Source organism: Serratia sp. root2, assembly GCF_031931805.1.
Lineage (GTDB): Bacteria > Pseudomonadota > Gammaproteobacteria > Enterobacterales > Enterobacteriaceae > Serratia > Serratia inhibens.
The window spans coordinates 2,626,276-2,683,946 of record NZ_JAUJXB010000001.1; the positions used below are offsets into that span (position 1 = coordinate 2,626,276).

The 57,671-nt window shown below is 55.3% G+C and carries 50 protein-coding genes, 1 tRNA gene and 3 pseudogenes (2 of these 54 only partly in view); 23 read left to right on the plus strand and 31 right to left on the minus strand.

Annotation, left to right across the window (positions count from 1 at the left end):
- From QZQ97_RS12175 to QZQ97_RS12190, 4 genes are all read right to left on the minus strand, one after another.
- A protein-coding gene (locus QZQ97_RS12175) for an aminotransferase class III-fold pyridoxal phosphate-dependent enzyme (protein WP_311993627.1) crosses the window boundary here: on the minus strand, positions 1-3,806 show its start. Its footprint begins 4,033 nt before the window's first position; the window shows 3,806 of its 7,839 coding nt (coding positions 1-3,806); the start codon lies at positions 3,804-3,806; its stop codon lies off the left edge, out of view.
- Positions 3,807-3,861: 55 nt separating this feature from the next.
- The gene (locus QZQ97_RS12180; RefSeq protein WP_311993628.1) at positions 3,862-4,560 is read right to left on the minus strand and encodes a hypothetical protein; all 699 of its coding nucleotides are present in this window, start codon (positions 4,558-4,560) and stop codon (positions 3,862-3,864) included.
- 165 nt (positions 4,561-4,725) lie between these two features.
- A complete protein-coding gene (locus QZQ97_RS12185; protein ID WP_311993629.1) occupies positions 4,726-5,136 on the minus strand; it encodes a hypothetical protein in 411 nt (136 codons plus the stop codon).
- Between the two features lie 117 nt (positions 5,137-5,253).
- Positions 5,254-7,152, minus strand: a complete 1,899-nt coding sequence (locus tag QZQ97_RS12190) for a beta-ketoacyl synthase (protein WP_311993630.1) — start codon at positions 7,150-7,152, stop codon at positions 5,254-5,256.
- Between the two features lie 219 nt (positions 7,153-7,371).
- Between QZQ97_RS12190 and QZQ97_RS12195 the strand changes: the two genes are divergently transcribed.
- On the plus strand, positions 7,372-8,397 hold the full coding sequence (locus QZQ97_RS12195; protein ID WP_311993631.1) for a GlxA family transcriptional regulator: 1,026 nt from the start codon (positions 7,372-7,374) through the stop codon (positions 8,395-8,397).
- A gap of 45 nt (positions 8,398-8,442) precedes the next feature.
- Here QZQ97_RS12195 and QZQ97_RS12200 read toward each other — a convergent pair whose 3' ends face one another.
- Positions 8,443-9,657, minus strand: a complete 1,215-nt coding sequence (locus tag QZQ97_RS12200; RefSeq protein ID WP_311993632.1) for an L-dopachrome tautomerase-related protein — start codon at positions 9,655-9,657, stop codon at positions 8,443-8,445.
- Positions 9,658-9,824: 167 nt separating this feature from the next.
- On the opposite strand from QZQ97_RS12200, the gene QZQ97_RS12205 reads away from it, so the two are divergent.
- A complete protein-coding gene (locus QZQ97_RS12205) occupies positions 9,825-10,718 on the plus strand; it encodes a LysR family transcriptional regulator (RefSeq protein ID WP_311993633.1) in 894 nt (297 codons plus the stop codon).
- A gap of 474 nt (positions 10,719-11,192) precedes the next feature.
- Here QZQ97_RS12205 and QZQ97_RS12210 read toward each other — a convergent pair whose 3' ends face one another.
- Both QZQ97_RS12210 and QZQ97_RS12215 read right to left on the minus strand, forming a co-directional pair.
- Entirely contained in the window at positions 11,193-11,465 is a 273-nt protein-coding gene (locus tag QZQ97_RS12210; RefSeq protein ID WP_311993634.1) for a hypothetical protein, read from the minus strand.
- Positions 11,466-11,537: 72 nt separating this feature from the next.
- Positions 11,538-12,084 (minus strand): annotated as a pseudogene (locus QZQ97_RS12215) (phage terminase large subunit family protein); the annotation flags it as partial.
- Between the two features lie 319 nt (positions 12,085-12,403).
- On the opposite strand from QZQ97_RS12215, the gene QZQ97_RS12220 reads away from it, so the two are divergent.
- Positions 12,404-12,871: a hypothetical protein gene (locus QZQ97_RS12220; protein ID WP_198640727.1), complete on the plus strand. Its 468-nt coding sequence runs from the start codon at positions 12,404-12,406 to the stop codon at positions 12,869-12,871.
- A gap of 475 nt (positions 12,872-13,346) precedes the next feature.
- Here the strand turns inward: QZQ97_RS12220 and QZQ97_RS12235 are convergent.
- Positions 13,347-13,562 (minus strand): annotated as a pseudogene (locus tag QZQ97_RS12235) (glycoside hydrolase family 19 protein); the annotation flags it as partial.
- Between the two features lie 3 nt (positions 13,563-13,565).
- A pseudogene (locus QZQ97_RS12240) lies at positions 13,566-13,903 on the minus strand (phage holin, lambda family).
- A gap of 291 nt (positions 13,904-14,194) precedes the next feature.
- On the opposite strand from QZQ97_RS12240, the gene QZQ97_RS12245 reads away from it, so the two are divergent.
- Complete coding sequence (locus QZQ97_RS12245) at positions 14,195-15,262, plus strand: nucleoid-associated protein (RefSeq protein WP_311993636.1); 1,068 nt, start codon at positions 14,195-14,197, stop codon at positions 15,260-15,262.
- Complete coding sequence (locus QZQ97_RS12250; RefSeq protein ID WP_311993637.1) at positions 15,225-16,691, plus strand: hypothetical protein; 1,467 nt, start codon at positions 15,225-15,227, stop codon at positions 16,689-16,691. The genes QZQ97_RS12245 and QZQ97_RS12250 overlap by 38 nt, the downstream gene beginning before the upstream one ends.
- 10 nt (positions 16,692-16,701) lie before the next feature.
- Here QZQ97_RS12250 and QZQ97_RS12255 read toward each other — a convergent pair whose 3' ends face one another.
- The gene (locus tag QZQ97_RS12255) at positions 16,702-17,058 is read right to left on the minus strand and encodes an antiterminator Q family protein (RefSeq protein WP_311993638.1); all 357 of its coding nucleotides are present in this window, start codon (positions 17,056-17,058) and stop codon (positions 16,702-16,704) included.
- A gap of 167 nt (positions 17,059-17,225) precedes the next feature.
- Here QZQ97_RS12255 and QZQ97_RS12260 point away from each other — a divergent pair, with 167 nt between their 5' ends.
- Entirely contained in the window at positions 17,226-17,420 is a 195-nt protein-coding gene (locus QZQ97_RS12260) for a helix-turn-helix transcriptional regulator (RefSeq protein ID WP_311993639.1), read from the plus strand.
- Positions 17,421-17,475: 55 nt separating this feature from the next.
- Here QZQ97_RS12260 and QZQ97_RS12265 read toward each other — a convergent pair.
- From QZQ97_RS12265 to QZQ97_RS12275, 3 genes are all read right to left on the minus strand, one after another.
- Positions 17,476-17,552, minus strand: a tRNA-Arg gene (locus QZQ97_RS12265).
- Between the two features lie 146 nt (positions 17,553-17,698).
- A complete protein-coding gene (locus QZQ97_RS12270) occupies positions 17,699-17,995 on the minus strand; it encodes a hypothetical protein (RefSeq protein WP_311993640.1) in 297 nt (98 codons plus the stop codon).
- Positions 17,992-18,366, minus strand: coding sequence for a hypothetical protein (locus QZQ97_RS12275; RefSeq protein ID WP_311993641.1), 375 nt, complete (start codon positions 18,364-18,366; stop codon positions 17,992-17,994). Before QZQ97_RS12275 ends, QZQ97_RS12270 begins: the two co-directional genes overlap by 4 nt.
- Before the next feature lie 35 nt (positions 18,367-18,401).
- On the opposite strand from QZQ97_RS12275, the gene folD reads away from it, so the two are divergent.
- Together folD and ybcJ are read left to right on the plus strand one after the other, a co-directional pair.
- Positions 18,402-19,268 (plus strand): bifunctional methylenetetrahydrofolate dehydrogenase/methenyltetrahydrofolate cyclohydrolase FolD, encoded by an 867-nt coding sequence (folD, locus tag QZQ97_RS12280; protein WP_004949430.1) that lies wholly within the window; start codon positions 18,402-18,404, stop codon positions 19,266-19,268.
- 10 nt (positions 19,269-19,278) lie between these two features.
- Positions 19,279-19,491, plus strand: coding sequence for a ribosome-associated protein YbcJ (gene ybcJ / locus QZQ97_RS12285; RefSeq protein WP_311993642.1), 213 nt, complete (start codon positions 19,279-19,281; stop codon positions 19,489-19,491).
- A gap of 62 nt (positions 19,492-19,553) precedes the next feature.
- On the opposite strand, the gene cysS is transcribed toward ybcJ, so the two are convergent.
- Positions 19,554-20,939: a cysteine--tRNA ligase gene (cysS, locus tag QZQ97_RS12290; RefSeq protein WP_311993643.1), complete on the minus strand. Its 1,386-nt coding sequence runs from the start codon at positions 20,937-20,939 to the stop codon at positions 19,554-19,556.
- 311 nt (positions 20,940-21,250) lie between these two features.
- Here cysS and ppiB point away from each other — a divergent pair, with 311 nt between their 5' ends.
- The 4 genes from ppiB (at position 21,251) to purK (ending at position 24,233) form a co-directional block, all read left to right on the plus strand.
- The gene (gene ppiB, locus QZQ97_RS12295) at positions 21,251-21,745 is read left to right on the plus strand and encodes a peptidylprolyl isomerase B (protein ID WP_006322339.1); all 495 of its coding nucleotides are present in this window, start codon (positions 21,251-21,253) and stop codon (positions 21,743-21,745) included.
- A gap of 10 nt (positions 21,746-21,755) precedes the next feature.
- The gene (lpxH, locus tag QZQ97_RS12300) at positions 21,756-22,478 is read left to right on the plus strand and encodes a UDP-2,3-diacylglucosamine diphosphatase (RefSeq protein WP_311993644.1); all 723 of its coding nucleotides are present in this window, start codon (positions 21,756-21,758) and stop codon (positions 22,476-22,478) included.
- A 166-nt stretch (positions 22,479-22,644) separates the two neighbouring features.
- Positions 22,645-23,169: a 5-(carboxyamino)imidazole ribonucleotide mutase gene (gene purE, locus QZQ97_RS12305; RefSeq protein WP_311993645.1), complete on the plus strand. Its 525-nt coding sequence runs from the start codon at positions 22,645-22,647 to the stop codon at positions 23,167-23,169.
- Positions 23,166-24,233, plus strand: coding sequence for a 5-(carboxyamino)imidazole ribonucleotide synthase (gene purK / locus QZQ97_RS12310; RefSeq protein WP_311993646.1), 1,068 nt, complete (start codon positions 23,166-23,168; stop codon positions 24,231-24,233). Before purE ends, purK begins: the two co-directional genes overlap by 4 nt.
- 66 nt (positions 24,234-24,299) lie before the next feature.
- Here the strand turns inward: purK and galE are convergent, their stop codons facing one another.
- The 4 genes from galE to ybbA all read right to left on the minus strand — a co-directional run bounded on the left by galE (position 24,300) and on the right by ybbA (position 30,331).
- Entirely contained in the window at positions 24,300-25,316 is a 1,017-nt protein-coding gene (galE, locus tag QZQ97_RS12315) for a UDP-glucose 4-epimerase GalE (protein WP_311993927.1), read from the minus strand.
- 73 nt (positions 25,317-25,389) lie between these two features.
- The gene (locus QZQ97_RS12320) at positions 25,390-26,796 is read right to left on the minus strand and encodes a sugar porter family MFS transporter (RefSeq protein ID WP_311993647.1); all 1,407 of its coding nucleotides are present in this window, start codon (positions 26,794-26,796) and stop codon (positions 25,390-25,392) included.
- Between the two features lie 419 nt (positions 26,797-27,215).
- On the minus strand, positions 27,216-29,648 hold the full coding sequence (ybbP, locus tag QZQ97_RS12325) for a putative ABC transporter permease subunit YbbP (RefSeq protein ID WP_311993648.1): 2,433 nt from the start codon (positions 29,646-29,648) through the stop codon (positions 27,216-27,218).
- Entirely contained in the window at positions 29,645-30,331 is a 687-nt protein-coding gene (ybbA, locus tag QZQ97_RS12330; RefSeq protein ID WP_004949414.1) for a putative ABC transporter ATP-binding protein YbbA, read from the minus strand. The genes ybbP and ybbA overlap by 4 nt, the downstream gene beginning before the upstream one ends.
- Between ybbA and tesA the strand changes: the two genes are divergently transcribed.
- From tesA to QZQ97_RS12345, 3 genes are all read left to right on the plus strand, one after another.
- Positions 30,302-30,940, plus strand: coding sequence for a multifunctional acyl-CoA thioesterase I/protease I/lysophospholipase L1 (gene tesA / locus QZQ97_RS12335; protein WP_311993928.1), 639 nt, complete (start codon positions 30,302-30,304; stop codon positions 30,938-30,940). The two genes, ybbA and tesA, sit on opposite strands and share 30 nt — an antisense overlap.
- 25 nt (positions 30,941-30,965) lie before the next feature.
- Entirely contained in the window at positions 30,966-31,742 is a 777-nt protein-coding gene (locus QZQ97_RS12340) for an SDR family oxidoreductase (protein ID WP_311993649.1), read from the plus strand.
- Positions 31,743-31,821: 79 nt separating this feature from the next.
- Positions 31,822-32,676: a co-chaperone YbbN gene (locus QZQ97_RS12345; protein WP_311993650.1), complete on the plus strand. Its 855-nt coding sequence runs from the start codon at positions 31,822-31,824 to the stop codon at positions 32,674-32,676.
- 416 nt (positions 32,677-33,092) lie between these two features.
- Here the strand turns inward: QZQ97_RS12345 and cfa are convergent, their stop codons facing one another.
- From cfa to QZQ97_RS12370, 5 genes are all read right to left on the minus strand, one after another.
- On the minus strand, positions 33,093-34,244 hold the full coding sequence (gene cfa / locus QZQ97_RS12350) for a cyclopropane fatty acyl phospholipid synthase (RefSeq protein WP_311993651.1): 1,152 nt from the start codon (positions 34,242-34,244) through the stop codon (positions 33,093-33,095).
- Positions 34,245-34,452: 208 nt separating this feature from the next.
- Complete coding sequence (locus tag QZQ97_RS12355; protein WP_311993652.1) at positions 34,453-35,355, minus strand: carbamate kinase; 903 nt, start codon at positions 35,353-35,355, stop codon at positions 34,453-34,455.
- Positions 35,356-35,437: 82 nt separating this feature from the next.
- Positions 35,438-36,256 (minus strand): DUF2877 domain-containing protein, encoded by an 819-nt coding sequence (locus QZQ97_RS12360; protein ID WP_311993653.1) that lies wholly within the window; start codon positions 36,254-36,256, stop codon positions 35,438-35,440.
- Between the two features lie 17 nt (positions 36,257-36,273).
- Positions 36,274-37,539 (minus strand): DUF1116 domain-containing protein, encoded by a 1,266-nt coding sequence (locus QZQ97_RS12365; RefSeq protein ID WP_311993654.1) that lies wholly within the window; start codon positions 37,537-37,539, stop codon positions 36,274-36,276.
- 9 nt (positions 37,540-37,548) lie between these two features.
- The gene (locus QZQ97_RS12370; protein WP_311993655.1) at positions 37,549-39,216 is read right to left on the minus strand and encodes an acyl-CoA synthetase FdrA; all 1,668 of its coding nucleotides are present in this window, start codon (positions 39,214-39,216) and stop codon (positions 37,549-37,551) included.
- 312 nt (positions 39,217-39,528) lie between these two features.
- Between QZQ97_RS12370 and allD the strand changes: the two genes are divergently transcribed.
- The 4 genes from allD (at position 39,529) to allE (ending at position 44,105) form a co-directional block, all read left to right on the plus strand.
- Positions 39,529-40,578 (plus strand): ureidoglycolate dehydrogenase, encoded by a 1,050-nt coding sequence (gene allD, locus QZQ97_RS12375; protein ID WP_020438569.1) that lies wholly within the window; start codon positions 39,529-39,531, stop codon positions 40,576-40,578.
- A gap of 168 nt (positions 40,579-40,746) precedes the next feature.
- Positions 40,747-41,994, plus strand: coding sequence for an allantoate deiminase (allC, locus tag QZQ97_RS12380; protein ID WP_020438568.1), 1,248 nt, complete (start codon positions 40,747-40,749; stop codon positions 41,992-41,994).
- A complete protein-coding gene (locus QZQ97_RS12385) occupies positions 41,991-43,262 on the plus strand; it encodes an MFS transporter (protein WP_311993656.1) in 1,272 nt (423 codons plus the stop codon). Before allC ends, QZQ97_RS12385 begins: the two co-directional genes overlap by 4 nt.
- A 57-nt stretch (positions 43,263-43,319) precedes the next feature.
- Positions 43,320-44,105 carry a (S)-ureidoglycine aminohydrolase gene (gene allE / locus QZQ97_RS12390; RefSeq protein WP_020438566.1) on the plus strand — a complete coding sequence of 262 codons (786 nt, stop codon included), beginning with the start codon at positions 43,320-43,322 and terminating at the stop codon, positions 44,103-44,105.
- A gap of 59 nt (positions 44,106-44,164) precedes the next feature.
- Here allE and QZQ97_RS12395 read toward each other — a convergent pair whose 3' ends face one another.
- The 7 genes from QZQ97_RS12395 to QZQ97_RS12425 all read right to left on the minus strand — a co-directional run bounded on the left by QZQ97_RS12395 (position 44,165) and on the right by QZQ97_RS12425 (position 51,941).
- The gene (locus QZQ97_RS12395; protein ID WP_311993657.1) at positions 44,165-45,307 is read right to left on the minus strand and encodes a glycerate kinase; all 1,143 of its coding nucleotides are present in this window, start codon (positions 45,305-45,307) and stop codon (positions 44,165-44,167) included.
- Between the two features lie 135 nt (positions 45,308-45,442).
- Positions 45,443-46,816: an MFS transporter gene (locus tag QZQ97_RS12400; protein ID WP_311993658.1), complete on the minus strand. Its 1,374-nt coding sequence runs from the start codon at positions 46,814-46,816 to the stop codon at positions 45,443-45,445.
- 144 nt (positions 46,817-46,960) lie between these two features.
- On the minus strand, positions 46,961-47,842 hold the full coding sequence (glxR, locus tag QZQ97_RS12405) for a 2-hydroxy-3-oxopropionate reductase (protein WP_020438563.1): 882 nt from the start codon (positions 47,840-47,842) through the stop codon (positions 46,961-46,963).
- 10 nt (positions 47,843-47,852) lie between these two features.
- On the minus strand, positions 47,853-48,632 hold the full coding sequence (gene hyi / locus QZQ97_RS12410) for a hydroxypyruvate isomerase (RefSeq protein WP_311993659.1): 780 nt from the start codon (positions 48,630-48,632) through the stop codon (positions 47,853-47,855).
- 11 nt (positions 48,633-48,643) lie between these two features.
- Positions 48,644-50,425: a glyoxylate carboligase gene (gcl, locus tag QZQ97_RS12415; RefSeq protein ID WP_020438561.1), complete on the minus strand. Its 1,782-nt coding sequence runs from the start codon at positions 50,423-50,425 to the stop codon at positions 48,644-48,646.
- A 137-nt stretch (positions 50,426-50,562) separates the two neighbouring features.
- Positions 50,563-51,378 carry an HTH-type transcriptional repressor AllR gene (gene allR / locus QZQ97_RS12420; protein WP_020438560.1) on the minus strand — a complete coding sequence of 272 codons (816 nt, stop codon included), beginning with the start codon at positions 51,376-51,378 and terminating at the stop codon, positions 50,563-50,565.
- A gap of 77 nt (positions 51,379-51,455) precedes the next feature.
- Positions 51,456-51,941, minus strand: coding sequence for an ureidoglycolate lyase (locus QZQ97_RS12425; protein ID WP_020438559.1), 486 nt, complete (start codon positions 51,939-51,941; stop codon positions 51,456-51,458).
- A 366-nt stretch (positions 51,942-52,307) separates the two neighbouring features.
- Here QZQ97_RS12425 and allS point away from each other — a divergent pair, with 366 nt between their 5' ends.
- The 3 genes from allS (at position 52,308) to QZQ97_RS12440 (ending at position 54,672) form a co-directional block, all read left to right on the plus strand.
- Positions 52,308-53,222 (plus strand): HTH-type transcriptional activator AllS, encoded by a 915-nt coding sequence (allS, locus tag QZQ97_RS12430; RefSeq protein WP_020438558.1) that lies wholly within the window; start codon positions 52,308-52,310, stop codon positions 53,220-53,222.
- Positions 53,223-53,302: 80 nt separating this feature from the next.
- Positions 53,303-54,208 (plus strand): SPFH domain-containing protein, encoded by a 906-nt coding sequence (locus QZQ97_RS12435; RefSeq protein ID WP_004949405.1) that lies wholly within the window; start codon positions 53,303-53,305, stop codon positions 54,206-54,208.
- A gap of 2 nt (positions 54,209-54,210) precedes the next feature.
- Positions 54,211-54,672 (plus strand): NfeD family protein, encoded by a 462-nt coding sequence (locus QZQ97_RS12440; RefSeq protein WP_197912935.1) that lies wholly within the window; start codon positions 54,211-54,213, stop codon positions 54,670-54,672.
- Here the strand turns inward: QZQ97_RS12440 and cueR are convergent.
- On the minus strand, positions 54,669-55,070 hold the full coding sequence (gene cueR, locus QZQ97_RS12445) for a Cu(I)-responsive transcriptional regulator (protein ID WP_062793112.1): 402 nt from the start codon (positions 55,068-55,070) through the stop codon (positions 54,669-54,671). The two genes, QZQ97_RS12440 and cueR, sit on opposite strands and share 4 nt — an antisense overlap.
- A gap of 107 nt (positions 55,071-55,177) precedes the next feature.
- On the opposite strand from cueR, the gene copA reads away from it, so the two are divergent.
- A protein-coding gene (copA, locus tag QZQ97_RS12450) for a copper-exporting P-type ATPase CopA (protein WP_311993660.1) crosses the window boundary here: on the plus strand, positions 55,178-57,671 show its 5' portion. 227 nt of this gene lie beyond the right edge of the window; the window shows 2,494 of its 2,721 coding nt (coding positions 1-2,494); it begins with the start codon at positions 55,178-55,180; the stop codon falls past the right edge of the window.

Sequence of the window (57,671 nt, forward strand, 5' to 3'; positions counted from 1 at the left end):
TGGCCAATCACCGCCGCCGGGCGTAGCCCGAACTGCAACAAGCTGTCCGCCGTGGCATAGCTGCAGGCAAACAGAGCCAGTTGGCAGGTTTTGGCGCAATGCTGCCAACTGTCGTCCTGCGTATCCAGCACTTGCCGAATATCAATGTGATACCGTTCCTGAACCACCTCAGCCAAACTATCGAAACGCGTGCGGTAGTGCGGCAGATGCTGGTATAAGGCCGCCCCCATACCGATTTGCTGCGTTCCCTGCCCAGGGAAGAGCCAGACCTGCGGGCGCGGTTTCTCCACTTTATTCGCGGTGAGTTGCGCCAGGTTTTCCGCCAATTGCCTGCGGTTGGCGCCAAAAGCAAACCCACGATAGCGCGGGTGGTCATAACGGGTATTGACCAGGCGACACCAGGCCGGGACGTCAACGTCGTGTTGCATTTGCAAGGTGTGATAAATGCCGTCACGCTGCGCGCTGAACCCCTGTTCTTCGTGCGAGGCCACCAGCAGCAGCGCCAGCGGCTGGGCCGCCTCATCGCGCTTCGCGGCCTGCGGACAATCACGCAGTATCACGTGGCTGTTCGTCCCGCCGAAACCAAAGCTGCTGACGCCGGCATAACGTTGCCCCGCAGCAGATTCCCAGGCACAGGAGTGACTGCCCGCTACCGCCACCCGACGGCTAATGGCGGCGATATGCGGATTTTTTTGCTGGAAATTCAAATGGGGCACGCGCTGTTGGTTATGCAACATCAACGCGCTCTTCACCACCCCAAGCACGCCGGCGGCGGCTTCAAGATGGCCAATATTGGTCTTGACGGATCCCACCTGAACCGGTGCCGGTTGGCTACGCTCGGCAAACACCGCTTCCAGCGCCTGATACTCGATCAGGTCACCCAGCGCAGTGCCGGTGCCATGCGCCTCCACATAGTCGATGTGATTGCTGTCGATGCCGGCCTCGGCCAGCGCCCGTGCGATCACCGCCTGCTGCGATGGGCCGTTGGGCGCCGTGATGCCGTTGCTGCGGCCATCCTGATTGATGGCGCTGGCAACCAAGGTGGCATAAACCCGGTCGCCGTCGGCCAATGCCTGCGCCAGGGGTTTCAAAACAACGATGCCGCACCCCTCGCCACGCACATAGCCATCGGCGCGCGCGTCAAAGGTTTTGCACTGGCCGTCCGGCGCCAACATCTGCGCCTCGGTGAAGACCTTTTGCAAATGCGGCGTCAGCGCCAGATTCACGCCGCCGGCAATGGCCAGCGAACTGCGCCCCGATCGCAGGCTTTGCATGGCCCCGTCGATGGCCACCAGCGACGATGAGCAGGCAGTATCTATGGCGATACTGGGCCCTTTAAAATCATAAAGATAAGATATTCGATTGGCGGCAATGCTGTGCGCATTACCCAACCCGCTATAAGCGGAAACCCGGTCGCCCGAGACCAGGGCATAATCGCTGGCGCTGATGCCGATAAACACCGCGGTATCGCTTCCCCGCAGTGCCGAAGCCTGTAACCCCGCATCGGTCAGTGCCTGTTGCACGGTTTCCAGCAGCAGACGATGCTGCGGATCGATATACTCCGCCTCGCGCGGCGAAATACCGAAGTAACCGGCGTCAAAATCGCTCACGCGAGCAAAAAAGCTGCCCTTGCGGTTAAAACCGCTGAGTGCAGAGTCGGCCCAACGATGAGCCGGTATTTCACCCGTGGTACTTTGCCCCTGTTGCAACATCGACCATAGCGCCTGCACACCACTGTGGCCTGGCAGTTCAACCCCCATGCCAATCACGGCGATATCCTGGCCGGCCACTGCCGCCGCGGGTGCTTCCGGTCGCTCAGCGGGTTGCAACAGGCCCGCAGCCAGTTTATTGATCGTCGGATAATCGTAAATCAGCGCCGGCGACAGCTCACGCCCCAAATGTTGTTCCAACTCGCCGATCACGCCAACGGCCTGTAACGAGTTCAGACCAAAGGCGGCAAAGGCCTCATCCCACTGCTGCTCACCGACGGTGCCGTTGATCGCGGTGCCGATGATGCCGGCGATGAGCGACGCCAGGGCAGGTACGCTGTGTGGGGTAACATCGGCAGCCTGGGCAGACGGTAGCTGTACGGCCCTGCTACGCCATTGCACCGCCAGCGCATTTTGCCGGTACATCTCTCTGGCGCGGGTACGCTGCAATTTGCCGCTGGTAGTACGTGGAATGCCCCGGCGGCCGACCCACACCCATTCTCCCAGGGTAATGCCGTGCCGCTCGGCCACCACGGCATTCAAACGCCGGTTCAACGCAGCGGTATCCAGGGTCTCTTTGAGACGCTCCGGGATCTCCAGCAAAGCGACCGCTTGTTCCGTTTCGGCAATCTCGGTGGCGAAGACGCAAACGGTTGCGTCTGCCAGCAAAATATCTGCTCCCCTGATGGTTTCCTCGATGTCCGTCGGGTAATGGTTTTGCCCATTGACGATCAACAGCTCTTTCACACGCCCGGTGACGTACAGCGCCCCCGCTTGCAGGAAACCCAGATCGCCGCTGCGTAGCCAATGCACCGGATCAGATTGGATATGCGCCTGGAAGGTCGCTTCCGTCGCCGCCGGGTTATTCCAATAGCCGGCCGCAATGCTGGGCCCACGTAACCAGATCTCGCCGGTTTGCCCGGCCGCAAGCGGTTGCAGAGTGTCGGGATCGACAATGCGTACATCTGTGCCGGGCAACGCTTCGCCACAGTTGACGACATCCCCCGTCTTTTCTTCGGCGACCGCCATCCCCTGCCCTTTCTCCCTGCCGGTAACAATCAGCGTGGTTTCCGCCATGCCATAGCAGGGTAAAAACGCCTGCCCGCGGAAACCGGCCGGGGCAAAGTGTTCACTGAACTCGCGCAACGTGGCTGGGCGAATAGGCTCCGCACCGCAAAACGCCACATCCCAACGGGAGAGATCCAGCCCTTCGGCCTGCTGCGGGCTGATTTTACGGACGCAGAGATCGTAGGCGAAATTAGGGCCGCCCGAGGTCGTCGCACGGTACTCCGACACCTGCTTTAGCCAGTTAAGCGGGTTTTTCATCAGCATCATCGGCGACATCACCCGGCAAGGGAATGCCCCGAATACCGGCTGAAGCAGACCGCCGATAAGCCCCATATCATGGAAATGCGGCAGCCATATCATGCCGCGGCTTTCATGGTGGTGACCGAAATAGTGATGAATGGCCTGAGAATTGGCCCACAGGTTGCCATGAGTGACCATGACCCCCTTTGGCGCACCGGTTGAACCCGAGGTGTATTGTAAAAAAGCCAGATCGTCATCGCTAACCGGTGCAGGACTAAACTCCCCTGAAAAATGGTTATCGAGATGCTGTAGGCGATATCCCGCCGGCAATGCCACGGCGGGCAGTTGATCAAAGGTAAAAATTAACGGCGCTAGCGGTAAGCTGAGCGATATTAAGGTTTCAGCGCCTTTCCCTGTGGTGACGATAAATTCCGTTTGCGCATTGCGTAAAACCCCACTGAAACGTTCCCACGCACTTCCTGAGGCTTTGGCCGGCATAGGAACAGGAACGGCAATCATGCCGGCATAAAGACACCCGAAAAAAGCGCCAATAAAATCTTCGCCATCGGGATAAAGTAAAATAACCCTGTCGCCCCGATGACCGTATTGCTGAAGTGCGCTGGCCAGCGATGCGGCACGCTGATGCAATTGTCTGTAGCTTTGGCTATTTATTTCTTTGGCACTTCGAAAAAACTCAAATGCCGTCTTGTCGGTATGTCGAACAGCAAGCTCGGGCAATAGTTGGTTGAAGGAATTAAATCCCCTGTTAAACAACTGATGAGACGGCATAATGATTAGCTCTTTATTCTCAATATAAAATATGAAAAGTTAAATTATCCCGAAATTATTTTGCGGCACGGCCGGCAAGCAGATCGTTGCAGAAGTCATTCCATACCTTCAGCCACAGATCTACGCGTTGTACCATTTCCTCAAAACGATCTTCCGTTATCGCCTGGCAGAATAAAATCCAGGCATCTTCAGAGTGGCCGTCTTCAATCGACTCTCCGGTTTCCGTTTCTACGTGAATGCTGTGATAACCGCGGGAGACGTCGATGTCGGTCGCCACGTCCACGCTCTTCGCCCAAGGCGTCGCAAAATCATGGAACACCGTTTCCGCAACGGCCAGCAGCGCTACCAGCTGCGGGTAATCGCCGTAGGCATTTTCAAACGTCGCACGGCAAGCCACAGAGCTGGACATCGGCATCCAGGCTTTCACCTCGTCCTCGCTCATGCCCAGCTGTTCAATGGTATTGAAGAATTGCACATAGTGCGCCAACGCAGGCTGCCCGTTGTAGCTGCCGTCGCTGCCGGTCCCCGGGTGGAAGCCCAGTTCGTCCAGCAGGTTAATCTGCAGCAGGAAACGCGCGGCCATTTTTGCCCGGGCACCCAGGCGGCCTTCCAGCTGTTTGGCCGAGCTCAGCGCTTCGATCACCGCATCGGTAAAGACCTGGGCAAAAGCATGATAAAACTCCAGATGGAATACTTTCATCTGGTTGAGATTAAATTCACCGCTATTCATTTTTGACAAAATAGGGTTTGTCATCAAAGGATGCGATTCAACGCGATCAATTAATATCTTTGCGAACTTATGATTACGCTGATAGTTATTCTTTTCTACCGTTGCAGCAATAGCGTCTCTGCCGAGTTGGCGCGCACTCAGTAACTTTTCCATGATTAGCATCTCAATATAAAGATCAGGATTGATAGATTACAGGGCGGATACCCTGCCTACTGCCATAACAACTAATGCAAACATCCCACAACTAAAAGGAATAACCTGAATATATTTGAAAGGTAAGTAAAAACAGGCGGCAATCAGTAATACAGGGATACCCACGGAAAGAATGACCATGCATATCGCCGCATAATACTTGTAAACGTACGGAACCTGTAAGGTGTCAATGCTCATGCCATAAAGCATTGATATCAAGGGCAGCATGATAAAAGCGATATGCGCCAGTCTCAGCATCCTGCGGTTTAAATCGGTGTAATTTTCGTGCCCTTTAGGTGCCCGAAACGGCCCCTTAAAGGCATACATCCCCATTAAGCCTCCCATCATAATACCCACCACAATACCGCTCCAACCAAAGGCAATCAGCATCTCACCGAGATTAGCCACTTTATTTCTCCTGATTATTATCACCACATAGACAAGGTGCTTACGTAATCGCAAGCACCTTTATAAAAAACATTTATTTGAATAACGTTAACTCGATAAATTTATAAAGCAGTGTAATTAAAAGTCTGTAAATACTTTAACCTTGGAATAATGAATCGGCTGTTCAAATCCCGGCATTCTGATACCGTCCATGTCGATCTCAACCTCGGCCTCATCCATGCCATGCTGCCCAAAAAGATAGATAACCTTCAGTTCGCCGCGTGAGGCCGCCGTATCATAAGCCGCCACCTGTTGCTGTACCTGCCGCCTACGCTGCTGGTAGTCGGCAAAGGCCTGTTCGCCGTGCCGTTTGCGCAACCACTGCACCGTCAGTTGCGGCGAGTAGACCACGCCGGTGGCATTGTTTCCGCCAAACCCTTTCGAGTTGATAAAAGCGATCTGTGCCTGTTCAGCAGACAAAGGCCGATCCTGAGTCGGGATCAGTAAGCGTGCGTCATTCACCTCCGGCGATACCTGAGACAGGCTCTTGATTCCCGGCAAGATGCCGTACTTGAAGGTGCCCAAACAACTCATCAACTGATCGCCACTCGCCGGCCCTAATGAGTGCCCCAGATAGGATTTCACCGCCGTGACGGGCCATTCGTCAATGGAAAAGGCTTCGGCGACGCGGTCAAAGATCTCGGCTTCAGACACGCAGTTTTTTGGCGTGCTGGAACCGTGCGCCTGTATAAAAGAACCTTTTTGTACGCATTCCAACCCGGCCATCGTGACGGCAGAGGCGACAGCCTTCGCCATGGTGATGTAATTGCCCGGCCCCGGCGAGGCGATAGAGCGTTTATAACCGTCGGCGTTGATGAAAACATCGCTCACCGAACCGTGGATCTCCGCCCCCAGCTGCAACGCCAGCTCATCATCCATCAGCACAATATATTGGCTGGACTCGGCAATCACAAAACCGCAGCTGTTGCCGAACGGGCGGCTGCTGTTGCGCCAGTCTGCCGTTTCGGTTCCATCGATACGTTTGAGCTTGCTCTCCGTCGCCAGCGCCCCCATCGCATCAAAGCCCTCGATCACTTCCGAGGTGATCGGCGCCTCCGCGCTCCCTACGATGGCCACGCGGATCCTGCCCGCCTTGATATCTTCCGCTGCGGCATTCAGGTTGTAGAGAAAGGTGGCGCAAGCGCCCAAGGTAGCGCTGGTGTGCCCCACACTGCCCAATACATAGGCATTCAAAAAATCGGCGCACATGCTGTTCAGGCCCAGCGGGCACTGTTTGGCGCTGACGCGGTGGCCCTTCAGACGCGATTGCAGCATACCGCCAAACCCCTGGTCGTCGAGCTGCCCCAGAATATTGCCGGAATACACCCCCAACTGGTCTGGCGCAATCGCCGCCCGGACTTCGTTCCACGGGATCCCCAGGGCATTAATGGCATCGGAAGCCGCGACGATAGCCATCTGCAACGCACGGGGATGAAACTGCGAGCTGTAATGGTCACCCGGCCTGAATCCCTGCGGCAACTGGCCGGCGGCTTGCGCTTCCGTACGCAAGGTAACGTCAATTTTGCAATCCATCTCGCCCCGAACGGTAATGCGCACCAGATCGTCCGTGAGCGGTTCAGCCCGCCATCCTTGCGGCAAAGGCTGGGGCACCTGCCGGCTGGGTATATTAAAACTCAAAGGTTCGGCACCCGCCGCCATATTCAATTTGGCATGGCTGGCCACGGCATCGACGTCAAAATACTCTTTGGCGATCTTTCTGATCAATGTGCCTTGCAACACGGCTTCTTTTATTTCAGCCGCGGCCTGTGCGACTGAGCGTATATTCCCTTCCGCGTTACGGTAGCCGCCATCCTGATATTTAAGCAATCCCATCAGCACGGCTAATGATAATAGCGTCTCTTGCTGCTGGTCCTCCGGCAAAGCGTCCATGACCATGCGACGAAACGCGTGGTGCGAAGAGCTCCGACCTGCGGGCCCGTAGCCACCGAATGCGGTTATGACAGGTAACTTGACCATAGCGTATCCTAGCCTTTCTGCGGCATCGTTATGCCTTCACTTACTTTAGATAATTTACAGATATCAGTTTACAAAGCGTGGACAAAAGCTATTATGAAAATCCGGCCAAAATGCAGACTTTTTTGGCCAAGACAGGTGTAGCAGTAATAATCCAATAATAAATCAGGTATTGATTGGAAAATGATAAATACAAAGATAGGATTTGTATTGTGTGAGCACATGCTGAGTTCCGGCCTCAGCCTGCCAATAGAAATGTGGAAAGCAGCAACGAGCAGTTATTTCGCAGAACAAAGAAACAATCAGAAAAATCAAGATAAATACGCACTTACCTTATGTAAACCCGAAAACATCCTCAGTATTAGCACGATCAGTATTAATAAAAATCCTATACCGACACACAGCGGTTTTAGCCTGATTGCCGATGACGTACTGGAAGACGATGCCGATTACGATATCATCTATCTGCCCGCCATCTGGCGCAATCCGCGCCCTATCGTAAGACAAAACACGGCCATCACCCGGTGGCTGACAATACAGGCGGCAAAAGGCACAAGGATAGCCGCCGTCGGGACCGGTTGCTGCTTCCTGGCGGAAGCCCGGTTACTGGATGACCAACCGGCCACCACCCACTGGCACTATTTCGAACAGTTCGCACATGATTATCCCGAGGTCAATTTAAAAACAAAATACTTCATCACCCAGTCCGAGAATATTTTCTGTGCAGCCAGCGTTAAGGCCCTTTCCGACCTCACCATTCATTTTATTGAGACCACCTACGGTAAAAAAGTGGCAAACCATACGCAACGGACTTTCTTCCACGAGATCCGCAGCCACTTTGAACGCCTGTGTTACCGAGAAGAAAATAAGCCTCATCCTGACGAGGATATTATCCAGATCCAAACCTGGATAAAGGAAAATTGCACGACAGACTTACCGATGCAGAAACTCGCCGATATGGTAGGCATGAGTTTGCGCAACTTTAACCGCCGCTTCAAAAATGCGACCGATATTTCGCCCTTGCAATATCTATTAAAAGTTCGGATTGAGTCCGCAATCAATATGTTACAAACGACCAATTTGAGTATTCAAGAAATTGCCGTTCTGGTGGGGTATCAGGATATTGCGCACTTTAATCGCCAGTTCAAACGCATCTCCAGCGTTTCGCCCGGCGATTATCGCAAAACCGTTCGCGCCAAGATGTTCCGTACTGAACAATCCATCTCCGAGACTGAATCAGGGCTTTAACCTGACGGGGCCCCGCAAGGGGCCCCAATCGCCTCTCATGCTCAATCAGTCAGCTTTTGCCGGGCGTTCGCTCAATGGCAAGCGCCACAGGTCGTAACGCTCTTCACCCCGTTTAACGGTTCCCGCAAAGTGGTCATTCAAACTGCTCGAGGTAAAGATAAGATCCCCTCCTGGCTGGATAGCAGGCGTGTCTGGCCAGCGTACGCCCTCGTCAGCGGCGAGCAGCGACATCGCCCCGCTCTTGGGATCAAACTTCACGATGCCATTGCGGGTGACGTCGGTAATGTAAAGGTTGCCGACGGCGTCGGTCACGATGCCATCGGTATTACCGCCTACGGAGCCAAGATCCTGGATTTTTGCGGCAATCTGTTCATCTGTGGCTACAGTGTTGCGCAAAATCTCGGTCGGCACCGCATGAGCGTGCGTGCCTGTCGTTACTGTCCAATACAGCGTGCGGCCGTCCGGCGACAAGGCGATGCCGTTAATGCCAATCAGTAACGGGTTACCCGGCCAAACGTCTGCGCCATGCGCAATGACCTTCACGCCCGCCTCAACCTGCAGGCTCGCGTGCCGGTCGAGTACCCGGCGGGCATTGCCGGTGGCGAAATCCACCACGATCAACCCGACCTTATTGTTCGGTGCGCTGCGCGAACCGCTGTCGGAGATATAGGCGACGCGACGGCGCTCATCGACGACAATATCATTCAGGAAACTGCCCTTGCGGTCGGCCACGCCATCCAGGCCGATGCGCTTGATCGTTCGGCCGGACGTCAGATCCAGCACCAGTACCTTCTGCGAGCCGGCCGGAGCCTCGGCTTCGCCGGCGACGAAGCCCATGTCCAGTGCCCACAACCAGCCGTTCTCGCGATCGACATAAAAGCCCAGCACATTACGCAGGTTTTGTTCCGGCGCGGCATTCACGGCGTTGCCTTCGCGGGACGGGAATGCCACCAAGTGCGCAGGCCCGGACGTGGTGCGGGTGTCCAGAATGCTCAATGTGGCAGGTGCAGCGGCGGACACCAGGCGCGGCGTACTCACGAACGCGGTGCCTTGCTTATCGAAATGAATACCGGCGATAGGCGCGTTGACCGAGCCGGAAAAAGCAGCCGGATCTTTGCCACCTTTGGGTGATTCCCAACTCACGCCGGTATAGCTGCGCCAGCGTTCGAGGGGTGGTGAATCCGCCGCTATCGCCGCGTTTTCGAAAGACAGCAGAGCCACTATGGCCATGGCGGAAAGACGAAAGAAATGTTTGGGCATAAACGTGCTCCGTTGAATGTAAGGAAAAGCGGTGAATGGGGGTTCAGGCGTTTTTGGCGAGGCTGTAGCAAATTCCCCCCTTTGATAAGGAACAGGAAAATTGTATTCATAACTCTCAGGGTGATAAATTGGCTTAATGGACAAAGATTTGTTCTTTAGAGGATAAGATGAGCCGTAAATTTGACTACCTTGGGGATGTAGAAGCTTTCATTGCGGTGATCGAGAAAGGTTCTTTCACTGCGGGAGCCGTGGCGCTTTCTACCACGGCTTCCGTACTGAGCCGGGCCGTTTCCCGCCTTGAAACGCGCCTGGGGCGACAATTGCTGCATCGAACCACCCGCCACCTGGGCCTGACCGAAGCCGGGCGGCTCTACCTGGAGCAGGCGCGATCGGCATTTCAGCAGCTTGACGACGCCGGGCGCGAGATCCAGGGGCTGGAAGGCGAACTGACCGGCCGTGTGCGGATAAGCGTGCCCACTACTTATGGGCACTACCGTCTACCACCGCTGCTGGCGCGCTTTGCCCAGCAGTACCCGCAAGTCCGGGTGGAGTTGAATATCACCAATCGCAATGTCGATTTGGTCGCGGAGGGTTTTGATCTCGCCATCCGCCTTGGCGACTTGCCCGACAGCGGCCTGGTCGCGCGAAAGCTCGAGGATGCGGCGTTGCTTTTGGTCGCCTCACCCAGCTACCTCAATCGCGCCGGTACACCCAAGACATTGGAAGAATTGGAGCGGCATATGTGCCTGCCGTTCGTCATGCCGCGCACCGGCCGGCTCGCGCCATGGGTGTTTCGCGACGGTGAGCGTGATGTTGACTGGCTGCCCAGCTCATCCATCGAAATTTCAGATGACGTATTGGGCGTGGTGTCCCTGGCCGAACAGGGTATCGGCATTTGCCAGAGCTATGAATTTATCGTTCATGATCGAATGGAAAACGGCCGGTTGGTAGAAATACTGCCGCATTTGCGCGGCCGTTCACGGCCTTTTTCGGTGGTATACGCACCGCATCGCCGCCAATCGCCGGCAACACGAGCGATGATCGAACTGCTGTGTTTATAGGGGAGTTGGGGGTAGTTAGGGGGGAACGGTCTATAAGATCGAGGATGTTCCACCAGTTTATCGATAGTCTCCTGCATGCCCGATTTAAGCATGGTGATGCTCTGATGTTCGGTAAATCGGGCTTTGCGCATGGCGATCTGCTCAGGAGACATAGTCAGGAATGTCGGAAGAGATCTAAAAGTGAATGGTTCGTTTTGACGGGATGCTTACAGCGGAACTGCGGCCATTGAATAGCACCGGCCTTTCAGGTGAACCGATGATCTCCCCGTCTCGTATGATGTATGCCCCACACTGCCAGCCCGTAGCCTACGACACGCGCCAGATTTCACGGGGGCCACCACAGTCATCTCACCACCTCCGTCCCCGCCGTTCTGCATAACGGCCAGTTGGAGATTTTTGTTTATGTAGTGTCTATTAGTGATTTTAAGGCAATAAAAAAGGCCGCTTAAGCGACCTTATGTTGATATAGAAACGTTATATCTTGATATTGTTTTCATAGAGGAAATCTACAACAACAGCAAACCTGTCAGAGTAATCTTCCGCCAATTTTTCAAGCCTGCTTGGATTAACTTTACCTGCGTGAAAATCAACAATATGCTGATGGACCTCTTCCTGATCCATCGTTTGATTGTCATTAATTGAAATTGTTTCTTTTACTGCCTTGTAGAATCGCTCATCATCTTTTGGATGCCCGGTATCCCAAGTTGAGACTTTCAACCATTTATTAAGTGGTGATAAATCAGCCATAGTATTCTCCTTGTTAAGAGTGTTGAGAATACCACATTGGTGTCGAGTATTTATTGGCCAGAAAATACTAGATCAACCACGCAATCGCGTCGGAACTAGCATTCCTAGTGGCTGACTTCCACCCAGCTCTGTCAGTGCATAAACCATAGCATCAAGCCTGTCAGGAGACTTTTTGGCTGTTGCTGGGACATATTCCATTTATTGGTTTTCCAAAACATAGAGGTTTCCCTTTATGTGCTACTCGGCCCTGCTCGTACAATGCAGATATTGGCTCGGCTCGAGCGTATTTCCCTTTGCTTGCATGAACTCTGATGATGCGGCCTTTGAACCCCGCATTTTTCAGTGCGTCCTCTGCCATATCGCTGCCCTGGTTGGTTTCGATGACGACCGCATCAGCCTCATGTTCGTCATAAGCGAACATCATCTTTTTAGCCCAGCCAGCCGGAGAGTATTTCCCTCTGTAATCAGCATCGACTGAGTACCGTTTTTTGTCTCTGGTTCCATAAACACTGGCAACTACAATCCCAGATTCATCACTCTCGTCGCTGTTCGTCGCCTGTGGGTCAATAGCAACCACACTGCGCGCTTTATCGAAACGGATCTGCAGGTCAAGAGCTGCAATGAAAAGCTCAATGAGGCAACTGCTCAGACTAAGAAAGCATGTGTGAAACGACAGTTACATAGAAAAACATCCCACCTCACAACATTGCCAAATGGTTGTATAACTATATGTGGTATGTTCCCAAAAAAACAAAGCAATAACGAGTACTGGAGTAAGGTTAATGAATGATAAAAAGCCCCGCGACCCTCGGGATAGAGAAGTCCCTCAACAGCCCAAAAATCCGGAACCTAATCCTAATAATGGAGATGTTGAGAAACGGCACACAGATAGCGTACGCCCCGTCCGTCCGAGTCAAAAATAACTATCGGAGCCAGTCATGGAACGTTGGGAGATTGAACACTCTATCTTTCTATCTCATTACAAAGAAAAAATGTTCGGAACACTAATGGGCAGGCTAGATAAAACCATTAGTTTCACTCTTCTGTTGTCTGGCTCCGCTGTTTTTGCTGATCTCGGCAATAACAAATTTTTTGGTATTTTAGTTGCTTGCCTATCAGCATTGTCTTTTATCGGTGAGTTTGGGAAAAAATCCGCAAGCGCAATAAAACATTCCAAAGAATATCATGATCTTATGATCAAGAGAGACAATTACGAAGATGTCAAAAGTTTAGAAAAGGTTTTTATTGACCTAAATAAAAATGACTCCATTGTATGGAATAGCCTTTCAGTAGCAGCGAGGAATCGAACTTACCTTGCGTTGTATGGAGTAGATAAAGCACCAACAAAAGAAAAATACTCGGTATTTGAGGCTCTCGTCTCATGGCTGGCTGGTGATAAGCCTTAGCACATCGCCAATACAGATAGGATCAGCGTGCGATTACATAACAACAACTGTCTAATTTTAGAAAGTTATTGCCATCTATGAGGTGCTATTTTCTTCCACTGATATGTCGGTTAGTTCATCCTCTGCCGATGCCGCTCCTTCGTTGCCAATGTCATAGCAATCCTTGTGCGTATCTCCAGCATATCCTTCCTATCCAGGTTGACGCCGTTCTCTTTGGCCAAATGGACAATGGTCTGTTCTATAGTTTTATGGTCTAGCATGGTGTGCCACCTTTTGCTTTCTTAGCTTCTAACCAGAGATAGAAGCCCTCTAGCTGCCTCGCCTTACCCTCGACAGTCTTTGCGCCAGTAGAGAAGCTTGCATCGTCTATTAGCGTATATAGAGCGCATCTTGCAGGGTGTACCTGCTCGCGTTTTTGCACCACACGTCTGCTCTGCCAGTTCTGCGGGAAATTGGCACTCTGGTGGCGGTGGGTACCGAAGGTAGACAGTAGCCCCTGCGGCGTATAGTTCAGGTTTTCCACTGTACGGGTGAATCCGCCAGATTCATGGCCAACCTGTGCAATAAACATTGCCTGTGCCGCCGGCTTGGTGATGCCGAACTCTGCGAACGTGACGATCAGGTGTGGATACCAGCGCGCAGCTAATCCGGCGCTGATACCAGCCGCCCGTTGAAATTCTTTTTGTGTCATGGTTTATGCCTGCGGTTTTGAATCGTTACCACCGAGGCGGCTACCGATGAAGTTCAGGAAGAAAACGCGAAACTGTTCAACACCCACAAAACCAACACCACCGCCGATAGCGATTTTGGTAAATCGAAATATTCAAGGGCGGATACTATTGCTAGCGTTAGTGCCCCACAGAGCAGCCCTTCTAACAATGTCTTTTTCCAACCGCCTCCGGTGTAAGCAGCACGAAGCACCACTGTGACGATGGCAAGCAGAACTGCGCCAATTGGCGTTTCCCCTTTCCACCACGCCTGTAATAGCTCCCCGATATTGGGGAAGTTATGTGGGTTAAATGGCATCTTCATGACTTCACCTCCCGGTATCGGGCTGTGCTATGGGTGAGTAGGGATCAGCCACCAGCCGTAAACGATTCGGCGGTAAGGGGTGTGCCAGGTGTGTGTCGGATGTTGGCTGGGGCTGAAAACGAGAAAACCCCGCCGGAGCGAAGTTTTTGATTGGGTACGCTACGTGACTGCGTAACCACTATTATCACGTTACAACATATTTTGCGTACACGTTAGAAAATTCATATACTTCAACCAACAAAAATTACGCAGCAAAAAAAATTAGCCAGAAAATAATAACAGGATTGTATTATGAGTTTTCTAACTGATGCTGAAATTGATTCGTTAGCTATTAATAAAATGATTTTTCATGTTGTGGGTAAGAATCTTGAGGTCCCAATTCTTCTGAGTGAAATCGCTCCCCCACAACACGTAGACTTTTTCCTTGAAAGGATTAAAGCGTCTCTAAATGGGAATCTATTCGCCTTTTCACCACTTTCTAATACCGAGAGGATTCTTAGAATCATCAAAAATGAAGCTGATGAAAATGATGCTGTTTTTTCCGAGCAGTCAAAACTATTAGCAAGTGACTTCCAATCACGTCACTCTGGAAATACTAGCATGGGTGTTTTCTTCTTATTTGAATTAAACACACTGCAAAATGAAAAACTATATGCACTTATAAAATATGATAATGAAGATGTTGTAAGATATGTTTTAGACGATAATGCTGATGAATTTCAAGTACCTAAACTTGAAAGATTTCATGAAAGCTTCGTAAGAAAGGCAGAAGCAATGCAAAAAATTGCTCTAGTTCGCCTAAGCAATGAAGATATTGGAGGCCAAGTTATAGTACGCGACAGGAGCAAACGAACTAACATATCAGTTTATTTCGAGGGCTTCTTGCAAGTTAAACGCTTAAACTCAGATCAAGATTTGTGTGAAAAATTAATAAAAGTGCTGAAAAAAGTATTTAAAGACCACAGAGCCATTCTCCCTGAAACAATTCAGAAAAGTGGCGTAAATAAAATATATGAAGTATTGAACAGAGCAGAGCAAGATTTCAATCCTGATGATCCATCCCCTCTATTAATAAGTATATTCGGCCCGCATGACGAATCATCTCCAATTAGGAAAACCTTTATACGAGAGACTAAAAACCTAGGCATTTCTGGTGAATCATTTAAGATAAATCCGGACTACATAGAAAAGCCAAAACGAAGAAAAATAGAAACTGCGGAAAACGTAGTTATAGTATATGATGAAGAAAACAGACCAGACATAAAGACAAGAGAAGATGGTCGAAAAGAAATAACAGTAATAACGGCGGGGATTGTAACTGATGATATCGATACTAGCAAAAATCAACGAAGCAATTAAAGTTTCTCGTATTGATAAAGAGTTAGTCATCAACGAGGATTTCAAAGATGGCACCGGAAAGTTATTTTTATCTGGTGTCTTATCTCAGGACGCATTGGATAAATGGTCTGAAGTCTGCGACTTAAAAGAAAACTGGTTGAAAGTCGTGTTCATTGATAATTCTCGAGACGAAATACATCCGAGCGAAAGTTCCCCAGGTGAAAAGCATTCTATCACAGTTTCTTTTGTTACCTTTGAGGAGAATCGTCATATTTTTACCGAAGAAGGCTGGAATATATTTCTATACAATGACAAGTTATTATCAAAAGTCAAGAATATATACTTAGCCTTCACGTCCCATAGTTTTGAAACGTTTGCTTATACTGTTTCCCCATGGGAAAAAGAGCCAACTAATCAAGAGCAATACCCAGAAATGCATTATACCCCATCACTTACCAAAGGAATAATAAAATATTACTCTCCGGAGTTTACACCTCCAGAGAAAGCATCTTCTTGGATACTGAAAGCACAAGTAGAAATAGATAACAAGGCTCTTTCAATTTGGAAAGATCTTTCCTGTAAAGAGTTGCTAAAGAGCTTAACTAATGAGCTCTATGTATCTGACGTAAAAATGATTGGATTATCAGGAAAACCACCTCGAAAAATGGCGTTCGGTGATGTGGCTAATTGCGTTACATCATTCGCTATGATTCAAAATGTAGCGAAATGGGTTTACCTTGAAGGAGAAGAGGTAGAACTAAAACATACATTCTTCACTAACGAACTTGCCAGAGAATGGCCTGATGAAACAACCTTTTGTAATGGTATATCTGTCAAGCTGACTCCAGCATTTGAATCTGCAAGATTGCTGTATAAAGCACATATTAGGTCAAGTAGTAAAGATACTATCAAGGCACTTGGGGATTTGCGTAAGAACTTAGCAGACGATACCCAAAAAATTGTTCAGCAGTCACGAGATCTAACATCCTCTATGTGGAAGGATGTCGCATTAACAATGAGTGCTATCATTATTAAATATACACTCGACGCAGCAAAGTCCCCAGCAACCCCTAAAGTTTATGCTTTTGTATTTTTTGCCATCGCTATTTATATCGTAGTATCACACTTCATCAACATTTTCATAAATCGTAAGTTTTTAAAGTTACTGGAAAATAACAGAACTGTATGGAGGAAAAAACTTTACAATTTTCTCGATGATAGTGACTATAATGAACTAGCCTCAAAACCGATTAATGATTCTTATCATGACTATAAGGCAATTGAGAAAGTTTCAATATTAATAACTTCTCTATCTGCCGTAAGCTTAATAACTATTGGATTATCAAATTTCATATCATTTGAGAATTTTTTGTTTTTTTTGAAAACTCAGTATGATATTGCAAACTTAAAAATAATTGAAAACATGGCGAGAATTTATACTCGCCACTAAGCTCTAACTTTTAAAAATTAAGCTTTATATCTAACATTGCCAGACAACCACCAATAAACCCTTCAGCTGTTTGCATTTCCTTCCTAATGGTTCCATCCGAGCACTTACGCTTTCTAGCAATCTTGCACAGTGACATACCGTAAACATGATGTGCAATCACTAGGTCATACTCTTCAGGTTTATACTTCTTCAGCCGGCTAACACACCCGTCGATCGCCAACCCATCATCATCGCAGCAGGATAGCTTTCCGCTCGATGTTGGTGGCAGTAGTCCTTTGAACCCTGCAGCTATTGGTGAGTAATCGATCCCACTATCTTCACGCGCCCAAACGCCCCACCGTTCCAAAATTTCGTACATATCTCTCATGCTTTAATCTCCAGGCGTCTGGCCCGCATGCCAGCTCGCCTATGCCACTATTATCGATTCACAATGTGGGATGCTGGCTTACCCTCGGATGGCACGAGACGAAATTAACAGTGTGACATGTCACGATTGAATTAATACCCGTATGCGGCGGGTTGTGTGGAGGAATTATGGCAACGAGATACATTGGGTTAAAAGAGATGTGCCAACTTACGGGGAAAAGCCACCCTACACTTTGGCGGATGTGGGCGAAACAAAAAGACTTCCCAGCGCCACAGCGAAGTAAAAGCGGATCATTCTTGGGATGGCCTGAAGCAGTGTATGAGGATTGGGTACATCGACAAGATGCTAACAACACCCGTTAGAACACCTTCGCCTTTTACGACACCCGCAGAAATGCGGGTAACTCACTGATTTTACTGGTACGCCCTACAGGGCTCGAACCTGTGACCTACGGCTTAGAAGGCCGTTGCTCTATCCAACTGAGCTAAGGGCGCATTGGGATGCGGCAACCGGGGGTTGCGGGTTGGGATTATACGGTCAGAGGTCACTGAGTCAATGCCTTTTCATGACGTTACGGCGGCTGCCGTGCTTTATGGCGATTTTTCACCCATCCCCCGTGCCGCCCTTTGGGCCAACGCGTTCATTTATCTTGGGTGAGATCCGGCAGCAGGCTGCTGCTGCGCTGGGCCAGGCCGCGATCGACGGTGGTGGGAAGGCGTTCGGATTGCTCCTGCCCTGCCGGGCGTTGCAGGCAAACGCGGGCCGAACGCACCACCGCGTTGATATTCCCCCAGTCGGCGTGCTGCGCCGTCAGCAGGTTGCAGGCCGCCGTCAGTTGTTGGCTGAGTGCGGCACTGATCGGTGCAGCATTTAACGAGGCGTGGCCCAATGGCACCCACGCCAGCAGCATAGAACCTATACCCATGAGTTTTCTCATGCTCGCAGCCTCCGGTACAGCGCGTTCAGCCGCGCTCTCCATGAAGGCTGCGCCTTGTGTACGGCGAGCTGGTGCAACGCAATCAGCTGCGCCACATCCGCCGGGTGCAAAGAAGAGTCGAACACCGTTTCACCCACGTGTTTCGGTTGGCTGTCAATCGGGTGATGCAATGTGTGCAACCGGGCAATGACCATCATGATTTTTACTCCCGTACCGCAGTATGAATAATGCCAGCTTACGCAGCAGCCGATAAAAAAGGCGTAGAGGATCATTCCGTTGGCATAAAAAAAACGTAAATCCCCACCGGCAAACGCCGCCGATCGCGATTCAGCGCCTGACAGCGCGCTCAGCTTCTGACAAAATAGCGCCATCCCCCGCTTTTCTTAATTGATGGATTTCCTCACTGATGGCAGCAAAGATTATTGATGGTAAAACGATTGCGCAGCAGGTTAGAAACGAAGTGGCTGAGCAAGTTAAACAACGTCTGGCGGCCGGCAAACGCGCCCCGGGCCTGGCGGTCGTACTGGTTGGCGAGAACCCGGCGTCACAGATTTACGTCGCCAGCAAGCGCCGCGCCTGTGATGAAGTGGGCTTCCTTTCCCGCTCTTACGATCTACCTGCCACCACCAGTGAGGCCGAACTGCTGGCGCTGATCGACAAATTGAACGCCGACGGCGAAATCGACGGCATTCTGGTGCAGCTACCGTTGCCGGCCGGCATCGATAACGTCAAAGTGCTGGAACGCATCCATCCGGATAAAGACGTCGACGGTTTCCACCCGTATAACGTCGGTCGCCTGTGCCAGCGCGCGCCGAAGCTGCGCCCCTGTACCCCGCGCGGCATCGTCACCCTGCTCGAGCGTTATAACATCGACACCTACGGCCTGAATGCCGTGGTGGTTGGCGCATCCAACATCGTTGGCCGCCCGATGAGCATGGAGCTGCTGCTGGCCGGTTGCACCACCACCGTGACCCACCGTTTCACCAAGAATCTGCGCCATCACATTGAAAACGCCGATCTGCTGGTGGTGGCGGTCGGTAAACCGGGCTTTATTCCGGGCGACTGGATCAAACCGGGCGCGATCGTGGTCGATGTCGGCATTAACCGTCTGGAAAGTGGTAAAGTGGTCGGTGACGTGGATTTCGATGCCGCCAGTGAGCGTGCAGCCTACATTACCCCGGTTCCGGGTGGCGTTGGCCCGATGACCGTTGCTACACTGATCCAAAATACCTTGCAGGCCTGCGAGGAATATCACGACGTTCAACCTAAATAAGTAAGGCAGTATGGAAACTTTTAATCTGGATAGTCACCCGCACGTCGAACTGTGCGACCTGCTCAAGTTCCAGGGCTGGTGTGAAAGCGGCGGTGCCGCCAAAGAAGTCATCGCCGAAGGGTTGGTGAAAGTGAACGGCAAAGTCGAAACGCGCAAACGCTGCAAAATCGTCGCCGATCAGGTGGTGGAGTTTAACGGCGGCAAGGTTGTGGTTAAGCCGTAAGCCCCGCTCCATAGAAAAAGGCGCTGATCATCAGCGCCTTTTTTGTTTGCGGCCTGTGCCTGTTACTTACGGCGCCAGGTGGTCCCCTGCGGGCCGTCTTCCAGCACGATATTCATCTCGTTCAACCGATCGCGAGCGGCATCCGCCAGCGCCCAGTCTTTGGCTTTGCGCGCGTCGTTACGCTGTTTGATTAACGCCTCGATCTCCGCCACTTCACCGTCGTCAGCCTGTGCGCCGCTTTGCAGGAACTGTTCCGGCTCCTGTTGCAGCAGGCCCAGCACCTTAGCCAGTTTGCGCAGTTCCGCCGCCAGCCCGTTGGCTGCCGCCATGTCTTCGCCTTTCAGGCGGTTAACGTCACGCGCCAGATCGAACAGCGCCGAGTAGGCTTCCGGGGTGTTGAAATCGTCGTCCATCGCTTCGCGGAAGCGGACTTCGAAGGCTTCGCCGCCGGCCGGTTGCGCATTGGCGTCGGTGCCGCGCAGTGCGGTGTACAAACGCTCCAGCGCAGTGCGCGCCTGCTTGAGGTTTTCTTCGCTGTAGTTCAGCTGGCTGCGATAGTGGCCGGACATCAGGAAGTAACGCACCGTCTCGGCATCGTAATGGCCGAGCACGTCACGGATAGTGAAGAAGTTATCCAGCGATTTCGACATCTTCTCGCGGTCGATCATCACCATGCCGGAGTGCATCCAGTAGTTGACGTACGGGCCGTCGTGGGCGCAGCTGGACTGGGCAATCTCGTTCTCGTGATGCGGGAACATCAGATCCGAACCGCCGCCGTGGATGTCGAAATGGGTACCGAGCTGCTTGCAGTTCATGGCGGAACATTCAATGTGCCAGCCTGGGCGGCCCGCGCCCCACGGCGATTGCCAGCTCGGTTCGCCCGGTTTGGACATTTTCCACAGCACGAAGTCCATAGGGTTGCGCTTCACGTCGTCAATCTCGACGCGCGCGCCTGCCTGCAATTGATCCAGATCCTGACGTGACAGCAGGCCGTATTGCGGATCGCTATCAATCGAGAACATCACGTCGCCATTGCTGGCCACATAGGCGTGATCGCGATCGATCAGGCGTTGGGTGATCTCGATGATCTCGGCGATATGCTGGGTGGCGCGCGGCTCTTGATCCGGGCGTTCGATCAGCAGCGAATCGAAATCCGCGTGCATCTCAGCCAGCATGCGCGCGGTCAGTTGATCGCAGCTTTCGCCGTTTTCTGTCGCGCGGCGAATAATTTTGTCGTCAACGTCGGTCACATTGCGCACATAGTTCAGCGAATAGCCGAGATAACGCAGGTAACGCGCCACCACGTCGAAAGCGACAAAGGTACGCCCGTGGCCGATATGACACAGGTCATAGATGGTTACCCCGCACACGTACATGCCCACTTTACCGGCATGAATAGGTTTGAATTCCTCTTTTTGACGACTCAGGGTATTAAAAATCTTTAGCATCGGGACATTCCGTGGTGTGCGTGATAACAAAAATGATAATTAGGCTGTTCATCCAGCAACGTATTGAAACCCGAAGCCTGATCTAATGCAAGGTTAAGCCCGCGCTTTGCTGCTCGAGATTGCGCAAATCGGTGATATACCCCTCATCTTGCAAGCCGCAGCGTTGTTGCCTGCACGCCCTCACCCCATTTACCACAGAGCCTGCGCGGTTTAGCCGCTGCTGACTCATTAAAAGAGATATGTTATAAGGTCGGTCTGAATGTTCACTCGCTCTACGTGACGTCTCACTTCATCTTGTTAGGACTAAAACTATGGTTACTTTCCACACTAATCACGGCGACATCGTTATCAACACCTTTGCTGACAAAGCGCCGGTTACCGTTGAAAACTTCCTGAACTACTGCCGTGCAGGTTTCTACGACAACACTATCTTCCACCGTGTTATCAATGGTTTCATGATTCAGGGCGGCGGTTTTGAGCCAGGCATGAACCAGAAAGACACCAAAGCGACCATCAAGAACGAAGCCAACAACGGTCTGAAAAACACCGTGGGCACCCTGGCGATGGCGCGTACCAACGATCCGCACTCCGCTACCGCTCAGTTCTTCATCAACGTGGCTGACAACGACTTCCTGAACTTCCGCGCCGAGAACGCGCAAGGCTGGGGTTACTGCGTATTTGCCGAAGTGGTTGAAGGCATGGACGTGGTCAACAAGATTAAAGCCGTGAAAACTGGCCGCAGCGGCATGCACCAGGACGTTCCGGTAGAAGACGTGATCGTCACCAGCGTTACCGTCGGCGAGTAATCGCGGCTGCATGAACACGCTGTTCATCGCGGATCTGCACTTATGCGCACAGGAACCGGCAATTACTGCCGGTTTTCTGCGTTTTTTGCGGCACGATGCGATCCACGCCGAAGCGCTGTACATTCTTGGCGATCTGTTCGAAGCCTGGATCGGCGATGACGATCCCGAGCCGCTGCACGCGGAGATTGCCGCCGAGCTGAAGACGCTGCAACAAGCCGGTGTGCCCTGCTACTTTATCCACGGTAACCGCGATTTCCTGCTCGGCAAGCGCTTTGCCCGCGCCAGCGGCATGCAGCTGCTGCCGGAAGAGAAAGTGCTGGAGCTGTACGGCCGCAAAATCCTGATCCTGCACGGCGACACGCTGTGTACCGACGATCAGGCCTACCAGCAGTTCCGCCGCAAGGTACATAATCCGTTAATCCAGAAGCTGTTTTTGGCCATGCCCCTGCGCTGGCGCCTGAAGATTGCCGCCAGGATGCGCGCTCGCAGCCGGCAGAGCAATCAGGGCAAATCGCAAGCCATTATGGACGTCAACCCGCAGGCGGTTGAGCAGGCGATGCTGAGCCATAATGTGCACTGGATGATCCACGGCCACACCCACCGCCCGGCGGTGCATGAGCTGGAACTGAGCAACGGCAAGGCCCACCGCGTGGTGCTGGGCGCCTGGCACACTGAAGGTTCGATGATCAAAGTCAGCGCCGACGCCGTCGAACTGATCCAATTCCCCTTCTAACCCCCTGACTTGCCACGCGAGTAATAAAATTCGCGTTTTCGACAGTGAAAACCGGCGACGCAACCGTTTTCCTCGCCGTGCGCTCATGGTATGATCTGCGCCCTCATTCGGCCTCCCGCCGCAGGCAACCGGCCGTCGTTTGTACACTTACAGGAGCCTTACACCCATGGGAGCCAACGCCGCTTCAGCCACCAATGCTGGAGTTAAAATCGCAATTGTGATGGGATCGAAAAGTGACTGGGCCACCATGCAGTTCGCGGCCGAAATCCTGACCCAACTCGATGTCCCGTTCCATGTCGAAGTCGTTTCCGCTCATCGCACGCCAGACAAACTGTTCAGTTTCGCCGAACAGGCCACCGCCAATGGCTTTGACGTGATCATTGCCGGTGCGGGCGGTGCTGCGCACCTGCCGGGCATGCTGGCGGCGAAAACGCTGGTTCCGGTGCTGGGTGTTCCGGTACAAAGCGCCGCGCTGAGCGGTGTAGACAGCCTGTATTCTATCGTGCAAATGCCGCGCGGCATTCCTGTCGGCACCCTGGCGATCGGCAAAGCCGGTGCGGCCAACGCCGCGCTGCTGGCGGCGCAAATTCTGGCGCTGCACGACACCGCGCTGGCGCAACGTCTGGCCGACTGGCGTCAGGCGCAGACCGAAGACGTGCTGAACAACCCGGATCCGCGGGAGGAAGCATGAAGCCGGTTTGCGTACTGGGCAACGGCCAACTGGGGCGCATGCTGCGCCAGGCCGGTGAACCGCTGGGCATCGCCGTTTACCCGGTCGGCCTCGACGCCGAGCCGGAAGCGGTACCCTATCAAAACAGCGTAATCACCGCCGAAATCGAACGCTGGCCGGAAACCGCGCTGACGCGTGAACTGGCGACCCACAACAGCTTCGTCAATCGCGATATTTTCCCCCGTCTGGCGGACCGCCTGACGCAAAAACAGCTGCTCGATCAGCTCGGCCTGGCCACTGCGCCGTGGCAGTTGCTGGCCGATGCCGCCGAGTGGCCGCAGGTGTTCGCCACCCTCGGCGAACTGGCGATCGTCAAACGTCGCGTTGGGGGTTACGACGGCCGCGGTCAATGGCGCTTGCGTCCGGGCCAGGAAGCCGAGCTGCCGGCGGATGCTTACGGCGAGTGCATCGTCGAACAGGGGATTAACTTCTCCGGCGAGGTTTCGCTGGTAGGCGCACGCGGGCACGACGGCAAGTCGGTGTTCTATCCGCTGACCCATAACCTGCATGAAGAAGGCATTCTGCGCACCAGCGTGGCGCTGCCGCAGCCTGATCCCGCTCTGCAACGGCAGGCTGAGCAGATGCTGGCGGCGATCCTCGACGAGCTGAACTACGTCGGCGTGATGGCGATGGAGTGCTTTATCGTTGGCGACAGCCTGCTGATTAACGAACTGGCGCCACGGGTGCACAACAGCGGTCACTGGACGCAGAACGGCGCCTCCATCAGCCAGTTCGAACTGCACCTGCGCGCCATTCTCGCCCTGCCGTTGCCAAAACCGGTGGTAAGCACGCCGTCGGTGATGGTCAACCTGATCGGCACCGCCGTGAATCAACAGTGGCTGGCGCTGCCGTTGGTGCATTTGCACTGGTATGAGAAAGAGGTGCGCGAAGGCCGCAAGGTCGGCCACCTCAACCTGAACGATCCGAGCGCCGCCATGCTGCAACAGGCGTTGCAGGCACTGGCACCGCTGCTGCCGGCCGAATACCAGAGCGGCCTGGCCTGGGCACGGCAAAAGCTGGCTTAAGGTTTTGCTCCGCACAAAAATCAAAGGGTTCAGCAAGCTGAACCCTTTTTTATTGCCGATGAAAAACTATCGGGTGTAGCCCTGCGGGTTTTTGCTTTGCCAGTTCCAGGTATCGCGCATCATCGCATCGAGCCCGCGCTGCACTTCCCAGCCCAGTTCCTGTTTAGCCAAACTGACATCAGCCCAGAAAGCGGGCAAATCCCCGGCACGGCGCGGTAAAATCTGATAAGGCACGGCAACGCCGGCGGCTTTTTCAAACGCATGCACCATCTCCAGCACCGAATGCCCAACCCCGGAACCCAGGTTATAAGCTTTAAAACCGGCGATCTGCTTTAGGTGATCCATCGCCGCCAGGTGGCCCTGCGCCAGATCCATCACGTGAATATAATCGCGCACGCCGGTTCCGTCTTTGGTGGAATAATCACCGCCGAATACGCTCAGGTGATCCCGCTTACCGACGGCCACCTGAGCAATATAAGGCAACAGATTATTCGGGATACCGCTGGGATCTTCCCCCATCAAGCCAGACTCATGGGCACCCACCGGGTTGAAGTAGCGCAGAGAGACAATGGAAAAATCCGGTTCCGCCTTGGCGAAATCCTGCAGGATCTGCTCCACCATCCACTTGGAGGTGCCGTAAGGGCTGGTCGTGCCGCCTATCGGCATGTCCTCCCGGTAAGGCACCGGCGTCTCTTCGCCGTACACCGTCGCCGATGAACTGAAGATAAACTGATGAACCCCGGCGGCGCGCATGGCTTCCAGCAATACCAGCGTGCCCGCTACGTTGTTCTGGTAGTACTCCAGCGGCTTGCGGGTGGACTCCCCCACCGCTTTCAGACCGGCGAAATGGATCACCGCAGCGATCTGGTGCTCGCCGAATATCCGGCTCAGGCACACCGCGTCCCGCACATCCCCTTGGTAGAACGCCGCCGCTTTGCCGGTCAGTTGCTCTGCACGGCGCAAGGATTCTTCGGAAGCGTTGACCAAATTATCCAACACCACCACCTTTTCACCACGCTCCAGTAGCGCCAGTACCGTATGTGAACCTATGTATCCGGCACCGCCTGTCACTAAAATCGCCATCATCCTCCCCCTTCATCAGCTTCGGGCGCCAACGCCCGATGCATAAGCCTGTTTCATGCGCTCAGCCGGCCGACTAGCGCGTACCGATGTTGCGTAATGGCTCGCCGGCCATCAGATTGCGTTCGATATGTTCCAGAGAGATATTTTTGGTTTCCGGGATCAACGCCAGCGTAATAAAGATAAACGCCACGTTGAGCGCCGCATAAACCCAAAAGGTATAGGCGCTGCCCAGCGAGTTGAGCATGGTCAGGAAGGTCGCGCCGACGATCATGTTGGCGATCCAGTTGGTGGCGGTGGAACAGGTGATGCCAAAATCACGGCCTTTCAGCGGCTGGATTTCCGAACACAGCACCCAAATCAACGGACCGGCGCTCATGGCGAAACCGACAATAAACATCAATAACATGATAACGGCGAAATATTGCGTCGCCGGCGTACTCATGCCGATGCTCATCATTGTTCCCAGAGCGCCCATGCCCACCGCCATGACGATAAAACCGAGGATCAGAGTCGGTTTGCGGCCCCAGCGATCCACCAGCCCAATGGCGATAAAGGTCGCCAGCACGTTAACCAGCCCGACGATCACCGTTCCCCACATCTGCTGTTCGGTACTGGCAAAGCCCGCCAGGCCAAAAATCTTCGGCGCGTAATACATGGTGACGTTCATGCCGGTAAACTGCTGCATCACCTGCAACAAGATGCCGAGGAAAACGGCGCGGCGGAAATTTTTATTATCCTTGAACAGCGCCCAGCCGCTTTGCTTCAGCTTGAGGCTTTCACGGATTTCGTTCAGTTCATGCTGCGCCTGGGCGCTGCTGTCGCGCAGTTTCTCCAGCACCTGACGCGCCTGTTCATGGCGATTGCGCGAGGCCAGCCAGCGCGGGCTGTCCGGCAGGAAGAACACGCCAATCAGCAGCAAGCCGGCCGGAAGGGTGATAACTCCCAGCATCCAGCGCCAGGCACCGGTGTAACTGAACGCGGTATCAGACAGGTAGGCGGCCAGAATCCCGATGGTGATCATCAATTGATACATCGAAATCATGCTGCCGCGAATTTTCTCCGGCGCGATTTCAGACAGGTAAATCGGCGCGGTATAGGAAGCGATGCCCACCGCCAGCCCCAGCAGAATGCGCGAGAGTATCAATATGTCCACATTGGGTGCCGCTGCGGAACACAACGACCCCACCACGAACAGGATAGCGCCGATCATCAGGCTGTATTTGCGCCCGATGCGGAAATTCATCCAACCGCTGCCCACGGCGCCGACCGCCGCGCCGAACATCATCGAGCTGACTACCCACTCCTGTTGGGAGCTGGTGATGTGAAAAGAGTCGGCAATAAACGGCAAAGCGCCCGCGATCACGCCGATATCCAGACCAAACAGCAGCCCGGCTAACGCAGCCAGAAAACAGACGAAAAAAGTCATACCGGCATTCGTCTGGCTTTTATCAGCCGACGCAATTTTGGCGGTAGCACTCATACAGCCTCCAATAGATAACGTTGAATCAGTTAGCCGTCATGATAGGAGGCAATCCGCAGAAGGTAAGTGAGTGAGATCACATTAGTGGAAACGGTTACATTATTTTAATTTCCAAAAACTCACGTATCGACAAGAGAAACTAAACATATAACATTGATTATATTTAAAAATAACTTAAAAACACTTGCTGACACTATCAAGATAAAAAACGTCACTTATCAAACGTCGATATTAACTCTGAAGGAGAGTCATTTATTTGTAAGCGATTTCACTTGAGTCAACTCCCCAACGACGGAGAAATGTGGAGGAGGAAAAGCCGCTTTCAGGCAGGTGATCTGGAAAGGAAATGTGTGTATTTTCAATGGCAAAGGTATCGGCCCGGCTCCCGATAACAGGGGCCGGGCCGACTATACTGCGGCTTAACCGTCGTAGCTGCGGAACAATGCCTGGCCACGCAGCAACCGCACGCCCAGCCAGCCGCCACATAACGACAACAGCAGCGCACTGAGCAACGGCAACGCCCACCACAGCACCGGCGTTGGTGCCCACGGGAAGTCGAATACCTGGCTTTGCAACAGCCACAATGCCGCTTCCGCCCCCACCGCAGCGGCTACCCCTGCCACCAGCCCCAGCAGCGCAAACTCGCACCACAGCGTGCTGCGCAACAGGCGCTTGCCGGCACCCAGGGTACGGTACACCACCAGTTCCTGGCGCCGTTGCCGCATGCCCACCTGCACCTGCGCCATCAGCAACAAGCCACCGCAAAGCACCACCAGCACCACCATCACCTCCAGCGCGCGGCTGACCTGTTGCAACACCCCGCCGACCTGTTTCAGGATTGACCCGATGTCCAGCAGGCTGAGCGTCGGGAATTGCCGGTTGAGCTGGGTCAGCATCTGGCCGTCCCCGTCATAGCGGAAGCTGGTAAGCCAGGTCTGCGGTTGGCCGTCCAGCGCACCCGGCGGGAAGATGAAGTAAAAGTTCGGCTTCAGGCTTTCCCAATCCACCTGCCGCAGGCTGGTGACCTTGGCGCTGAACGACTGGGTGTCGCCGCTGAAGGTCAGCGTGTCGCCCAATTTAATCTTGAGCCGCCCGGCAATGCCTTGATCCATCGACACCTCGCCGGCCTTCGGTGGCCAACTGCCCGCCAGCAATGGATTGTGCGCCGGCAGATCCGCCAGCCAGGTCAGGTTCAACTCACGGTTAACGGCCTCACCGCCCGGATCGTCCTCATGCACCCGCTCGGTCGCCACCTGCTGATTAATCTCGGTCAGGCGCACGCGCACAATCGGGTAATAGGTTTCCGGCTTGACCTGGTGCTGCTGCAGGAAGGTTTTCACCTGCGGTACCTGCGCTTCGGTCAGGTTCAGCAGGAAATAGTTCGGGCTGTCCGGCGGTAGCTGCTGTTGCCAGCGCTCAAGCAGATCGCCACGCAGCACCAGCAACAACGCCAGCAGCATAAACGACAGCGAAAACGCCGCCAGTTGGCTGACCGTTACCCAGGGTTGATGCAGCAGGCGATTGACCGCCAACCGCAGCGCCAGGTTCTTCAGCGTAATGCGGCGCAGCAGCAACAAGCTGCCCCAGCCGATAGCGCCCAACAGCAGCGCCAGCACCAGAATACCGGCGAGGATCGACCACAGCAGCGTGCTGGCCCCCATTAATGCGGTCAGCAGCGCCACCACAATCACCGCCGTCACCGGCAGGAAATAGCGCAGCGGCCAGACGTTAGCCACCACGTCACGGCGCAACACCCGCAGCGGTTGGGTCGCCAGCAATTGCCGGTACGGCCGCAACCCCACCAGCAGAGAAATCATCAGCAACGCGCCGATCGCCCACAACCATGGCCAGGCCCCTGCGACAGGCAATTCCACCGGCAACACCGGTGCCAGCAGCCTGATCAGCACCGCTTCAAACCCCAGACCGATAATGCCGCCGCACGCTGCCGCCAGCAAAATGACCGCCAGCCACTGGCCGACAATCAGCTTGCGCAAGGCGCTGCGGCCGGCACCCAGCGTTTTCAGCACCGCGATCAGATCGTAACGGCTGCGGCAATAGTGGCTCATCGCCACCGCCACGGCGGCAATCGACAGCAGCAGAGTCAGCAGCGCCGACAACAACAGGAACTGTTGCGATCGCTGCAGCGATTTGCCCAGCGCGCTGCCGGACTCCTGCAATCCAAACCAACGCTGGTCGGGCTGAAGTTGCGGTGTCAGCCGCGCTTCGTAACGCTGAATGTTCTCCGGGGCGCCGGCGAACATATAGCGGTAGCTCAGGCGGCTGCCCGGCTGCACCGCCCCGGTTTTATCCACATCCGCCAGGTTGATCATGATGCGCGGCGCAGTCTGGAACGGATTGAAGCCGGAGTCCGGCTCCTGAATAATTTCACCGGCAATGCGCAGGCGGGTGTCGCCCACGTCCAGCGAGTCCCCCACTTTCACATTCAGCAACGCCAGCAAACGCGGCGCCACCAGTACCGACCCCGGAGCAAGCTTGACGTTGGCCGGGCGCGTTTCCAGCTTGCCGTACAGCGGATAGGCCAAATCGGTGGCTTTCACATCCGCCAATTGCGGCCTGTCGCCGGCGTAAGTCATGGTGGTGAACGACAGCTGGCGGCTCACTTTCAGCCCTTCCTGCCGCGCATCCAGTAGCCAGCCTTCCGGCACCGGACGCGCGCTGCGCAGCACCCGGTCACCGGCGATAAAATCACGGCTCTGCTGGCTCAGCCCCTTGTCCATGCGATCGCTGATACTCCCCAGCGCCAGCACGCAGGCCATCGACAGCGTCAGCGCCAGCCAGACGATCAGCAGTGACGGCGATCGCCACTCCCGCCAAAACCAGCGCCAGATCATGCTTCCTCCCACAGCTTGCCTTCACGCAGGCGCAACCGCCGCTGGCAGCGCGCCGCCAGGGTTTCGTCATGAGTGACCAGGATCAGGGTGGTGGAAAAATCGCGGTTGAGGGAGAACAGCAAATCGGCGATGCGTTCGCCGGTCTGGCGATCGAGGTTGCCGGTAGGCTCATCGGCAAACAGCACCCGCGGCCGGCCGCTGAACGCACGCGCCAACGCGACCCGCTGCTGCTCGCCGCCGGAAAGTTGCGCCGGCAGGTGATCGAGCCTTTTGCCCAGCCCCAACTGCTCCAGCAACTGAACCGCCTGCTCGCGGCTCTGCCTGTCGCTCTCACCGCGCAGTAGCGCCGGCAATTGCACGTTCTCCAGCGCGTTGAGCGTCGGCACCAGCATGAATGACTGAAATACGAAGCCGACGTTTTTGGCGCGCAGGGCCGCGCGCCCTTCTTCGTCCAGAGCGGTCAGCGATTCCCCCAATAAATGCACGTCCCCTTCACTGCCGTCGTCCAACCCGGCGAGGATCCCCAACAGCGTCGATTTGCCCGAGCCGGATTCGCCAATCAGGGCAATTGTCTGTGCGGGTTTGACAACCAGCTCGACTCCGGTAAGGATGGAGAGCTGATGCTCACCCTGACCAACGTGTTTACTAAGATGATGAACTTCAAGAACGTTTTCCGCTGGCATCTTCCCTTCCTTTTGCTGTTGGGATTATTCAGTTTACGCGCTGCCGCCGCCGATACCTTATTGATTTTAGGCGACAGTTTAAGCGCCGGTTACCGCTTGCCGGTGGCGCAGGCCTGGCCGACGCTGCTGGCCGACCAATGGCAGAAAAAACCGGGCGATCCGCAGTTGGTGAACGCCAGCATCAGCGGCGACACCGCCGCACAAGGGCTGGCGCGCCTGCCCGCACTGCTGAAACAACACCAACCGCGCTGGGTGCTGATCGAACTGGGCGCCAACGACGGCCTGCGCGGTTTCCCGGCGCAGGACGTGCAACGCGATCTCAGCCAGATCATTACTCTGGTGCAGCAGGCCGGCGCGCAGCCGCTGCTGATGCAAATCCACATTCCGCCCAACTATGGCCGCCGCTATACCGAGGCTTTCAGCGCGATTTACCCGCAGCTTGCCAGACAGTTCAACATTCCGCTGCTGCCGTTCTACATGGAACAGGTGGTGATCAAAGCGGAATGGATGCAGGATGACGGATTGCACCCCAATAAGGACGCCCAACCGTTTATCGCCACCTGGATGGCGGAACGCCTGGAACCTCTAGTAAAACATGAGTCTAACTAAATAGGGTTGTACACTAGGTAAAGTTATGCAAAAAGCGGTATTGATAACCGGCTGTTCCAGCGGGATAGGACTGATTGCAGCGCAGGATCTGCGTAATCGCGGCTACCGGGTGCTGGCCGCCTGCCGCAAGCCGCAGGACGTGGAAAATATGCGTCAACTGGGGCTGGAAGGCATTGAGCTGGATCTGGACGACAGCGACAGCGTCGAACGCGCGGCAGCGCAGGTGATAGCGCTGACCGGCGGCCGGCTGTATGGCCTGTTCAACAACGGCGGCTTCGGCGTTTACGGCCCGCTGAGCAGCATTTCCCGTCAACAGCTGGAGCGGCAATTCTCCACTAACCTGTTTGGCACCCATCAGTTGACCCAGTTGCTGTTGCCGGCGATGCTGCCGCACGGCGAAGGGCGTATTATACAAACCAGTTCGGTGATGGGGCTGGTCTCCAGCGCCGGACGCGGCGCCTATGCCGCCAGCAAGTTTGCGCTGGAAGCCTGGTCCGACGCGTTGCGCATGGAGCTGCACGGCACCGGCATTCAGGTAAGTCTGATTGAACCCGGCCCGATTTCGACCCACTTTACCCAAAACGTGAACCAGGCGCAGAGCGATAATCCAGTGCATAACCCCGGTATCGCCAAACGTTTTACACTGCCGCCGGAGGCCATTTTGCCGAAGCTGCGCCACGCGCTGGAAAACCCGCGCGCCAGGCTGCGTTATCCGGTGACCTTGTTGGCGCACGCGCTGAGCGTATTGCGCCGCGTTCTACCCGGCCGCTGCCTGGACTGGCTGCTACGCAGCAACGGTTAATTTGGGTATCGGGGTTGAAGAATGCCGCCCCGCCCCCATCTAAAAGCCAATGGCTCCGCAAGATCAGAGAGAAAATTACATGCTAGCTCAAGCTGTTGTTGATATTAACGAAACAAACCTGCACCAAACGCTGGAACAATCGATGTCCCTGCCGGTGCTGTTCTACTTCTGGTCAGAGCGCAGCCAACACTGTCTGCAGCTCACTCCGGTACTGGATAAGTTGGCGGCGGAATATGCCGGTCAGTTCGTGTTGGCCAAAGTGGATTGCGACGTAGAACAAGCGATCGCCGCCCAGTTCGGGCTGCGCTCCCTCCCTACGGTTTACCTGTTCAAAGACGGCCAACCGGTCGACGGCTTCCAGGGCCCGCAGCCGGAAGAAGTCATCCGCGAATTCCTGCAGCGCTTCCTGCCGAAGGCTGAAGATCTGAAACTGGCACAGGCAACCGAACTGCTGGCTGAAGGGAACGCGGCTGAAGCGCTACCGCTGTTGAAAGACGCCTGGCAAGCCAGCCAGCAACGCAGTGATATCGGCCTGACACTGGCAGAAACCCAGATCGCGCTGAACCGCAGCGAAGACGCCGAGGCGGTGCTGGCGACCATCCCATTGCAGGACCGCGATACCCGTTATCAGGGCCTGGTGGCGCAGATTGAATTGCTGAAGCAGGCCGCCGACACGCCGGAAATCCAGCTATTGCAACAACAGGTGCAACAACAGCCGGAGAATGTCGATTTGGCCGTGCAGCTGGCGCTGCAACTGCATCAGGTGGGGCGCAACGAAGAAGCGCTGGAACTGCTGTTGGGGCACTTGAAGAAAGATCTGGCCGCCGCCAACGGCAGCGCGCGCAAGACGCTGATGGATATTCTGGCCGCACTGGGCACCGGCGACGCGCTGGCCGCCAAGTATCGGCGTCAGCTGTACTCTCTGCTCTACTAAATACCCGTCATACTTGAAGCTGCATCTGTGTTGGCTGCGTTTAGTTACGTGGCCCGTCCATGGGCCACGCCCCTTCGGGGCCGCTGCAAGCAGCGTTCAAATCTGCTCCCGGCAGGTTTGTCACCCCAGTCACTTACTTGAGTAAGCTCCTGGGGACTCACAAACTTGCCGCGTTACTCGGCAAAGCCTCGCCCCGTAGGGGCCAGCGCAAGCGCTGTTCAACAAAACCGTTGGTTCTGTTGTGATGCAACTCCAATTATTTAGGGTATACCCTTCGTTATTTGGGGCAAATCCCCTATGGATTTCCCGTCACATCTAGGCGGCAAACGCGAGAATCCCTGGGAGCTTAGATAACTAAGTGACCAGGGTTCGAACGTGCAGCCAACGCCGAGGCAGCTTGAAATATGACGAGGATATTAGCGGTAAACCCGCACCCCACCCTCGACGCCTTTCGGGCTGAACAACACTTGCCACAGCTGAATATCGCGCGAACGGAACGCGCCGGCGCAGGCATTCAGGTAATAAGTGAACATCCGCTCGAAGCGCTCAGAGTAATTTTCTGACAGCGCCGGCCACGCCCGTTTGAAATTCTCGTACCAGGCCATCAGCGTGCGATCGTAATCGGCACCGATATTGTGCCAATCCTCCATCACAAAACGCTTTTCGCTGGCTTCGGCGATGTGGCGTACCGAGGGCAGACAGCCGTTGGGGAAGATATATTTATCAATCCAGGCATCGACGTGGAGATTGGTTTGGTTGGCGCCAATGGTATGCAACAGGAACAGGCCATCGGGCTTCAGATTGCGCTCGGCGACGCTGAAATAGGTGTCGTAGTTTTTCGGCCCGACGTGTTCAAACATGCCGACGGAAACAATGCGGTCAAACTGGCGGTTCAAATCGCGGTAATCCTGCAGCAGGATCTCCACGTCCAACCCCTGGCAGCGCTCCTGAGCCAGCTTTTGCTGCTCGGCCGAAATGGTCACGCCGTACACCGATACGCCGTAATTTTCCGCCGCATACTGCGCCAGCCCGCCCCAGCCGCAGCCGATGTCCAGCAGTGACATGCCCGGTTTCAGTTGCAGCTTCTCGCAGATCATTTTCAGCTTGGCCAGTTGCGCCTGCTCCAGCGTTTGTGCGTCCTTCCAATAACCGCAGGAATATTGCATATAGGGATCGAGCATCGCACGGAACAGATCGTTGCCGATGTCGTAATGCTCTTTCCCCACCTGCCAGGCGCGTTTGCGCGATTGCCGGTTAAACAGCCGCGCATAGGCGATCCGCGTGATGTCCGACAGGCTTTTGGGCAGGCGTTCATCAACGCCGAAATGCAGGATGCGGGTAAATAGCGCGTCCAGCCTTTCGCAATCCCACCAGCCGTCCATATAGCTTTCGCCAAACCCGAGCGAGCCTTCCTGCAGAATGCGTTTAAATAAGCCCGGATTATGCACCTGAAGATCAAATGCATTATTCCCGTTGATGGTAATGCCGGCCGCAGCCAGCATTTCTTCCACGATGAGATACCAGCGATCTTTTTTCTGGGCGAGTTCATCGACACTGATTGAGTCCATAACGATCCTTGGCGCAAGATGTCACTTCAAAAAGCATAGTCGCAAATAGAAATGACAAAAGTTTGAAAATAAGCGCAGCGACCGATCCCACTCTAGCCAAGACAGACAACGTCATGAAATGAATTAAAATTATTGGAAACATGCCAATTTGGCATAATTAACGCGGCCATACCGCCGCGATTTACGTCAAAAGGCCCTTTCGAGGCGATCAGCGCGTGATCGAGGTGCCCGCCCGGCCCGCCAATAAAGCCTCAATATCCTGCAAGCCGCCGATATGCGCGGTGTGGCCGCTGTGGTCCACAAAGCGGCTTACCGCCGTGATTTTAGGCCCCATAGCGCCATCAGCCACCGCCATAGGTGCCAGTTCACGCGTGGTGGCGCTGCGAATGGCTTTTTGCTGTGGCGTGCCCCAATGCCGATAAACCGCATCGGCGTCGGTGAGAATAACCAGATGATCGGCCGCCAACTCTTCAGCCAGCAGCGCCGCCGCCAGATCCTTGTCGATCACCGCTTCACTCCCCTCCAGCCCTTGTTCACCCGCCACCATCGGAATACCGCCGCCACCGTTGCAAATCACAATGTGATCCATAGCCAGCAGAGCCTTAATCGCGTCGATATCAATAATTTTTTTCGGTTCCGGCGAAGGCACTACCCGCCGTATATATTTGCCATCCGCCTTCATCGTCCAGCGATACTTCACCTCCAATTCCTTTCGCTGTTCCGGTGAATAAATCGGCCCAATAAATTTACTCGGCGTCAGGTAATCAGGATCCTGAGCATCAACCAGTACGCGCGTCATCAGGGTTGTGACCGGCTGAGACGGGTGGCTGGCATTCAGTTGCTGAGCCAGCATGTAACCAATCATGCCCTGACTTTCGGCCACCAGAATATCCAGCGGATAAGGCGGCACATCGCGGTAAGCCAGGTTTTGCAACGCCAGCAGCCCCACCTGCGGACCATTGCCATGCACAATGGCGATACGGTATTTTTTTGCCAGTTTGCCGATAGCGCCGGCGATTAAGGCAATGCTTTTATACTGGTTTTCAGCAGAAAGCGTGGCTCCACGCTGTAATAAGGCGTTTCCGCCCAAGGCAATGACCAATGTTTTCATGTTTGTCCCCGTAATTAAGTCATAGATCCCCTGCCGAATAACGATTCGGCATAGCCTCTAAATTCCTGCAGCAAGGTGGCGGTTAATAAAGTGCGTTAATCGCGATGACGCCTAGCCACACGCCTAACAGCGTGTCGGCACCCGAGAAATGACCCAGGCGCAATACCTCATCAATCGCGGAGGACAGCCTTTCCGGCATCGATAATCCCTGCGCCAGTCCGTGTAACGGCGTAGAGAAAATGCCTTGCTCGGCATAGTGCAGATAATGTGCGCTGACCCGCGAGGTCAGTTCACCGAGCGCCGCCGTGCGTTTGAAAAATGGCTGCAGTGCAGCGACCTCAACGCGGTTATCGAGATACGCGATCAACAGCATGCCCAACAGAGTGTCATCATTGCTTGGCGTCAGCCCTGGCCCCTTCCCCAGAACGCTGCGCCAGTCGACCTCATCACCCTGTAACCAGCGGGAAAAACATCGGGATAATGTGGTCAGCTCCGGGTTCAGCGGCCGCGCGACTATATGGCCCAACGGGCCGAACAAGCCGCAAGGGGCGGTCACCGGCAGCAAGACTCCGGTCAAGGGTTGCATGGGAACCTCAGCGCGCTCGCTCAGGGCCAGGTTCCTTCGCTTCCCCTGCAAGCCGATGGTTATGGTACCCAGCGTCAGCCCCTCGAGGGAAAACCTGCCGCATCCGGCAACCGGCAACCGCTGGAGTACACGGTCAAAATCGCCGCTTCCGATCTGCCACCCCATGGGGCTGAGGCCATGGCCCGCACGGTGCAGGGTCAACAGATGGTCTTTTTCCGTCAGGAAATTGATCGCATTGTTGAACCTGCCTGCACAACGCAATTGACCATAATCCCGCGTCACATGCCGGCTGACGGCTAGCGTACCGATATTCATATTCCCCCCGCGGCTCGTTAAGCCGTGATGCCCAACTTTGCGGCCAGCGCTTCGATTGCCTGTTCAAAACACGCTAACGGAGCACGCACGGTGCCGGCGCCGATCTGCCCGACGCCCGCCTCACGGTGAGCAATTCCGGTATTGATCAACGGAGTGATGCCGGTTTCCACCACTCGCCGGGCGTCCAGCCCCAGGCAGGCCCCCTGGAAATCCCAGGTGGGGATTTGCAGCATCATGTTGCGCTCAAGGTAAATCTCCGCCATTTCGTCAGAAATATCCGTGGCGGCGCTCATTCCCCCGGAGGCACCGACGAAGCGCGTCACGCCCGGTGCCGCCACCATCGCCGCACCGCCAATGCCAAAGGTTTCGGTAATGGCGCTGTCACCGATATCCGGGTTGGCGTCGGCCTGGCTAAAGCCGGAGAAGAACAGCCCTTCCGGCGTATTCACCGGCGCGGTAAACCAACGATCGCCCATCCCGCTGATTTTGACGCCGAAGTTCTTACCGTTGCGGGTCATCACCGTCACTATGCTGCCCTGTTCAATCTCTGCGCCGGCATCCATCGCGGCTTTGCAATAGGCCATCGCCAGATTGAGGAAGAACTGGTCGGTGATGCTCAGGAACTGCATCACCTGCGCCAGCTCGGCGCGATCGCGCTGCAACAGGCTGATTTCCGGTGCCAACCGCCGCATCAGCAGCGCCGAGGCCGCGATGTTGCGCTGGTGGAACTCGTCCCCCATGGTGATCGCCTGCGCCATAAGCGCGGTCAGATCAATGCCTTCGTCTACCGTCGCCAGCACCTCTTTCAGTACCGGCGCCAACGAGTCGCGCATCCAGCGCAAGCGCTTCTGCACGTCCGCACCATAGGCGCCAAAACGCATCACTTTGCCGATGCCTTCGTTCATGTTGCAGTAAGCGTAATTGCCGTGAACGGTATTCTTGACCACCACCATCGGCATATTGGCCGAGGTGATGCCGCCCATAGGGCCAACCGCGCTGACGTTATGACAAGGAATAAACTCAATTTCCCCCTGGCTCAGCAAAGCCAGCGCCTGCTGTTCATCCTGCGCCCAATCCTCAAATAAACAGGCACCAATGCAGGCACCGCGTACCGGACCGCTCATTTCCTGCCAGGTGACCGGCGGGCCGGCGTGCAACAGTTTGCGGCCCTGGGCCAACTGCGGGATCAGATGCTTCGCCAGATCCACATCCTGCCAATGGGGACGCGCTTCACGGATACGGGCGATAACGGCGGCGTTTGCTTGTTCAATAGTTGCGTACATATCCCTTCCTTACTTTAATTTTTTCAAGATGTTGGCCAGACGGTGATTCCCACCGGCAACCGGCGCCCACTGGTAATGCACCACGGGGATTTCACTGGTTTGCAAATCGCTGGCGAAGCTGCGCAGCCCGGCGTTAATCACGGAAACACCGGATAACAGTGCCGGACGGACGCGTTCGACCGGCGGCAATACGGGGCTAATCAACTGGTGCGCCAACACCGCCGCCGCGGGCAACGAAGGCATCACCGCTATCCCGGCATCTTGCAGCGTAGTGATTTGCCGCGATCGCTGTTGCGGATCCCGTTCGGTTCCGGTCACGGTGGCGATGACGGCCAGCGGGTGGGTATGGCCGCGTTTTTCACGCACTTTCGCGACCTCAGCCGCCAATAACGTCGCCGGGTCTTCCTGCGCCCCAAAACCAATCACCACATCCAGCAGCAGTACGCCCACCTCTGGCTGCTGCGCCAGACGGGCGATTTCGTGATTGCGGGCTGCGGGATCGATCATCGGGTGCGGGCGGCCCTGAGTGTAAAAATCATCTCCCATGTCAATAATCCGATGACCGTCGGCGGCCAGCATTGAACCGCGCGTATGCTCGCTGTCTATCGGCAGCCGCAGTTTCTCCGCCAACAGCATCGCGCACTCTGCGGCCAGCGTACCGCCGGCATACAGACCGGCGATTTTTCCGCCGGGGACAGCAGGCTGTTGCGCGCCCTGTTGCTGCACGTTGCCCAACATCGCCGCCAGCCGCGCCGCTTCATCCAGCGAGTCGGCAAAATAGAGGTTGCCGTCCTGTCGCACTTCGGCTTTGGTGCCAAGAAACAGCGCCACTACCGGCTTGCCCAGGGCCTTCATCTCTTCGATTACTTTCTTCCGCACCGCCGGCGCAGGCGGTTTGGAGACAAAGGCCAGCACCAGGCTTTGCGGATCCGCCGCCAGCATTCGCAGCGCACTGATGGCGCTGATCCCCCCGATCTCTGCGGTCAAATCCCGGCCGCCCAGGCCAATGGCATGCGAGATCCCCTGCCCCGCCAGGGTAATTTGCGAGATAAGCTCCTGAATGCCGGTGCCGGACGCCCCGATAATGCCGATCGCACCGCCGGGAGCGACATTGGCAAAGGCCAGCGGCGCACCGGCAATACAGGCCGTACCGCAATCAGGCCCCATGACAATCAGCCCTTTTTCGCTCGCCTTGGTTTTTAACGCGACTTCATGCTCGATGCTGACGTTGTCGGAAAACATCATCACGTTACAGCCATCGTCCAACGCCCGATCGGCCAATTCCGCCGCATACTCACCGGCAATGGAGATCAGCACCAGATTGGCATCGGGCAATTTCTGACGGGCAGTGCGCCAACTGCGCGCCTTGAGCAGCTTTTTGCCGCCCTGGCCACCCAGGGCGATCGCCTTGAGCGCGGTATCCAGTGCAGCGCCAATCTCTTCAGCAATAGCGTCATCGGCAGAGTCCGTTTTGATCGCCACGCAAATATCATTCGGCGTGGCGTCGCTGAACTCGGGATGCCAGAAACCGGTCACTTCCAATAAAGATTTATTGGCCGGCGTGCCCATCATTACGGATATTTCGTCAACCCTGGGAGAGTCACTGAGTTTCCGGGAGATCAACATCAGGCTAACCGAATCCTGAAAGCTCCCTTTTTTAATAAAAGCATGAATCATGATGATATCCTTAAAACGGCATTTGATATTCGTTTAAAAGTTATCTATCAAGCTACAAATTTAAAAACAGGTCAAAGGTGAGTGTTATCACACTTCACCCATTATTAGAAAAAATGATTCAATACCCCACAAATTAATTAACCCAGGCAAACAACCTCGGTTATCAAAAATATTCTAACAATCAATTATTAATTCAATAAATTTTTAAACCAATCGAATAAAACGCACCTGGATCACATTATTCCCAGCCGGTGTTTATACATTACAACACAGAGGCGAATTAAATAAACCGTAGTGAAAAAAGGACTGTATATGAAGGTCTCTAAACAACAATTACACCAGCTTATTCAACAAAAAATTCATGCTGCGGGTCTGAGCCAGGAGCACGCGAGCATCGTCGCCGACGTGCTGGTTCACGCGGACGCACGCGGCATTCATTCCCACGGCGCAGTCAGGGTTGAGTATTATTCGGAACGCATCAGCAAAGGGGGCACCAATAACCACCCGCATTTCAGCTTTGAGAAAACCGGGCCCTGCAGCGCTATCTTCGATGGCGATAACGGTGCCGGGCACGTCGCAGCCAAATTGAGCATGGAACATGCCATCACCATGGCGAAAGAAAACGGCGTGGCGGTGGTAGGCGTGCGGCGCATCGGCCACAGCGGCGCGCTGTCCTATTTTGTCCAACAGGCGTCGCGGGCCGGCATGATTGGCATCTCGCTGTGCCAGTCCGATCCGATGGTAGTCCCCTACGGCGGAGCGGAGGTCTACTACGGCACCAACCCCATCGCCTTCTCCGCACCGGCTGAGAGAGAAGAGATCGTCACTTTCGATATGGCCACCACCGTGCAAGCCTGGGGCAAGGTGCTGGACGCCCGTTCACGCAATGCTTCTATTCCCGACACCTGGGCGGTGGATGCCGAAGGCAAACACACCACCGATCCCTTTGCCGTCAGCGGGCTGCTGCCGATTGCCGGGCCGAAAGGCTACGGCCTGATGATGATGGTCGACGTGTTATCAGGCATATTGCTCGGATTGCCCTTTGGCAAACATGTCAGCTCGATGTATCACGACCTCAGCGCCGGCAGAGAACTGGGGCAATTGCATATCGTGCTTAATCCGGGATATTTCACCAATGAGCGCGCCTTCCGTAAAAACATCAGTCAGGTAATGAAAGAGTTAAACGAAATTAAACCGGCACCAGGGATTAACAAAGTGTTCTACCCAGGGCAAAACAGTCACGCCCGGGAAATAGAAAGTGAAAAGAATGGCATCGAAATTGTTGATGAAATTTATCAATACTTAATTTCCGATGATATATACCAACGTTCCTACGACCATAAAGATCCATTTGCCAGTTAAAGCCTTCGTATAAACGTTAGCCTTTACCTGACGGCGTCAATTTATTTATAGGCGCCGTCAATAAAAGTCATCTTCATAACCTATCTCAATGGAAAAATGCAGGTAATCGAAAGCGAGTTAATTCCGTTACCCCATTGCCACTGAGAAATTGAAAGCGGGCAGGTAAAAATGAAAGACTTCCAACAAGAAATTAATGATATTTCCGGCTGGTTATCAAAAATAGGCGCAGACCCCAGCGGCGGCATGACGCGCCTGCTCTACACCAAAGAGTGGGTTGAGGCTCAGAAGGCGTTGAAAAACACCTTTGACGCCGCAGGACTAAAGACCTGCCACGACGCCGTCGGCAATCTGTTTGGCCGCCTTGAAGGCAGCAAATACCCCGACCAGGTCATTCTCTGCGGCTCGCATATCGATACGGTGGTGAACGGCGGCAACCTTGATGGGCAATTCGGTATTGAAGCCGCCTATCTGGCCATCAAACATCTGAAAGAAACCTATGGCGCGCCGCTGCGCAGCCTGGAGGTGATTGCGCTGGCGGAAGAAGAAGGCAGCCGCTTCCCTTATGTGTTCTGGGGAAGCAAGAATATCGTCGGCCTGGCCCGCCGGGAGGACGTGCAACGCATCAGCGATGCCAAAGGCATCGGTTTTGTTGAAGCCATGCACCAGGCCGGTTTCGATTTCCGGCCGGCTCACCAGCCGCTGCGCACAGATCTCGCGGCCTTTGTCGAGATCCATATCGAGCAAGGCAAGGTGCTGGAAACCGAAGGTAAAACCATCGGCGTAGTGACCAGCATCGTCGGTCAGCGGCGTTACGACATCCGGCTGCAGGGCGAATCCAACCATGCGGGCACCACCCCGATGAGCTACCGCAAAGATACCGTCCACGCCTTCAGCCGCATTTGCTGCGAATCCATCGCCAAGGCACACGCCGAAGGCGACCCGCTGGTGCTGACCTTCGGCAAGGTTGAACCCAAACCGAATACCGTCAATGTGGTGCCGGGCTTTACCCACTTCACCCTCGATTGCCGCCATACCGATCAGGCCACCCTGCTGCGTTTCACTCAGGAAATCGAGGGCGATATTCGGCGTATCTGCGCGGAAATGGGCATTGAGGTCGAGATCGACCTGTGGATGGACGAAGCTCCCATTCCCATGGACAAACAACTGGTCAAATGCGTCAGCCAATTGTGCGAAACCCAGAAGTTGAATTTCCGCATGATGCACAGCGGCGCCGGGCACGATTCGCAGATTTTCGCCCCGCACGTGCCGACGGTGATGATGTTTGTGCCCAGCATTGCCGGCATCAGCCATAACCCGGCCGAAAAAACCGACGTCGCCGACCTGAACGAAGGCGTGAAGATTCTGGCTCAAACGCTGTACCAGTTGGCCTACACCGAACGGGGGGCCAACGTATGAGCACCGCAACGGCCAACCAGGCTTTCGATCCGCGCTACTGGAAAAAAATCGTCGTCGTGCTCTGTCTGGGTTGGGCGGTCATCTGGATTTATCGCACCATTCTGACCCCCATTTTTCCCGAGATCCAACAGACCATCGGCGCGCATTCCAACGCGGAAATGGGATTGATCGCCAGCTTCTACTTCTTTGCCTATACCGGGATGCAAATCCCGGCGGGCATCCTGGTGGACAAGTTCGGCAAGAAAGTGGTGCTGATCCCAGGCTTTTGCCTGTTCATCATCGCCACCCTGCTGGTTGGCAATGCCACCAGTCTGACCATGGTGTATGCCGGCAGCCTGCTGGCGGGGATGGGTTGCGGCTCCTATTACGGCTCGGCGTATTCCCTGTCGTCAGAACATATCCCCCTGGAACGCCGTGGATTGGCTACTGCGGTGATTAATAGCGGTTCGGCGCTGGGCATGGCGATTGGCCTGATCGCCTCCAGCCTGCTGGTAAAAAGTATCGGTATGAACTGGCAGATCATGCTGTTCATCATCACCGGGCTGCTGGCGGTAATGACCCTGGTGTTCGCCATGGTCATCAAAAGTTCGTCGTATCAGGCGCCGCCGCCGGTCGCCGGCCAAAGTACCGCACACAAGGTGGCCGAAGAAGAACAGCAGGCCAGCGGCCTGTTCAGCCTGCGCATGATCTCCGCCTATGTGATGTACTTCGCCACCTGTTACGGCTACTACATGATCGTCACCTGGCTGCCCTCTTTCCTGCAACAGGAACGGGGATTTGAAGGCGTGGCCATCGGCTTCTCCTCCGCTCTGGTGGCCTTCGCTTCGGTTCCGGGCGCTCTGTTCTTCAGCCGCATGTCCGATCGTTTCAGAAACAAGAAGGTGCAGTTAATCATCTTCCTCGAGCTCTGCGCGGCGGTGATGCTGGTGTGTACCGTGATATCGCCGGACTCCACCATGCTGCTGGTCAGCCTGATCCTTTACGGACTGCTGGGCAAGCTGGCGGTCGATCCGATCATGATCTCCTTCGTGGCAGACAATGCGCCGAAAAAAGGCTATGGCACCAGCTTTGGCGTATTCAATTTCTTCGGCATGTCCTCGTCGGTTATCGCCCCTTTTCTGACCGGCGTGATCTCCGACAACACGGGTTCCAAAGTGATGGGCTTTTACATTTCCGCCGCCATCCTGCTGGTCGGCACCGTCATTTTCTTCACCGTTAACGTCTTGATGAAACGAACCACTCAACCGCAGGCGGCAACACAGGCCTGACACCGCTTTATTACCGGGCGCAATTTCGGCGCTCTCTCAACGATCAGGAGAACGAACGTGGGTTACTTCAACAATCAAACCGGTTATCCAACCGATATTCTGGCATCACGCGCGATTATCAAACGCAGCAACTATGCACTGATCCCGCCGGACGGGTTGGTACGCAATATCATTCCCGGCTTTGAAAATTGCGACATCACCATTTTGTCGACGCCAAAGCTGGGGGCCACCTTCGTCGATTATCTGGTCACGCTACACGACTGCGGGCGCAACACCCGGGGGTTTGGCGGCGAAAACGTAGAAACTTTCGTTTATGTCATCGACGGCGCGATCACCGCCTCCGCGGACGCCACGGACTATCCACTGACCCGCGGCGGTTACCTTTACTGCCCGGCCGGCGTGACGCTGCGGCTGGAAAATACCAACGGCGGCCAACCCAGCCGACTGTTCATGTACAAACGCAACTATCAGCGCATCAAGGGTTATGAAGCGCACGTCGTCAGCAATAACGTCGACAATCTGGAGAAAATCCATTACGAGGGCATGAGCGAGGTCATACTGCAGGATCTGTTGCCCAAAGATCTCGGTTTTGACATGAACATGCATATCCTCTCTTTCAAACCCGGCGCCAGCCACGGTTATATCGAAACCCACGTGCAGGAGCACGGTGCTTACATCCTGAGCGGTGCCGGGGTGTATAACCTGGACAACGAATGGGTACCGGTGAAACAGGGCGATTACATCTTTATGGGTGCCTACGTGCCGCAGGCAGGTTATGCGGTCGGAAAAGAAGAGTTCAGCTACATTTACTCCAAAGATTGCAACCGCGACGTCGAACTGTAAGTTCCGGCTGTCGGAAGATGACAAGGCCACCTGCATCCGCAGCGTGGCCTTATTGTTTGTTACGCCAGCCGTTGTCCTATCTGCATCACGCGGGCGATGTTTCTGGCGCTCTGCTGCAGATTGATCTCCCCCTGGGACAGGGCGATATCCAGCGAGCTCAGGCGGGGCAAGATGCTGAATATCGCGTCAATTCCCTGCGAATGCAGCACCTCGGCCCCCTCCCCCAGCACGCCGGCCAGGGCAATGACCGGCAGGCGATGCCGCTGAGCCAGCCGGGCAATGCCAGACAGCGCCTTGCCGCCCAACGTCTGCCGATCGATACGTCCTTCACCGGTCACGATCACATCGGCACCGGCCAGGACGTTCTCCAGTTGCAGCGCCTCCATGATGATATCGATCCCCGGTTTCAGTTCCGCCCCAAGGAGCACCTGCGTGGCGATCCCCATCCCCCCCGCGGCGCCACCGCCGGCCACCTGCCGCACGTCGCTGCCGGTGAGCTGGCGGATTACGGCGGCATACTGTTCCAGCCCCTGCTCCAGCCGCACCACCATAGCCGGTGTCGCCCCTTTTTGCGGCCCAAAAACGGCCGCCGCGCCACGCGGCCCCACTAGCGGGTTATCAACGTCGCAGGCAACCTCAATTTTGCACTGGCGCAGGCGATCGTCGAGTGCAGAGAGATTGATCCTGCTTAGCATCGCAAGTTGCGCGCCGCCCAAGGACAGCGGCATGCCGTCCGACCGGTAGAAACGGCCGCCCAGCGCCTGCATCATCCCAACGCCGCCATCTACCGTCGCGCTGCCGCCGATGCCCAGAATGATATGCCGGATCCCCAGATCCAGCACATGGCGAATCAGTTCACCGGTACCGTAGCTGGTCGCTAACATCGGGTTCCTCTGTTCGGCAGGCACCAGCATCAGGCCACTGGCCGCCGCCATTTCGATCACCGCCGTTTTCCCCTCTCCGCTGACGCCGTAAAACGCCGCTACCCGATTCCCCAATGGCCCCGTCACCTCGGCCTCTACTTTATGCCCGCAAGTCGCCGCGATCAGGGCATCAACCGTGCCTTCTCCTCCGTCGGCAATCGGCAGGCAAATACATTCCGCGTCGGGATAAACCTCACGGAATCCCCGAGCGATCGCCAATGCCGCTAATTCAGCGCTGACGCTTTCCTTGAATGAATCTGGGACAATAACAACTTTCATAGCGTATCCTTAAGACATAAAAATAAAAGGCCATGCATTTTCATCTGAAATTATTTATAAATAATCAGATGAAAAATACATGGCTAAAAAAAACAAGTCATGGTTTCAATGATTCAAAACAGTTCACTGGCAGCGTTATTTATTCACCAGTTTGGCCGGGACGCTGTAAGTCAAAAGCGCCCCCAATATCATCATCGATGATAATACGCACATGGCCACTAAATTACTGTTGGTCAGTTGTTTGAAATAACCAATGATATAAGGCGAGATAAAGCCGCCGATATTGGCGATTGAGTTAATCAGGGCGATCCCCGCCGCCGCACAACTCCCGGTGAATATGGCATTCGGCAAGCTCCAGAACAGAGGCGAAGGCACCAGACTGGAAGCCACCGCCACGCACAGCGCCGCCATCACGACGTGCTTATTGTCCGGGAACAGGCCGATAAAGATCAGGGATACCGCAGCAATGCAGAAGGGAACAATAATATGCCAGCGCCGCTCGCGATGTTTGTCCGAACTGCGTGCAGCGACCAACATCGCTACTACCGCCAGTATGTAAGGCAGCATGGTCAACAACCCGATGTCCATCATCGATACCACGCCGGTGTCGCGAATAATGGTCGGCACCCAAAATGCCAACCCGCCCTGGCCCATCACGGTACAAAAGCAAATCAACCACATTTTGGTGAACGCAGACGATTTCAGCATGCTCTTCATCGTCCATTCCTGCTGCCCAGAGCTACCCTGATTTGGGCTGCGCGGAGCGCTTTGATCCATATCCGCTTTAATCAGCGCCTTTTCCTGCGGGGTAAGCCATTTAGCGCTCTGATAAGTATTATCCAGAAAATAGAAAATAACGATGGCAATCAACAACGCACGCGGGCCACTGATAAAGAACAGCCACTGCCAGCCAGACAGATTCATCATGCCGTTCATATTCTCGATAATCCAGCCACACAGCGGGCCGCCAATGATATTGCTGACCGGAATGCCACAAACAAACAGTGCGGTCATTTTGGCCCGTTGGCTGGAGGGGAACCAGAGCGTCAGATATAGGATCACACCAGGGTAGAACCCGGCCTCCGCCAGCCCCAACAGAAAGCGCGCCAGGTAAAACTGCCAGGGATTGGTGATAAAGATGCTCAGCATCGAGATCAGTCCCCACACGACCATCAACAAAGCGATGATTTTTCTGGCGCCATACTTGCTCAACAGAATATTGCTGGGTACCCCGGCAATTATATACCCGATGAAAAATACCCCGGCGCCAAGGCCATAAACGGCCTCAGCCATTGAGATATTGCCATTGAGAATATCAGGCATCATTTGAAACTTGGAAAATGATATCCCTACCCGATCAAGATACCCTACGATATAACTCACCAACAGTATTGGCATAATTCGCCAGGCAACCTTTCGGTATAGCGAATTTTTATCCGGTGTGGACAGGGTGTTTTTATCAATTACAGCATTATCGGTTGCCATATAAGAGTCTCCTTGGGTTGGCATCCTGCTATTTACTGTCTTTATTGTGTTGAATAATAGTTATTGGAAAAGACCCTCTTTATTTATCATAAAGAGGGATTTTTAAATATTGAACATCTCTGATGCTATAAATAATACGTCTGTTTTTTCTTCGAAGCCATAATAGGCTTAGCCGGCGACTTTGTGCTTGCCCATAATTTCCAGCGCCTGTACCAGCGCTGAGTGATCCAGATCGCCTGCGCCATTTGCGGCGCAAACATTGAACAGCTCCTGGCAGGTTGCCGTATTCGGCAGGCTCAGCGACAGGGCTTTCGCACCTTGCAGAGCGAGATTAAGGTCCTTTTGATGCAGTGAGATGCGAAAACCGGGAGAGAATGCCCGTTTAATCATGCGCTCACCGTGTACCTCCAGGATGCGCGAGGAGGCGAAACCGCCCATCAGCGCCTCGCGCACCCGCGCCGGATCGGCACCCGCTCGCGAAGCAAACACCAGCGCTTCCGATACCGCTTCAATGGTCAACGCCACGACGATCTGGTTAGCGACCTTGCAGGTTTGCCCATCGCCGTTGCCGCCGATCAGGGTAATATTCTTGCCCATTAGCGCCAGCAGAGGTTTAACCCGCTCAAACGTCGCCTCTTCACCGCCAACCATTATGGTCAGCGTCCCTTGTTTGGCGCCGACCTCACCGCCCGAAACCGGCGCATCCAGATAAGCCGCGCCGAGTTGATTGATGCGCTCTGCAAACCCTTTGGTTTCCAACGGTGAAATGGAGCTCATGTCCACCACCACCTTCCCGGCCAGCCGCCCTGCGGCGCAGCCGTGTTCACCGAACAACACGTCTTCAACCTGCGGCGTATCAGGCACCATAATGAAGATCACCTCGGCTTCGTCCACCACCTGTTGTGGATGGCGGCAGGCGATGGCGCCACGTTGCACCAGTGCGACGGGCACCTCGCGTCGGGTGTTGGCGTACAACTGATGGCCGCCCTCGATTAATTTTTCCGCCATCGGCGCACCCATGATGCCCAGACCAATAAATCCGACTTTCATTTCTGTCTCCTCAGGATTGGTACTTTGTCATCCATGACAGACCGCTTTCTGTCGTGGCGAGGGGTTTGTATTCACATCCGATCCAACCGCGGTAACCCATGCGATCCAGCGCGCTGAAAAGATAGGCGTAGTTGATTTCGCCGGTCCCCGGTTCATGACGCCCCGGGTTATCCGCGACCTGAATATGGCTGATGTTAGCCAGCAGCCGCTCCAGGGTTTGCGTCAGTTCGCCCTCGGCGCGCTGCATGTGGTAAATGTCGTACTGCAGATAGATATTTGGGTTGCCGATTTGCTCAATTAATTCGATGGCCTGCCGGGAGTCCTGCAAATAAAAGCCCGGCATATCGTATTTATTGATCGGCTCGATCAGCAGGCGAATATTTTCTTTCGCCAGCAATTGGGCGGCATAACTCAGGTTAGCCATGACCTTTTCGTCGGTCTTGTGTCGGCTGACAGTGGGATCGGGATTGCCAATCAGACAGTTGATCTGCCCACAGCCCAGCGCATGGGCATACTCAATCGCCAGGCCAACCCCGTCACGGAATTCGCCCTCACGCCCCGGCAGACAGGCAATGCCTCGCTCTCCGGCAGCCCAATCGCCGGCCGGCAGGTTATGCAACACCTGCGTCAGCTGGTGCGCGGCCAATTCATCGCGCAAGGCGGCGACCGGATAGTCATAAGGGAACATATATTCCACCGCACTGAAGCCCTGCTGCTTCGCACGACGAAAACGCTGCATAAAATCCACTTCATTAAATAGCATGGATAAGTTGGCTGAAAACTTTGGCATGATGATTCTCCTCAACGGTAGTCAAAGAAGTTGACCGAAGTTGGTGCATCTTCCGGCGTTTCCGCAATCGGCTCGAACTCGTTGACATTGTCCAGTTCGGTGCCCATGGAAATATTGGTGACGCGCTCCAGAATAATTTCCACCACGACAGGAACCCGGTGTTGCTGCATTAATTCCTGCGCCTGGCGGAATGCGGGTGCGATATCCTCCGGTTTGTGAACGCGCAGAGCTTTACATCCCAGACCTTCGACGACTTTGACATGATCCACGCCGTATTCGCCGAGCTCGGGATTGTTGATATTTTCAAACGACAGTTGGACGCAATAATCCATATCGAACCCACGCTGCGCCTGGCGGATCAACCCCAGGTAAGCGTTGTTCACCAGCACATGGATATACGGCAGCTTGAATTGCGCCCCAACGGCCAGCTCCTCGATCATGAACTGGAAATCGTAATCTCCCGACAGCCCGATGACCTTACGCTGCGGGTCGGCAGCGCAAACACCCAGCGCCGCCGGCAAGGTCCACCCCAACGGACCGGCCTGACCGGCGTTGATCCACTGGCGGGGCCCAAACACCTGCAGCATTTGCGCAGCGGCAATCTGCGACAATCCAATAGTGGTGACATAGCAGGCGTCGCGGCCAAAGGCGCGGTTCATCTCTTCATACACGCGCTGCGGCTTGATCGGCACGTTATCGAAATGGGTTTTGCGCAGCAGGGTTTGCTTGCGTTGCAGACAGGTGGCACACCAGGCCCCACGGTCAGGCAACTGGCCGCGTTCAAAACGGCTGCGCGCCGAATCCACCAGCATCTGCAAGGCGATTCTCGCGTCCGACACAATGCCCAGATCGGGGCAAATGACCCGACCAATTTGCGTCGGTTCAATGTCGATATGGATAACCTTGCGCCCGGCGGTGTACTTATCCACCGAGCCGGTATGGCGGTTGGCCCAGCGGTTGCCAATGCCCAGCACCAGATCGGAGTCCAGCAGGTTGGCGTTGCCGTAACGGTGCGAAGTCTGCAGCCCCGCCATGCCGGCCATCAGCGGATGGTCATCCGGGATCGCTCCCCACCCCATCAGCGTCGGGATCACCGGCACATTGCAGATCTCGGCCAATTGTTGCAGCAAATCCGCCGCGTCGGCGTTATGGATACCGCCGCCGGCGATAATCAGCGGTTTTTTCGCTGCGCACAGCAGGTCCAGCGCCTTGTCGATCTGCGCCTGAGTGGCGGCCGGCTTATAGGCGGGCAAAGAGGCGTAGGTATCGGGGTCAAATTCGATTTCCGCCATTTGCACGTCGAAAGGCAGGTCGATCAACACCGGCCCAGGACGGCCGGAACGCATCAGATGAAACGCCTGTTGCAACACGCGTGGCACCAGCGCTGGTTCCTGTACGGTAACGGCCATTTTGGTCACCGGCTTGGCTATTGACTCAATATCCACCGCCTGGAAGTCTTCCTTATGCAGCCGTGCCCGCGGTGCCTGCCCGGTGATGCACAGAATAGGAATGGAATCCGCCGAAGCGGAATACAGACCGGTGATCATGTCGGTACCCGCCGGGCCAGAGGTGCCAATGCACACGCCAATGTTGCCGGCGGCGGCGCGGGTATAACCTTCCGCCATATGCGAGGCCCCTTCCACATGCCTTGCCAGATAGTGCTTAATGCCGCCGTGCCTGCGCATTGCGTCATAAAACGGGTTGATTGCCGCGCCGGGCACGCCGAAGGCCGTGGTGATCCCTTCTTTTTCCAGCACGTGCATTGCTGCATCTACAGCTCGCATAATTGCCATGTCATTCTCTCCTTAAATTTGTTGGAAAAATTTTCCAACTATGAATTCGCGTCAAAAAAACCCGTTTGCTCATCAAACGGGGATTGCTGCTCTTCTGCTTATGCCTGGCCAGTCAACGCCAGCCAGACATAGGCGGTTTATGCTTTGCTGCGCGATTCGCCCAATGCCGCGCTGATATCCCTGGCCACTTCACCGACCAGCTCACCCAGTTCTTTAAACCGTTCCTTACCGACCCGCGAACTTGGCCCGGAAATGGAGATCGCCGCGATAACGTTGTTGTTGCGATCGAAAATCGCCGACGCCAGGCAGTTCAGACCCAGAGCGTGTTCTTCATCATCAATGGTGTAGCCCTGCTCCAGCGACTGATGCAAATCCTTGCGCAATAAATTTACGCTGGTCAGGGTCTTCGGCGTATAGGATTGCAGGCCTGAACGCACGATCAAATCCAGCATTTCCTCTTCCGCCAATGGGTATAACAGCGCCTTGCCTGCGCCGGACGCATGCAGCGGCAAACGGCTGCCTAACGGTGCGCACATGCGAACCATCGCCTGGCATTCGCATTGCCGAATCAGCACCGCATCAAAATTATTGCGAATTGCCAGATTGGCCGTTTCACCGGAAAGCAGCATCAGCCGCCGCATAAACGGCCCCGCTACCGACACCACGTCCCGATCGTTCATATAGGCAGAGCCCACGGTGAAAGATTGGATACCGATGTGCCACCAGCCCAACTGCGGATCCTGAAAGACGAACTCCGACTTTTCCAATACCTTCAGCAATCTGAAGGTGGTGGAGAGCGGCAGCTCCAGCTTTTCTGACAGCACGGAAACCGACGAGCTCCCCCCGGCATTTGCCAGATACTGGAGGATCTCCAGTCCGCGATCCAAAGCCTGCGCACCTTTGGTTGCGCCAGCCTCGGTAGAGGGTCGCCCTTTCCTGCGTAATTCGGTCATTCAAGCCTTCCTTCGTCTGTTACGGCACCAGCCATCTGCCCGCTATAATAAACGTCCTCCGCTGCAGGCGACCAGCGCTATCCCAAAACAATGCGATAGGGCTCGGGTAAACGGCTGACGATGCAGTTATCCGCCCCGGCGCGATCGATGGTGAAGAAATCGGTGATTTTTTCATAGGCGAACAACGGGTGGTGCCAGACGTTGCGATGGTAGTTAATCCCTTGCTTGCCATTGGTGATAAAGGCACGCAGCGTATCAAGGGGAACATCATCGCCGGGTTCGGCCACGATCACCACAAAGCGCTCCCCGTTCATCGGCACAAAGGCCTGCGACGAGAGCGGGTGTTTCTCCAGCAGTGAAAACGTCAGCGGTAGCTCACTGGGCTCCGCCCGGTTGATACTGGCCAATACCCGATGGCCATCAGACACCTCGATCTTGGCAAGGTCGTGATAACGTTCCGTTTTCCCATCATTGATATGGAAGAACCGCGATCCCTCTATTTGCAGTACATCACCATAAGGCGCAAAGGCTTCTGGCGTTAATTCAGCGATGACTAGATCCATATGATGCTCCAAGACTCATTACCCAGACGACGATAAAAACGGCGACACTATTCCCTTCAGGCTTTCACTCTAGTCAGAGCATGGTTAATTTGACAGAATTTTTTTGGAAAAATTTTCCACAACAAGATCACCCGCACACTTTGCGAGCAGAAAATAATTATATTATCTTAAAATCAATTAGTTAAAAAATTACCGGCAAATCATAACGCTGTCAGATACCCTGCGGAGTCGCCCACGGCCCAACCTCTTTCGGTGTTTTTGTGACCGCGATCGTGAGCTTCAGCTTTAGCGCTGCCTATCGCGCCGTAACATCAGTAGATTCTTTTCATTGCTAACGGAAAAGGCAGCGTCAGCCAAGGACCCTTCATGCTGGATCACGAAACCATTCGTTCGTTTATCAAAGTTGCTGAGTGTCAGAGCTTCTCGCGTGCGGCTGAGTTGCTGCACAAAACCACCGCCACCATCAGTTACCGCATCAAAACGCTGGAAGAGAGCATTGGCACACAGCTGTTTATCCGCACCACGCGGACCGTTAATCTGACGCCGGCTGGGGAATACCTGCTGGAGCGCTGCCGCCAGTGGCATAACTGGCTGGACGTGATGCCGGGTGAGCTGCGGCAAATCAATGACGGCGTCGAACATCAGGTCAATATCGTTATCAATAATCTGCTGTATAACGCCGCCGCAGTGGCCCGACTGCTGGCTTACCTGCACGGAAAATACCCTTTCACGCAGTTCCGAATCTCGCGGCAGGTCTATATGGGCGTCTGGGATGCGCTGTTGAATGAGGACTGCCATCTGGCGATAGGCGTGGCGGGCAATGAATCGCTTGAAAACAGCATCAAGGTGCTGCCGCTGGGCAAGATAGAGTGGGTTTTCGCCATTTCCCCAGACCATCCGCTTGCCAATGCTCCCTCCCCGCTGGGTGAGGCTCAGCTGCGCGCCTATCCCGCCATTAACGTCGAGGATACCGCTCGCCATCTGGCAAAACGTATCGCTTGGCTGCTGTCAGGCCAGCAGGAAATCAAGGTGCCGGATCTGCACACCAAGCTTGAATGCCACCTGCGCGGCCTGGGGATCGGTTTCCTGCCGCACAGGTTGTGTCAACCCTACCTCGATCGCGGCGAACTGGTGGCTAAAAACCTCAGATACCCGCGCCAGCAGTCGGCCTTGTCGTTAGCATGGTCGGACACGCGCTGCGGCGAAGCGGTCAAAACGATTATCGGGTTGTTCCAGACGCAGGACCCGCTGATCGAAGGCCTGGTTTGTGCGCTGGACTAGGGGGTTTTTAGTGGTATAAGTAGGCATTCCTCCGGGCGTGGCGTAATATCTGTTTACATATGTCTGACAGGAGGTTTGCCATGTTTACCCTTATCCCCATTGTGATTGTCGTCGCGCTGATCATCGTCTTCGCCGGCGTCAAAATTGTTCCGCAAGGGTTCCAATGGACGGTGGAACGCTTCGGCCGCTACACCAAAACGCTGATGCCCGGTTTGAATCTGGTCGTGCCCTTTATGGATCGCATCGGCAGAAAAATCAATATGATGGAACAGGTGCTGGATATTCCCTCTCAGGAAATCATCTCGCGCGATAATGCCAACGTGGCCATCGATGCGGTGTGCTTTATCCAGGTGGTCGATCCGGCGCGCGCCGCCTATGAGGTCAGCAACCTTGAGCGAGCGATCGTCAACCTGACCATGACCAACTTCCGTACCGTGCTCGGCTCAATGGAGCTGGACGAAATCCTGTCGCAGCGTGACAGCATCAATAGCCGCCTGCTGCATATCGTGGATGAAGCCACCAACCCGTGGGGCGTCAAGATCACCCGTATCGAGATCCGCGACGTGCGCCCGCCTGCCGAACTGATCGCCTCGATGAATGCCCAGATGAAGGCCGAACGTACCAAGCGTGCGGATATTCTTGAGGCCGAAGGCGTGCGCCAGGCAGCCATTCTGCGCGCCGAAGGGGATAAACAATCGCAGATCCTGAAAGCAGAGGGCGAACGCCAGTCGGCATTCCTGCAGGCCGAAGCGCGTGAACGTGCCGCAGAAGCGGAAGCGAGAGCCACTCAGTTGGTTTCCGACGCTATCGCCAGCGGCAATATCCAGGCGGTGAACTATTTTGTGGCGCAGAAATACACCGACGCGCTGCAGAAAATCGGCTCCGCCAACAACAGCAAAGTCATTATGATGCCGCTGGACGCCAGCAGCCTGCTCGGTTCAATCGGTGGCATTGCCGAGCTGTTGAAAGACACCAAAGGCAAGTAATCATGCTCGAACAAATTGCAGCAAACCCGCACTGGTTCTGGCTGTCACTCGGCGGGCTGCTGCTGGCGGCCGAGATGCTCGGTGCCAGCGGCTACCTGTTGTGGAGCGGCGTATCGGCGGTGGTGGTCGGCGCGATTGTCTGGCTGCTGCCGCAGTTGGCCTGGGAGTGGCAGGGGGTGATTTTTGCCGTACTGACCATTGTCGTGGCTTATCTGTGGTGGTACTGGCTGCGCCAGCGACCGGCGGCGGCATCCAGCGGATCGCAGGTGCTGAACCAGCGCAATCGCCAGTTGATCGGCACCCGCGCTACCTTGACCGAAGCCATGCATAACGGTATGGGCCGCATTAACATCGGTGACAGCAGTTGGCGTGCGCAGGCCAGTGAAGATCTGGCGATAGGGACCGAGGTGGAAGTGATTGCCGTCGAGGGCGTAACCCTGGTGATCCGTGCCGTTACGCGCTAGTGATTGTGGCAGCACCCGGCCAGGTTATTGATGATCGGGCATTCTGCCCCGTCATCGCCCGGGCATTCGTTCGCCAGCGCCAGCAAACGCTGGCGCATCTCGCCCAACTCACTGATGTGCTTTTCAATATCCGCCACTTTTTGCAGCGTGCGCGCTTTGACATCGGCGCTGTGGCGGGCCGGATCGTTGAACAGCGCCACCAGCTCGCGACACTCGTCCAGGTTAAAACCCACCAGCCGCGCCTGGCGCAGCAGCGTCAGCTCTTCGATATGCTTCGGGTTATAGCTGCGGTAACCGTTATCGGTACGGATCGGCGCGGTAACCAGCCCTTTCTCTTCATAAAAGCGGATCGCCTTGCTGGTTAAACCGGTTTTTTTCGCCACGTCGCTGATATTCATTTTCACTCCTTGACCTTCCCCTTGCTGGAAGGTTTAACCTTCATTCTTAGTGAAAATAGGCTAAGCGGTCAACCTTTAAACACCGCACTTGAGCGAGGAACCGAATCATGTCACAAACCACCGTGCTGGCGTTGCAGGGGCTAACCTGCATGAACTGCGCGCAACGGGTGAAAAAAGCCCTGGAAAGCCGCAACGATGTCGAACAGGCAGAGGTCAACGTCCATTACGCCAGGGTCACCGGCGATGCGCCAAGCCAGGCGCTGATCGACAGCGTGATCGCCGCCGGTTACCAGGCTGCCGTAGCGCAACGGCCGGATACCGAACTGCAGCTGAGCGGCCTGAGCTGCATGCACTGCGCCGCCAGCACCCGTAAAGCGCTGGAAGCGGTACCGGGCGTGATCGCGGCAGACGTCGGCATAGAGTCGGCCAAAGTCTATGGCGATGCCGCTCCCGAGGCGTTGATCGCCGCAGTAGAAGAAGCCGGTTATCACGCCAGCGTCAATGGAGCCGCCCTTCTCCCAAAAACTGAGCCGTTGACTGAATCAGCCCCTGAATTGCCGGAACCCCAGGCATCGGCCCCCTCTTCCCTTCCGGCAACCCACCTCAACGACGATGATGACAGCGTTCAACTGCTGCTCAGCGGCATGAGTTGCGCCAGCTGTGTCAGTAAAGTCCAAAGCGCGCTGCAAAGCGTGCCCGGCGTCGAACAGGCTCGGGTCAATCTGGCGGAACGCAGCGCGTTGATTACCGGTGGTGCCGATCCGCAGGCATTGGTGGCGGCGGTGGAAAAAGCCGGCTACGGCGCGGAAATGATCCAGGACGAAACCGAACGCCGCGAGCGCCAACAGCAGACCGCGCAGGACAACATGAAGCGCTTCCGCTGGCAGGCGGCGCTCGGCCTGGCGCTGGGCATTCCGCTGATGGCCTGGGGCCTGTTTGGCGGCAGCATGTCGCTGACACCGGAAACCCAACGCCCGTGGCTGCTGGTTGGCCTGATCACGCTGGCGGTGATGGTGTTCGCCGGCGGGCATTTTTACCGTAACGCCTGGCGCGCGCTGCTCAACGGCAGCGCCACCATGGATACGCTGGTCGCACTCGGCACCGGCGCCGCCTGGCTGTATTCGATCAGCGTCAACCTGTGGCCCGATTTCTTCCCGATGGAGGCGCGACACCTGTATTACGAGGCCAGCGCCATGATCATCGGCCTGATCAACCTTGGCCATGCGCTGGAGCAGCGGGCGCGCCAGCGTTCGTCGCAGGCGCTGGAGCGGCTGCTGGACCTGACGCCGCCGACGGCGCGGCTGGTGACCGACGACGGCGAGAAAACCATTGCACTTGCGCAGGTACAGCTCGGCATGACACTGCGCCTGACCACCGGCGATCGCATCCCGGTGGACGGCGAAATTGTGCAGGGCGAAGTGTGGCTGGACGAAGCGATGCTGACCGGCGAAGCGGTGCCACAGCAAAAAGGCATTGGCGACACTGTGCATGCCGGTACGGTGGTGGATGACGGCAGCGTGCTGTTTCGCGCCGGCGCTATCGGCAGTAAAACCACGCTGGCGCGTATCATCAAACTGGTGCGCCAGGCGCAGAGCAGCAAGCCGGAGATTGGCAAACTGGCGGACCGCATTTCTGCGGTGTTCGTGCCGGTGGTGGTGGCCATCGCCCTGTTCAGCGCGGCGATCTGGTATTTCTTCGGCCCGCAGCCGCAGTTGGTTTACACGCTGGTGATCGCCACGACGGTGTTGATCATCGCCTGCCCTTGCGCGCTGGGCCTGGCGACACCGATGTCCATCATTTCCGGCGTTGGCCGCGCGGCCGAGTTCGGCGTACTGGTGCGCGACGCCGATGCGTTGCAGCAGGCCAGCACCCTGGATACGCTGGTGTTCGATAAAACCGGCACCCTGACCGAAGGCCAGCCGCGAGTGGTGGAGATCTTCACCTTCAATCAGATCGGCGAGCAGCAGGCGCTGCGTTGGGCCGCCGCGCTGGAACAAGGTGCCAGCCACCCCTTGGCGCGTGCCATCGTTGAACACGCCGCCGGGCAACCGCTGCCGTCGGTTGAGCAGTTCCGCACCCTGCGCGGTGCCGGCGTCAGCGGTGAAGTGGACGGCGTGAAGCTGCTGCTGGGCAATGCCGCACTGTTGCAACAGCACCAGGTGGCAACCGCAGCGCTGGAGGCACAGATGCAGCAACAAGCGGAACGCGGCATTACGCCGGTGTTGCTGGCAGCCGACGGGCAGCCGGCTGCGCTGATCGCCATCCGCGATCCGCTGCGCAGCGACAGCGTTGAAGCATTGCAGCGTCTGCATCGTCAGGGCTATCAACTGGTGATGCTGACCGGCGACAATCCGGTGACCGCCAACGCCATTGCCAAAGAAGCCGGTATCGACAAGGTTATCGCCGGCGTGCTGCCGGACGGCAAGGCCGAGGCGATCAAACAGCTGCAGGCGCAGGGCCACCGTGTGGCAATGGTCGGCGATGGCATCAACGACGCCCCGGCACTGGCGCAAGCCGACGTGGGCATCGCGATGGGCAGCGGCAGCGATATCGCTATCGAAACCGCCGCCATCACCCTGATGCGCCACAGCCTGAATGGCG

Coding starts and splice junctions, on each gene's coding strand:
- purE (WP_311993645.1), top strand. CDS start 22,645: ATGGGAGCCAACGCCGCTTCAGCCACCAATGCTGGAGTTAAAATCGCA.
- ybbA (WP_004949414.1), bottom strand. CDS start 30,331: ATGCCAGCGGAAAACGTTCTTGAAGTTCATCATCTTAGTAAACACGTT.
- QZQ97_RS12355 (WP_311993652.1), bottom strand. CDS start 35,355: ATGAAAACATTGGTCATTGCCTTGGGCGGAAACGCCTTATTACAGCGT.
- QZQ97_RS12385 (WP_311993656.1), top strand. CDS start 41,991: ATGAGCACCGCAACGGCCAACCAGGCTTTCGATCCGCGCTACTGGAAA.
- QZQ97_RS12255 (WP_311993638.1), bottom strand. CDS start 17,058: ATGAGAGATATGTACGAAATTTTGGAACGGTGGGGCGTTTGGGCGCGT.
- cysS (WP_311993643.1), bottom strand. CDS start 20,939: ATGCTAAAGATTTTTAATACCCTGAGTCGTCAAAAAGAGGAATTCAAA.
- QZQ97_RS12245 (WP_311993636.1), top strand. CDS start 14,195: ATGAGTTTTCTAACTGATGCTGAAATTGATTCGTTAGCTATTAATAAA.
- QZQ97_RS12440 (WP_197912935.1), top strand. CDS start 54,211: ATGCTCGAACAAATTGCAGCAAACCCGCACTGGTTCTGGCTGTCACTC.
- QZQ97_RS12370 (WP_311993655.1), bottom strand. CDS start 39,216: ATGATTCATGCTTTTATTAAAAAAGGGAGCTTTCAGGATTCGGTTAGC.
- ppiB (WP_006322339.1), top strand. CDS start 21,251: ATGGTTACTTTCCACACTAATCACGGCGACATCGTTATCAACACCTTT.
- QZQ97_RS12365 (WP_311993654.1), bottom strand. CDS start 37,539: ATGTACGCAACTATTGAACAAGCAAACGCCGCCGTTATCGCCCGTATC.
- QZQ97_RS12360 (WP_311993653.1), bottom strand. CDS start 36,256: ATGAATATCGGTACGCTAGCCGTCAGCCGGCATGTGACGCGGGATTAT.
- QZQ97_RS12345 (WP_311993650.1), top strand. CDS start 31,822: ATGCTAGCTCAAGCTGTTGTTGATATTAACGAAACAAACCTGCACCAA.
- QZQ97_RS12320 (WP_311993647.1), bottom strand. CDS start 26,796: ATGAGTGCTACCGCCAAAATTGCGTCGGCTGATAAAAGCCAGACGAAT.
- QZQ97_RS12395 (WP_311993657.1), bottom strand. CDS start 45,307: ATGAAAGTTGTTATTGTCCCAGATTCATTCAAGGAAAGCGTCAGCGCT.
- QZQ97_RS12205 (WP_311993633.1), top strand. CDS start 9,825: ATGAGCCGTAAATTTGACTACCTTGGGGATGTAGAAGCTTTCATTGCG.
- tesA (WP_311993928.1), top strand. CDS start 30,302: ATGAACTTCAAGAACGTTTTCCGCTGGCATCTTCCCTTCCTTTTGCTG.
- QZQ97_RS12340 (WP_311993649.1), top strand. CDS start 30,966: ATGCAAAAAGCGGTATTGATAACCGGCTGTTCCAGCGGGATAGGACTG.
- QZQ97_RS12200 (WP_311993632.1), bottom strand. CDS start 9,657: ATGCCCAAACATTTCTTTCGTCTTTCCGCCATGGCCATAGTGGCTCTG.
- QZQ97_RS12190 (WP_311993630.1), bottom strand. CDS start 7,152: ATGGTCAAGTTACCTGTCATAACCGCATTCGGTGGCTACGGGCCCGCA.
- QZQ97_RS12220 (WP_198640727.1), top strand. CDS start 12,404: ATGGAACGTTGGGAGATTGAACACTCTATCTTTCTATCTCATTACAAA.
- allR (WP_020438560.1), bottom strand. CDS start 51,378: ATGACCGAATTACGCAGGAAAGGGCGACCCTCTACCGAGGCTGGCGCA.
- glxR (WP_020438563.1), bottom strand. CDS start 47,842: ATGAAAGTCGGATTTATTGGTCTGGGCATCATGGGTGCGCCGATGGCG.
- QZQ97_RS12250 (WP_311993637.1), top strand. CDS start 15,225: ATGATATCGATACTAGCAAAAATCAACGAAGCAATTAAAGTTTCTCGT.
- QZQ97_RS12275 (WP_311993641.1), bottom strand. CDS start 18,366: ATGGCGCTATTTTGTCAGAAGCTGAGCGCGCTGTCAGGCGCTGAATCG.
- lpxH (WP_311993644.1), top strand. CDS start 21,756: ATGAACACGCTGTTCATCGCGGATCTGCACTTATGCGCACAGGAACCG.
- purK (WP_311993646.1), top strand. CDS start 23,166: ATGAAGCCGGTTTGCGTACTGGGCAACGGCCAACTGGGGCGCATGCTG.
- cueR (WP_062793112.1), bottom strand. CDS start 55,070: ATGAATATCAGCGACGTGGCGAAAAAAACCGGTTTAACCAGCAAGGCG.
- ybbP (WP_311993648.1), bottom strand. CDS start 29,648: ATGATCTGGCGCTGGTTTTGGCGGGAGTGGCGATCGCCGTCACTGCTG.
- QZQ97_RS12270 (WP_311993640.1), bottom strand. CDS start 17,995: ATGAGAAAACTCATGGGTATAGGTTCTATGCTGCTGGCGTGGGTGCCA.
- hyi (WP_311993659.1), bottom strand. CDS start 48,632: ATGCCAAAGTTTTCAGCCAACTTATCCATGCTATTTAATGAAGTGGAT.
- ybcJ (WP_311993642.1), top strand. CDS start 19,279: ATGGAAACTTTTAATCTGGATAGTCACCCGCACGTCGAACTGTGCGAC.
- allS (WP_020438558.1), top strand. CDS start 52,308: ATGCTGGATCACGAAACCATTCGTTCGTTTATCAAAGTTGCTGAGTGT.
- folD (WP_004949430.1), top strand. CDS start 18,402: ATGGCAGCAAAGATTATTGATGGTAAAACGATTGCGCAGCAGGTTAGA.
- QZQ97_RS12260 (WP_311993639.1), top strand. CDS start 17,226: ATGGCAACGAGATACATTGGGTTAAAAGAGATGTGCCAACTTACGGGG.
- galE (WP_311993927.1), bottom strand. CDS start 25,316: ATGGCGATTTTAGTGACAGGCGGTGCCGGATACATAGGTTCACATACG.
- QZQ97_RS12210 (WP_311993634.1), bottom strand. CDS start 11,465: ATGGCTGATTTATCACCACTTAATAAATGGTTGAAAGTCTCAACTTGG.
- allC (WP_020438568.1), top strand. CDS start 40,747: ATGAAAGACTTCCAACAAGAAATTAATGATATTTCCGGCTGGTTATCA.
- QZQ97_RS12400 (WP_311993658.1), bottom strand. CDS start 46,816: ATGCCAACCCAAGGAGACTCTTATATGGCAACCGATAATGCTGTAATT.
- QZQ97_RS12180 (WP_311993628.1), bottom strand. CDS start 4,560: ATGACAAACCCTATTTTGTCAAAAATGAATAGCGGTGAATTTAATCTC.
- gcl (WP_020438561.1), bottom strand. CDS start 50,425: ATGGCAATTATGCGAGCTGTAGATGCAGCAATGCACGTGCTGGAAAAA.
- QZQ97_RS12195 (WP_311993631.1), top strand. CDS start 7,372: ATGCTGAGTTCCGGCCTCAGCCTGCCAATAGAAATGTGGAAAGCAGCA.
- QZQ97_RS12425 (WP_020438559.1), bottom strand. CDS start 51,941: ATGGATCTAGTCATCGCTGAATTAACGCCAGAAGCCTTTGCGCCTTAT.
- cfa (WP_311993651.1), bottom strand. CDS start 34,244: ATGGACTCAATCAGTGTCGATGAACTCGCCCAGAAAAAAGATCGCTGG.
- QZQ97_RS12435 (WP_004949405.1), top strand. CDS start 53,303: ATGTTTACCCTTATCCCCATTGTGATTGTCGTCGCGCTGATCATCGTC.
- allD (WP_020438569.1), top strand. CDS start 39,529: ATGAAGGTCTCTAAACAACAATTACACCAGCTTATTCAACAAAAAATT.